At 60.6% G+C, this 49,207-nt stretch carries 72 protein-coding genes and 1 pseudogene (2 of these 73 cut by a window edge); 45 read left to right on the top strand and 28 right to left on the bottom strand.

Going from position 1 to position 49,207, the window contains the following annotated elements:
• From SynMINOS11_RS05410 to SynMINOS11_RS05380, 7 genes are all read right to left on the bottom strand, one after another.
• Positions 1 to 10 carry the start of a hypothetical protein gene (locus tag SynMINOS11_RS05410; RefSeq protein ID WP_011935481.1) on the bottom strand. Its footprint begins 215 nt before the window's first position, so only the first 10 of its 225 coding nucleotides appear in the window; its start codon is at positions 8 to 10; the stop codon falls past the left edge of the window.
• A gap of 34 nt (positions 11 to 44) precedes the next feature.
• Positions 45 to 377: a DMT family transporter gene (locus tag SynMINOS11_RS05405; protein ID WP_043736802.1), complete on the bottom strand. Its 333-nt coding sequence runs from the start codon at positions 375 to 377 to the stop codon at positions 45 to 47.
• 48 nt (positions 378 to 425) lie between these two features.
• Positions 426 to 596, bottom strand: a complete 171-nt coding sequence (locus SynMINOS11_RS05400) for a hypothetical protein (RefSeq protein ID WP_011935479.1) — start codon at positions 594 to 596, stop codon at positions 426 to 428.
• Between the two features lie 92 nt (positions 597 to 688).
• Positions 689 to 1,459, bottom strand: a complete 771-nt coding sequence (locus SynMINOS11_RS05395; RefSeq protein ID WP_043737990.1) for a Coq4 family protein — start codon at positions 1,457 to 1,459, stop codon at positions 689 to 691.
• A 125-nt stretch (positions 1,460 to 1,584) separates the two neighbouring features.
• The gene (locus tag SynMINOS11_RS05390; protein WP_186550347.1) at positions 1,585 to 2,115 is read right to left on the bottom strand and encodes a hemagglutinin; all 531 of its coding nucleotides are present in this window, start codon (positions 2,113 to 2,115) and stop codon (positions 1,585 to 1,587) included.
• Positions 2,116 to 2,148: 33 nt separating this feature from the next.
• Complete coding sequence (locus SynMINOS11_RS05385) at positions 2,149 to 2,574, bottom strand: OsmC family protein (protein WP_255445503.1); 426 nt, start codon at positions 2,572 to 2,574, stop codon at positions 2,149 to 2,151.
• A 37-nt stretch (positions 2,575 to 2,611) separates the two neighbouring features.
• A complete protein-coding gene (locus tag SynMINOS11_RS05380) occupies positions 2,612 to 2,827 on the bottom strand; it encodes a hypothetical protein (protein ID WP_186550345.1) in 216 nt (71 codons plus the stop codon).
• A 341-nt stretch (positions 2,828 to 3,168) separates the two neighbouring features.
• Here SynMINOS11_RS05380 and SynMINOS11_RS05375 point away from each other — a divergent pair, with 341 nt between their 5' ends.
• Positions 3,169 to 3,321 (top strand): hypothetical protein, encoded by a 153-nt coding sequence (locus SynMINOS11_RS05375; protein WP_186550343.1) that lies wholly within the window; start codon positions 3,169 to 3,171, stop codon positions 3,319 to 3,321.
• A gap of 476 nt (positions 3,322 to 3,797) precedes the next feature.
• Complete coding sequence (locus SynMINOS11_RS05370) at positions 3,798 to 4,310, top strand: DUF924 family protein (protein WP_186550341.1); 513 nt, start codon at positions 3,798 to 3,800, stop codon at positions 4,308 to 4,310.
• Here the strand turns inward: SynMINOS11_RS05370 and SynMINOS11_RS05365 are convergent.
• Both SynMINOS11_RS05365 and SynMINOS11_RS05360 read right to left on the bottom strand, forming a co-directional pair.
• Positions 4,301 to 5,173, bottom strand: a complete 873-nt coding sequence (locus SynMINOS11_RS05365) for an MBL fold metallo-hydrolase (protein WP_186550339.1) — start codon at positions 5,171 to 5,173, stop codon at positions 4,301 to 4,303. The two genes, SynMINOS11_RS05370 and SynMINOS11_RS05365, sit on opposite strands and share 10 nt — an antisense overlap.
• Before the next feature lie 24 nt (positions 5,174 to 5,197).
• Positions 5,198 to 5,365, bottom strand: coding sequence for a hypothetical protein (locus SynMINOS11_RS05360; protein ID WP_186550337.1), 168 nt, complete (start codon positions 5,363 to 5,365; stop codon positions 5,198 to 5,200).
• Between the two features lie 76 nt (positions 5,366 to 5,441).
• Between SynMINOS11_RS05360 and SynMINOS11_RS05355 the strand changes: the two genes are divergently transcribed.
• Positions 5,442 to 6,878 carry a glycosyl hydrolase family 57 gene (locus SynMINOS11_RS05355; protein ID WP_186550336.1) on the top strand — a complete coding sequence of 479 codons (1,437 nt, stop codon included), beginning with the start codon at positions 5,442 to 5,444 and terminating at the stop codon, positions 6,876 to 6,878.
• On the opposite strand, the gene SynMINOS11_RS05350 is transcribed toward SynMINOS11_RS05355, so the two are convergent.
• The 4 genes from SynMINOS11_RS05350 to SynMINOS11_RS05335 all read right to left on the bottom strand — a co-directional run bounded on the left by SynMINOS11_RS05350 (position 6,875) and on the right by SynMINOS11_RS05335 (position 9,720).
• Positions 6,875 to 7,357, bottom strand: a complete 483-nt coding sequence (locus SynMINOS11_RS05350; protein WP_011935468.1) for a flavin reductase family protein — start codon at positions 7,355 to 7,357, stop codon at positions 6,875 to 6,877. The genes SynMINOS11_RS05355 and SynMINOS11_RS05350 overlap by 4 nt on opposite strands.
• Before the next feature lie 33 nt (positions 7,358 to 7,390).
• Positions 7,391 to 9,082: a SulP family inorganic anion transporter gene (locus tag SynMINOS11_RS05345; protein WP_186550334.1), complete on the bottom strand. Its 1,692-nt coding sequence runs from the start codon at positions 9,080 to 9,082 to the stop codon at positions 7,391 to 7,393.
• 106 nt (positions 9,083 to 9,188) lie between these two features.
• Positions 9,189 to 9,332: a hypothetical protein gene (locus tag SynMINOS11_RS05340; protein ID WP_186550333.1), complete on the bottom strand. Its 144-nt coding sequence runs from the start codon at positions 9,330 to 9,332 to the stop codon at positions 9,189 to 9,191.
• A gap of 88 nt (positions 9,333 to 9,420) precedes the next feature.
• The gene (locus SynMINOS11_RS05335) at positions 9,421 to 9,720 is read right to left on the bottom strand and encodes a hypothetical protein (protein WP_255445502.1); all 300 of its coding nucleotides are present in this window, start codon (positions 9,718 to 9,720) and stop codon (positions 9,421 to 9,423) included.
• A gap of 85 nt (positions 9,721 to 9,805) precedes the next feature.
• Here SynMINOS11_RS05335 and SynMINOS11_RS05330 point away from each other — a divergent pair, with 85 nt between their 5' ends.
• The gene (locus SynMINOS11_RS05330) at positions 9,806 to 9,979 is read left to right on the top strand and encodes a hypothetical protein (protein ID WP_011935464.1); all 174 of its coding nucleotides are present in this window, start codon (positions 9,806 to 9,808) and stop codon (positions 9,977 to 9,979) included.
• A 6-nt stretch (positions 9,980 to 9,985) separates the two neighbouring features.
• Here the strand turns inward: SynMINOS11_RS05330 and SynMINOS11_RS05325 are convergent, their stop codons facing one another.
• Positions 9,986 to 11,560, bottom strand: coding sequence for a phytoene desaturase family protein (locus SynMINOS11_RS05325; RefSeq protein ID WP_370586188.1), 1,575 nt, complete (start codon positions 11,558 to 11,560; stop codon positions 9,986 to 9,988).
• A 2-nt stretch (positions 11,561 to 11,562) separates the two neighbouring features.
• Here SynMINOS11_RS05325 and nth point away from each other — a divergent pair, with 2 nt between their 5' ends.
• Together nth and SynMINOS11_RS05315 are read left to right on the top strand one after the other, a co-directional pair.
• On the top strand, positions 11,563 to 12,216 hold the full coding sequence (nth, locus tag SynMINOS11_RS05320; RefSeq protein ID WP_186550327.1) for an endonuclease III: 654 nt from the start codon (positions 11,563 to 11,565) through the stop codon (positions 12,214 to 12,216).
• Between the two features lie 52 nt (positions 12,217 to 12,268).
• Positions 12,269 to 12,514, top strand: coding sequence for a hypothetical protein (locus SynMINOS11_RS05315; protein WP_186550325.1), 246 nt, complete (start codon positions 12,269 to 12,271; stop codon positions 12,512 to 12,514).
• On the opposite strand, the gene SynMINOS11_RS05310 is transcribed toward SynMINOS11_RS05315, so the two are convergent.
• Complete coding sequence (locus SynMINOS11_RS05310; RefSeq protein WP_255445538.1) at positions 12,515 to 12,991, bottom strand: L,D-transpeptidase; 477 nt, start codon at positions 12,989 to 12,991, stop codon at positions 12,515 to 12,517.
• Between the two features lie 180 nt (positions 12,992 to 13,171).
• Between SynMINOS11_RS05310 and SynMINOS11_RS05305 the strand changes: the two genes are divergently transcribed.
• From SynMINOS11_RS05305 to SynMINOS11_RS05285, 5 genes are all read left to right on the top strand, one after another.
• A complete protein-coding gene (locus tag SynMINOS11_RS05305) occupies positions 13,172 to 13,402 on the top strand; it encodes a hypothetical protein (RefSeq protein ID WP_186550321.1) in 231 nt (76 codons plus the stop codon).
• Between the two features lie 45 nt (positions 13,403 to 13,447).
• Positions 13,448 to 13,669, top strand: coding sequence for a hypothetical protein (locus tag SynMINOS11_RS05300; RefSeq protein WP_011935458.1), 222 nt, complete (start codon positions 13,448 to 13,450; stop codon positions 13,667 to 13,669).
• A 40-nt stretch (positions 13,670 to 13,709) separates the two neighbouring features.
• Complete coding sequence (locus SynMINOS11_RS05295) at positions 13,710 to 13,859, top strand: hypothetical protein (RefSeq protein ID WP_186550319.1); 150 nt, start codon at positions 13,710 to 13,712, stop codon at positions 13,857 to 13,859.
• A 153-nt stretch (positions 13,860 to 14,012) separates the two neighbouring features.
• Positions 14,013 to 14,162 (top strand): hypothetical protein, encoded by a 150-nt coding sequence (locus SynMINOS11_RS05290; RefSeq protein ID WP_186550317.1) that lies wholly within the window; start codon positions 14,013 to 14,015, stop codon positions 14,160 to 14,162.
• A 65-nt stretch (positions 14,163 to 14,227) separates the two neighbouring features.
• Positions 14,228 to 14,461 (top strand): hypothetical protein, encoded by a 234-nt coding sequence (locus tag SynMINOS11_RS05285; RefSeq protein WP_186550315.1) that lies wholly within the window; start codon positions 14,228 to 14,230, stop codon positions 14,459 to 14,461.
• A 464-nt stretch (positions 14,462 to 14,925) separates the two neighbouring features.
• On the opposite strand, the gene SynMINOS11_RS05280 is transcribed toward SynMINOS11_RS05285, so the two are convergent.
• Together SynMINOS11_RS05280 and SynMINOS11_RS05275 are read right to left on the bottom strand one after the other, a co-directional pair.
• A complete protein-coding gene (locus SynMINOS11_RS05280) occupies positions 14,926 to 15,108 on the bottom strand; it encodes a hypothetical protein (RefSeq protein ID WP_186550314.1) in 183 nt (60 codons plus the stop codon).
• A 317-nt stretch (positions 15,109 to 15,425) separates the two neighbouring features.
• On the bottom strand, positions 15,426 to 15,668 hold the full coding sequence (locus SynMINOS11_RS05275; protein ID WP_043736789.1) for a hypothetical protein: 243 nt from the start codon (positions 15,666 to 15,668) through the stop codon (positions 15,426 to 15,428).
• Between the two features lie 193 nt (positions 15,669 to 15,861).
• On the opposite strand from SynMINOS11_RS05275, the gene SynMINOS11_RS05270 reads away from it, so the two are divergent.
• The 4 genes from SynMINOS11_RS05270 (at position 15,862) to SynMINOS11_RS05255 (ending at position 16,836) form a co-directional block, all read left to right on the top strand.
• Positions 15,862 to 16,089, top strand: coding sequence for a hypothetical protein (locus tag SynMINOS11_RS05270; RefSeq protein ID WP_186550312.1), 228 nt, complete (start codon positions 15,862 to 15,864; stop codon positions 16,087 to 16,089).
• Positions 16,090 to 16,126: 37 nt separating this feature from the next.
• On the top strand, positions 16,127 to 16,291 hold the full coding sequence (locus SynMINOS11_RS05265) for a hypothetical protein (protein ID WP_186550310.1): 165 nt from the start codon (positions 16,127 to 16,129) through the stop codon (positions 16,289 to 16,291).
• A gap of 132 nt (positions 16,292 to 16,423) precedes the next feature.
• Positions 16,424 to 16,636, top strand: coding sequence for a hypothetical protein (locus SynMINOS11_RS05260; protein ID WP_043736786.1), 213 nt, complete (start codon positions 16,424 to 16,426; stop codon positions 16,634 to 16,636).
• The gene (locus SynMINOS11_RS05255; protein WP_186550309.1) at positions 16,633 to 16,836 is read left to right on the top strand and encodes a hypothetical protein; all 204 of its coding nucleotides are present in this window, start codon (positions 16,633 to 16,635) and stop codon (positions 16,834 to 16,836) included. The genes SynMINOS11_RS05260 and SynMINOS11_RS05255 overlap by 4 nt, the downstream gene beginning before the upstream one ends.
• Positions 16,837 to 17,224: 388 nt before the next feature.
• Here the strand turns inward: SynMINOS11_RS05255 and SynMINOS11_RS12910 are convergent.
• A pseudogene (locus SynMINOS11_RS12910) lies at positions 17,225 to 17,335 on the bottom strand (prohibitin family protein); the annotation flags it as partial.
• Between the two features lie 329 nt (positions 17,336 to 17,664).
• Here SynMINOS11_RS12910 and SynMINOS11_RS05250 point away from each other — a divergent pair.
• The gene (locus SynMINOS11_RS05250; RefSeq protein WP_186550307.1) at positions 17,665 to 17,910 is read left to right on the top strand and encodes a hypothetical protein; all 246 of its coding nucleotides are present in this window, start codon (positions 17,665 to 17,667) and stop codon (positions 17,908 to 17,910) included.
• A gap of 458 nt (positions 17,911 to 18,368) precedes the next feature.
• Positions 18,369 to 18,641, top strand: coding sequence for a DUF3303 domain-containing protein (locus tag SynMINOS11_RS05245; protein WP_043736784.1), 273 nt, complete (start codon positions 18,369 to 18,371; stop codon positions 18,639 to 18,641).
• A 356-nt stretch (positions 18,642 to 18,997) separates the two neighbouring features.
• On the opposite strand, the gene SynMINOS11_RS05240 is transcribed toward SynMINOS11_RS05245, so the two are convergent.
• The 3 genes from SynMINOS11_RS05240 to SynMINOS11_RS05230 all read right to left on the bottom strand — a co-directional run bounded on the left by SynMINOS11_RS05240 (position 18,998) and on the right by SynMINOS11_RS05230 (position 20,539).
• The gene (locus tag SynMINOS11_RS05240; RefSeq protein ID WP_011935447.1) at positions 18,998 to 19,159 is read right to left on the bottom strand and encodes a hypothetical protein; all 162 of its coding nucleotides are present in this window, start codon (positions 19,157 to 19,159) and stop codon (positions 18,998 to 19,000) included.
• A gap of 159 nt (positions 19,160 to 19,318) precedes the next feature.
• On the bottom strand, positions 19,319 to 20,122 hold the full coding sequence (locus tag SynMINOS11_RS05235) for a prohibitin family protein (RefSeq protein WP_011935446.1): 804 nt from the start codon (positions 20,120 to 20,122) through the stop codon (positions 19,319 to 19,321).
• A 24-nt stretch (positions 20,123 to 20,146) separates the two neighbouring features.
• Positions 20,147 to 20,539 carry a DCC1-like thiol-disulfide oxidoreductase family protein gene (locus SynMINOS11_RS05230; protein ID WP_186550305.1) on the bottom strand — a complete coding sequence of 131 codons (393 nt, stop codon included), beginning with the start codon at positions 20,537 to 20,539 and terminating at the stop codon, positions 20,147 to 20,149.
• On the opposite strand from SynMINOS11_RS05230, the gene SynMINOS11_RS05225 reads away from it, so the two are divergent.
• Positions 20,522 to 20,878, top strand: coding sequence for a hypothetical protein (locus SynMINOS11_RS05225; protein WP_011935444.1), 357 nt, complete (start codon positions 20,522 to 20,524; stop codon positions 20,876 to 20,878). The two genes, SynMINOS11_RS05230 and SynMINOS11_RS05225, sit on opposite strands and share 18 nt — an antisense overlap.
• Before the next feature lie 21 nt (positions 20,879 to 20,899).
• Positions 20,900 to 21,049: a hypothetical protein gene (locus tag SynMINOS11_RS05220; protein ID WP_186550303.1), complete on the top strand. Its 150-nt coding sequence runs from the start codon at positions 20,900 to 20,902 to the stop codon at positions 21,047 to 21,049.
• On the opposite strand, the gene SynMINOS11_RS05215 is transcribed toward SynMINOS11_RS05220, so the two are convergent.
• Complete coding sequence (locus SynMINOS11_RS05215) at positions 21,027 to 21,503, bottom strand: nucleoside 2-deoxyribosyltransferase (RefSeq protein ID WP_186550301.1); 477 nt, start codon at positions 21,501 to 21,503, stop codon at positions 21,027 to 21,029. The genes SynMINOS11_RS05220 and SynMINOS11_RS05215 overlap by 23 nt on opposite strands.
• A gap of 740 nt (positions 21,504 to 22,243) precedes the next feature.
• On the opposite strand from SynMINOS11_RS05215, the gene SynMINOS11_RS05210 reads away from it, so the two are divergent.
• The 3 genes from SynMINOS11_RS05210 to SynMINOS11_RS05200 all read left to right on the top strand — a co-directional run bounded on the left by SynMINOS11_RS05210 (position 22,244) and on the right by SynMINOS11_RS05200 (position 24,813).
• On the top strand, positions 22,244 to 23,221 hold the full coding sequence (locus SynMINOS11_RS05210) for a hypothetical protein (RefSeq protein WP_186550299.1): 978 nt from the start codon (positions 22,244 to 22,246) through the stop codon (positions 23,219 to 23,221).
• A gap of 207 nt (positions 23,222 to 23,428) precedes the next feature.
• A complete protein-coding gene (gene corA, locus SynMINOS11_RS05205) occupies positions 23,429 to 24,592 on the top strand; it encodes a magnesium/cobalt transporter CorA (RefSeq protein WP_186550297.1) in 1,164 nt (387 codons plus the stop codon).
• A gap of 71 nt (positions 24,593 to 24,663) precedes the next feature.
• Positions 24,664 to 24,813: a hypothetical protein gene (locus SynMINOS11_RS05200; RefSeq protein ID WP_186550295.1), complete on the top strand. Its 150-nt coding sequence runs from the start codon at positions 24,664 to 24,666 to the stop codon at positions 24,811 to 24,813.
• Here SynMINOS11_RS05200 and SynMINOS11_RS05195 read toward each other — a convergent pair whose 3' ends face one another.
• Both SynMINOS11_RS05195 and SynMINOS11_RS05190 read right to left on the bottom strand, forming a co-directional pair.
• Positions 24,814 to 25,095, bottom strand: coding sequence for a hypothetical protein (locus SynMINOS11_RS05195; RefSeq protein ID WP_186550293.1), 282 nt, complete (start codon positions 25,093 to 25,095; stop codon positions 24,814 to 24,816).
• Positions 25,073 to 25,987, bottom strand: a complete 915-nt coding sequence (locus tag SynMINOS11_RS05190; protein WP_186550291.1) for a hypothetical protein — start codon at positions 25,985 to 25,987, stop codon at positions 25,073 to 25,075. Before SynMINOS11_RS05190 ends, SynMINOS11_RS05195 begins: the two co-directional genes overlap by 23 nt.
• 58 nt (positions 25,988 to 26,045) lie before the next feature.
• Here SynMINOS11_RS05190 and SynMINOS11_RS05185 point away from each other — a divergent pair, with 58 nt between their 5' ends.
• From SynMINOS11_RS05185 to SynMINOS11_RS05165, 5 genes are read left to right on the top strand one after another with little or no spacing between them, the layout of a single operon-like run.
• Positions 26,046 to 27,653, top strand: coding sequence for an ATP-dependent DNA ligase (locus SynMINOS11_RS05185; protein ID WP_186550289.1), 1,608 nt, complete (start codon positions 26,046 to 26,048; stop codon positions 27,651 to 27,653).
• Positions 27,650 to 30,094, top strand: coding sequence for a ligase-associated DNA damage response DEXH box helicase (locus SynMINOS11_RS05180; protein WP_186550287.1), 2,445 nt, complete (start codon positions 27,650 to 27,652; stop codon positions 30,092 to 30,094). Before SynMINOS11_RS05185 ends, SynMINOS11_RS05180 begins: the two co-directional genes overlap by 4 nt.
• Entirely contained in the window at positions 30,091 to 30,792 is a 702-nt protein-coding gene (locus SynMINOS11_RS05175; RefSeq protein ID WP_186550285.1) for a hypothetical protein, read from the top strand. Before SynMINOS11_RS05180 ends, SynMINOS11_RS05175 begins: the two co-directional genes overlap by 4 nt.
• Positions 30,789 to 31,463, top strand: a complete 675-nt coding sequence (pdeM, locus tag SynMINOS11_RS05170; protein ID WP_186550283.1) for a ligase-associated DNA damage response endonuclease PdeM — start codon at positions 30,789 to 30,791, stop codon at positions 31,461 to 31,463. Before SynMINOS11_RS05175 ends, pdeM begins: the two co-directional genes overlap by 4 nt.
• Complete coding sequence (locus tag SynMINOS11_RS05165) at positions 31,445 to 32,893, top strand: hypothetical protein (RefSeq protein ID WP_186550281.1); 1,449 nt, start codon at positions 31,445 to 31,447, stop codon at positions 32,891 to 32,893. Before pdeM ends, SynMINOS11_RS05165 begins: the two co-directional genes overlap by 19 nt.
• On the opposite strand, the gene SynMINOS11_RS05160 is transcribed toward SynMINOS11_RS05165, so the two are convergent.
• Positions 32,890 to 33,357 (bottom strand): CBS domain-containing protein, encoded by a 468-nt coding sequence (locus tag SynMINOS11_RS05160; protein ID WP_186550279.1) that lies wholly within the window; start codon positions 33,355 to 33,357, stop codon positions 32,890 to 32,892. The genes SynMINOS11_RS05165 and SynMINOS11_RS05160 overlap by 4 nt on opposite strands.
• Positions 33,358 to 33,392: 35 nt before the next feature.
• Between SynMINOS11_RS05160 and SynMINOS11_RS05155 the strand changes: the two genes are divergently transcribed.
• A complete protein-coding gene (locus SynMINOS11_RS05155; RefSeq protein WP_186550277.1) occupies positions 33,393 to 33,914 on the top strand; it encodes a CDP-alcohol phosphatidyltransferase family protein in 522 nt (173 codons plus the stop codon).
• Here SynMINOS11_RS05155 and SynMINOS11_RS05150 read toward each other — a convergent pair.
• A complete protein-coding gene (locus SynMINOS11_RS05150; RefSeq protein ID WP_186550275.1) occupies positions 33,905 to 34,825 on the bottom strand; it encodes an NAD-dependent epimerase/dehydratase family protein in 921 nt (306 codons plus the stop codon). The genes SynMINOS11_RS05155 and SynMINOS11_RS05150 overlap by 10 nt on opposite strands.
• A gap of 77 nt (positions 34,826 to 34,902) precedes the next feature.
• On the opposite strand from SynMINOS11_RS05150, the gene hisA reads away from it, so the two are divergent.
• From hisA to SynMINOS11_RS05130, 4 genes are read left to right on the top strand one after another with little or no spacing between them, the layout of a single operon-like run.
• A complete protein-coding gene (gene hisA / locus SynMINOS11_RS05145) occupies positions 34,903 to 35,661 on the top strand; it encodes a 1-(5-phosphoribosyl)-5-[(5-phosphoribosylamino)methylideneamino]imidazole-4-carboxamide isomerase (protein ID WP_011935427.1) in 759 nt (252 codons plus the stop codon).
• Between the two features lie 17 nt (positions 35,662 to 35,678).
• Positions 35,679 to 36,116 (top strand): Fur family transcriptional regulator, encoded by a 438-nt coding sequence (locus SynMINOS11_RS05140; RefSeq protein WP_011935426.1) that lies wholly within the window; start codon positions 35,679 to 35,681, stop codon positions 36,114 to 36,116.
• A complete protein-coding gene (locus SynMINOS11_RS05135; RefSeq protein WP_186550274.1) occupies positions 36,113 to 37,732 on the top strand; it encodes a DUF3685 domain-containing protein in 1,620 nt (539 codons plus the stop codon). Before SynMINOS11_RS05140 ends, SynMINOS11_RS05135 begins: the two co-directional genes overlap by 4 nt.
• The gene (locus tag SynMINOS11_RS05130; RefSeq protein WP_011935424.1) at positions 37,729 to 38,274 is read left to right on the top strand and encodes a thylakoid membrane photosystem I accumulation factor; all 546 of its coding nucleotides are present in this window, start codon (positions 37,729 to 37,731) and stop codon (positions 38,272 to 38,274) included. Before SynMINOS11_RS05135 ends, SynMINOS11_RS05130 begins: the two co-directional genes overlap by 4 nt.
• A gap of 8 nt (positions 38,275 to 38,282) precedes the next feature.
• Here the strand turns inward: SynMINOS11_RS05130 and SynMINOS11_RS05125 are convergent, their stop codons facing one another.
• Complete coding sequence (locus SynMINOS11_RS05125; protein WP_011935423.1) at positions 38,283 to 38,540, bottom strand: Nif11-like leader peptide family natural product precursor; 258 nt, start codon at positions 38,538 to 38,540, stop codon at positions 38,283 to 38,285.
• A gap of 64 nt (positions 38,541 to 38,604) precedes the next feature.
• Entirely contained in the window at positions 38,605 to 38,994 is a 390-nt protein-coding gene (locus SynMINOS11_RS05120) for a Nif11 family protein (protein WP_011935422.1), read from the bottom strand.
• Positions 38,995 to 39,076: 82 nt separating this feature from the next.
• Between SynMINOS11_RS05120 and SynMINOS11_RS05115 the strand changes: the two genes are divergently transcribed.
• The 13 genes in view from SynMINOS11_RS05115 to SynMINOS11_RS05055 are tightly spaced (at most 50 nt apart) and all read left to right on the top strand, a layout consistent with a single transcriptional unit that may run on beyond the window.
• Complete coding sequence (locus SynMINOS11_RS05115) at positions 39,077 to 40,273, top strand: F420-0:Gamma-glutamyl ligase (RefSeq protein WP_255445501.1); 1,197 nt, start codon at positions 39,077 to 39,079, stop codon at positions 40,271 to 40,273.
• A gap of 24 nt (positions 40,274 to 40,297) precedes the next feature.
• Complete coding sequence (locus SynMINOS11_RS05110; protein ID WP_186550270.1) at positions 40,298 to 41,323, top strand: hypothetical protein; 1,026 nt, start codon at positions 40,298 to 40,300, stop codon at positions 41,321 to 41,323.
• Complete coding sequence (gene ruvX, locus SynMINOS11_RS05105; protein WP_186550268.1) at positions 41,314 to 41,769, top strand: Holliday junction resolvase RuvX; 456 nt, start codon at positions 41,314 to 41,316, stop codon at positions 41,767 to 41,769. Before SynMINOS11_RS05110 ends, ruvX begins: the two co-directional genes overlap by 10 nt.
• 46 nt (positions 41,770 to 41,815) lie before the next feature.
• The gene (locus tag SynMINOS11_RS05100) at positions 41,816 to 42,370 is read left to right on the top strand and encodes a DUF3727 domain-containing protein (protein ID WP_186550266.1); all 555 of its coding nucleotides are present in this window, start codon (positions 41,816 to 41,818) and stop codon (positions 42,368 to 42,370) included.
• Positions 42,367 to 42,894 (top strand): YqeG family HAD IIIA-type phosphatase, encoded by a 528-nt coding sequence (locus tag SynMINOS11_RS05095; protein WP_011935417.1) that lies wholly within the window; start codon positions 42,367 to 42,369, stop codon positions 42,892 to 42,894. The genes SynMINOS11_RS05100 and SynMINOS11_RS05095 overlap by 4 nt, the downstream gene beginning before the upstream one ends.
• Positions 42,891 to 43,961, top strand: a complete 1,071-nt coding sequence (gene proB / locus SynMINOS11_RS05090) for a glutamate 5-kinase (protein WP_186550264.1) — start codon at positions 42,891 to 42,893, stop codon at positions 43,959 to 43,961. The genes SynMINOS11_RS05095 and proB overlap by 4 nt, the downstream gene beginning before the upstream one ends.
• Positions 43,962 to 43,972: 11 nt before the next feature.
• The gene (gene lpxD / locus SynMINOS11_RS05085; protein WP_186550262.1) at positions 43,973 to 45,016 is read left to right on the top strand and encodes a UDP-3-O-(3-hydroxymyristoyl)glucosamine N-acyltransferase; all 1,044 of its coding nucleotides are present in this window, start codon (positions 43,973 to 43,975) and stop codon (positions 45,014 to 45,016) included.
• Positions 45,017 to 45,043: 27 nt separating this feature from the next.
• Positions 45,044 to 46,123, top strand: coding sequence for a 3-isopropylmalate dehydrogenase (gene leuB, locus SynMINOS11_RS05080; RefSeq protein ID WP_186550260.1), 1,080 nt, complete (start codon positions 45,044 to 45,046; stop codon positions 46,121 to 46,123).
• Between the two features lie 50 nt (positions 46,124 to 46,173).
• Positions 46,174 to 47,076 carry a phosphoribulokinase gene (locus tag SynMINOS11_RS05075; RefSeq protein ID WP_011935413.1) on the top strand — a complete coding sequence of 301 codons (903 nt, stop codon included), beginning with the start codon at positions 46,174 to 46,176 and terminating at the stop codon, positions 47,074 to 47,076.
• A 37-nt stretch (positions 47,077 to 47,113) separates the two neighbouring features.
• Complete coding sequence (locus SynMINOS11_RS05070) at positions 47,114 to 47,398, top strand: hypothetical protein (RefSeq protein WP_043736769.1); 285 nt, start codon at positions 47,114 to 47,116, stop codon at positions 47,396 to 47,398.
• Positions 47,395 to 48,201 (top strand): prepilin peptidase, encoded by an 807-nt coding sequence (locus tag SynMINOS11_RS05065; RefSeq protein WP_186550258.1) that lies wholly within the window; start codon positions 47,395 to 47,397, stop codon positions 48,199 to 48,201. Before SynMINOS11_RS05070 ends, SynMINOS11_RS05065 begins: the two co-directional genes overlap by 4 nt.
• Positions 48,202 to 48,225: 24 nt before the next feature.
• On the top strand, positions 48,226 to 49,101 hold the full coding sequence (gene accD, locus SynMINOS11_RS05060) for an acetyl-CoA carboxylase, carboxyltransferase subunit beta (protein ID WP_011935410.1): 876 nt from the start codon (positions 48,226 to 48,228) through the stop codon (positions 49,099 to 49,101).
• Positions 49,098 to 49,207, top strand: partial view of a hypothetical protein gene (locus tag SynMINOS11_RS05055; RefSeq protein WP_186550256.1) — the 5' portion only. 280 nt of this gene lie beyond the right edge of the window; only the first 110 of its 390 coding nucleotides appear in the window; its start codon is at positions 49,098 to 49,100; its stop codon lies beyond the right edge, outside the window. The genes accD and SynMINOS11_RS05055 overlap by 4 nt, the downstream gene beginning before the upstream one ends.

The raw sequence follows: 49,207 nt of genomic DNA, 5'->3' as shown, positions 1-49,207 counted from the left end.
AAAGTTTCAAAAGCTACATGTTTCACGAGCAATTGTACAAAACCTCAGCCCTTGAGCTGGCCTGTGATATTCACCATCACCACCCCTGCTGTGATCAATGCCATGCCTGACAACTGGGTTGGGGTTGGAACTTGCCTATAGACGAACACGCCCACTAGCACGATGGCCACAATTCCGATGCCGCTCCACAGGGCATAGGTGATGCCTAATGGAATGGTCTGCACCACCCGCGACAGCAACAGCATCGACGTGCTGTAGGCCAGCAACACCACAACAGATGGCCACAATCGGCTGAAACCATCGGAGAGCTTCAGGCACGAGGTGCCGATCACCTCAGCGGCAATCGCCAGGAGCAGCAAAGACCAAGCAGGAAGCATCAAAACACCACACCAGCCCTAGGCCTAGCAGCTCTGCGAGCCTGGGCTTCAGACCTGATCCAGCCAGTCCTCCCCTTCGTACCAAGCCAAGCAAGCCAACAGACTGTCGTCAGACAAACACTCCAGGTGATCACCAAAGCATTCGTCGTAGTCGACGCGGCCATGGTTTTCAGCCTTGTAGTGCTCGAGCACAAATTCGATCACAGCCTCGCGATTCATCTCTCTCCCTCCTCTCTTGGTTTGATCCAAGGTTTTTGGGTTGATCGAAGTCAATCCAAATGAGCTGAGAACGGTCTAAGCAGTTACTGGGATCAGCCTAGAGCGGCTGCAATCTCTTGGTTGGAATACCAGCTAAACGCCCCTTCACGCACCGCCTGAATCCCGAGCTCGTTGCGCAGGTCCTCGAGATCCTGCTCAAAGCGCTCCTCCCAAAGGACCGGGAACAGCGGCTTGGCCTGGGCCGCCATCTCCAGTCCATGGCCAATCATGTGGAACACATAACCAGCTGTATGGGCCTGCTGCTTGGCACTGGTGGCCTCATCGAAAGGCGTTTCATTAAGCAGGAACTGAAGCAGCAGATCAATCAAATCAACAAACCCCAAGCCCGGGTGGTTGAACTGGCCAACGCTGATGCTGATCACTCCGGTTTCGCCAAAATTGTCGAGGCTGAAGCCGCTGAGGATGTGGTGGATGTCGTGGGTCGCGTACACCCGGTAGTTGATGTAGTCGGCGTCGGTTTCCAGGTTGGCGAAATAGGCCGGATCGGGGAAAAAGTTGATGTCGTAGCCGATGGTTTCCATCACCACCGCATAGGTGTGGCCCAAGCTGCCTTTGGGGCAGGCCTTGAGGGCATCGAGGTCATAGGGGCCCACCAAACGGCGCTCAGCAATCAAGGCAGCAGACGCTGGGTCACGCTGCAAGACGCGCTCACACAAGCGCATCGGCTTGGAGTCGCGCAGGCGGTGCGACAGCCGAAAAACGTTTTCAGCTGAATCGCCGCCACCGGCAGCCAAATCAGCGAGCTCAAGAAACTGCTGAATGTGCTGACGGCTGGCGATCTGATCGAGATAGCGAAATCCCATGGCTTTTCAAGCAGCTGGAGGCAATACAACGGAGCCCTCAGCGCGACAGTATCCAGAGTCGTCAGGGGGCGGAATAAAACCCCCCGAAGCATTTCAAGATCAGCGGGATGACCAGCTGGAATCACTCAAACCGTCACCGGCAAGCAGCTGGCACCCACACCCCCCTCAAGGCCGAGAGAACGGCAGATGTGGCCATCGCGAAACGTCCACACCCAGGGCGTCTGGGCGCGCGCCGCTTGAAGTGCGCAGTTCCCATGCAAGGAGACCGGAATGAACTCCGTGGCGAAATCAAACGCCTGATCACGAATGGATTGGTTCAGCACCACGCTGCCGCTTTCAGCGGACACCGAGCGATGGAACGTGCCAATCGGGATTTGCAGCGCCCCCATGGCTCGAATCAAATGAATGACATGGTGCGGCTGGTCCCATTGAGGATTGAGCAGGGTGTAGATACGACCCCCCTCTAAGACCAGGTTGTGATCAATCTGGTGTTGATGAACATAATATTGTTCGCCATTGAGATCATCGGGTGGCGAAATAGCAGCACCGTGGTGAGCGACCACATCGGTGCCATTACTGCCTTCAACACTGGCATCAAAGAAAGTGACAGCTGGTGTTTCACGAAACACATGAATTGGAATAAATATCAGACGCATACATCCTCCTTTTCACAAACGATGGGGCAACTTCTAGACCTCAACAATCCATTTGAGATGAACCACAAGGTCATCTGACAAACTCCTCATCACCGGACAATCCTGAGCAGCCTGTTTCAAAAACACGATTTGCTCAGCAGTCAACCCAGGTGGCAAGTGAACATCCACATCGAGCCTCTCAATTTTCCTGGGTTGCTCTGCGCTCATCGTTTTGCGAACCAATGCATGGGCCCGGCCCAGGTCCCAGCCCTTTCGGCGCGAATGGATTCCCATCACCGTGAGGATGCAAGTACCCAAAGAACTGGCAAAAAGGTCTGTCGGGGCAAAGCCTTCGCCGTTTCCATCATGATCAGGCGGCGCATCAGTATTGATGATGGAAGCTGATGGAAGATGCTTGGCTCGGCAGTGGAGATTGCCAGCGTAGAAGCACTGGATAAGTGTCATAAAACCCCGAATCAATGGATCGAGATCGGCAGCGCAAGCCCTCAACTGAGGTCTATTCGCAATTCAATTCATCACAAATCATGCGTGCCGTATTGAGGTCATTGGTTTCCCAATGACGCCCTGGAAAGCGCTGATGCCTGACGCGAAACGTGTTGGCGTGTTCCCGCACAATCACGCAACCATGCTCATAGGGAATCTGTAGCGGCTCAGATTGCGCTTGATGCTCCTCAGCTTGACCAAGCGGAACATCAGATTGATCAACAACCATCTCTTTTCCCTCGACGATGCAATTGGTCTACGCCCGACCATCGACCTGAGCGCCAAGGGAAGTGGAACGAAAACACTCTGTAATGATTCACGCGGATTTGATGTGATCAGCAGTCTCAACAGGCCATGGCTGTCAGCAACAACACCCGTTGATGCATGACAAAAAAGCCCCCAAACCGTTGGGGGCCAATGAATCCATACACGCCATCGAGCGTTGACTGCGTTCGTCTGAACGCCACACAACACTCAAACAACGATGGGGCACCCCACTACCCCCATTTAGGGGTATTGACCGCTGCCAGAGGATTTCTAGGTTTGGAGCATCCGGCAGGCACCATTGCCATGACGCTCGACTTTGCATTTTCCGAAAGCATCGGTTCTGTGATCACCGATGGCAAACACCCTCCAATCCATGCCTTGGCCTGCCCCCTGAAGGTGACATGCATTTACAAACGCAGCACCAGCCAACCGGCGATGAAGATCTTGAACAGTTGAGCAAAAGCTTCCAAGGAATAACGAGCTGAGCTTTTTGATCCTGGAAGAGCAGGTTGAAGACCGCGCTCGCTTCACGCACTGCGTGTTTCGCCTGATTGGCCTGCTGCTGATCCACACCCTTTGAATGCACGCAGGCATGCACGGGGAAAGAAGCTCACGATCCTCAAGGCGAAATTGAGGAATTTTCCTCACTGCCTGAAGTGGGAGAACAATGGCGAGCTCTCGACAACCGATCAACGCCGGATCATTGCGGTGATGTGCGCCATGGACCCCAGCAATTGCCCCGATCAATCCAGAAACGATCAGGACGCTTGATCGCTCACCTGTTGTTGAGAGGCGAATCGCATCGCCCAACTGCGGGCTATCAGGGTGGTTAAGGCTGCGCCAGTGGCCAAAAAGACGAGTAAGCCCTGCTCAACTGTCATGGTGCTACCGCTAATTACCTGTCTTCTAACGAAAAAGTTGCCCTGGCGCGGTTGCTACATCCACAAACCAACACCGACCCCATCGGGGCAAAGGCTGTTCTGCTCTTCTGGTTTGAAGACTGCCGTCCCTGGCAGTGGTTTCGCCAGCGTGATGCCTTTGATGCCTTGATCAGAGCGCGCTTTGGCGTCCTGGTGGCATCAGCCCTTGCAGGCCAGCTGGCGAGTTGGGAGCAAGAGAGCGATCAAGCCCTGGCCTTGGTGTTGCTGCTCGATCAATTCACGCGGCAGGTGTATCGCGGCAAGCCCCAGGCCTACAGCGGCGATGTCCACGCTCTGGCGCTCAGCCAGCGAGCACTCGCCAACGGTTGGATCAAAGCCGAACCGCAGCGAGTGCGGCGTCAGTTTTGGTTGATGCCGATGCTGCACAGCGAGAACGCAGCTGTGGTGGAGCAAGCAATCCCGTTACTGGAGCGCTTCGCCGATAGCGGCACCGCTGATGTGGCCAGGGCCAACTTGATGGAGTTGCAGCGCCATGGGCACTACCGGCGCCGGCGTCAGCGTTGAACCCAGGCCAGGGTTTGCTGCACCGCCTGCTGCCACTGGCCTGGCGCAAACCGATGGCGGTGGCCATGGCCCGGCAGCAGCCAAGCCACATCAAGATCCTGCAGCTTTTTGAGCGAGCGGATTTGCTCCTCGAAATTCCACCAGCAGTACTGCTTGGAGCACACCAACACCTGCTGCTCGGCGTTCCACCAGAGGTGATCACCACTAAACAACACGCAGCGGGCCTCACCCAAGACGGCGCAGAGCGAGCCTGCCGTGTGCCCCGGTGTTGGAATCAACTGCAGGCCAGGAGCAATGGTTTCGGCATCGCAGCCGTTGAGCTGATGCTCCGCCTCGGGTGCCGCATCACCATCAGCTTGATGAATCCAGCGCGGGCATCCCAAGGCCTGGGCCCAACGCTGGTGATCGGCCACGTCGTCGCGGTGGGTCAACACCATCGCGCTCACGCCCCCCATGGATTGAAGCCGGCGAGCCAAGGGGGCACTCCAGCGGGGCACATCGATCAACACATTCCCCGCAGGGCGCTTCACCAACCAACTGCGGGCACCAAAGCTTTTGCGCGAAGCCCAGCCGCAATAAAAGATCTCGGCATCTCCGGCGGTGGTGATCAACGCCGGAAAACCATCTGCGGGGGTTTGCCGCAGCAGCTCAGGGCTGGTTTCAATCGCCGCAACCGGACAGGCTTGCAGAGCTAGAAGCGCTTGGCACTGCGCCTCAGCTCCGCTCGGTTGACGATGCACAAAAGCCGTCTCAGCCGCGGCGCCGTAGTGCTCAGGGTCAAACGTCCAGCAGGTGCCGCAATCAATGCAGCGCTCATTGACAAAAAACGGTCCTGAAACGTTGTCAGCAACAGCACGGGCCATGGACCCATGCTGACAACGCTGGGCTCATGCCGCCTGTTGATTCATGCTGCGACTGGTCTGATCGGCCACTGGCCACACCAGGCAACCCTCAGCAATCAACTCCTCTCGGGTGCGCTCAAGGTCTTCCAGCGGGATCTCCACAGCGCGGGAGATGCCTTGGCGAAATGTGTTCAAACGGATCAATTCAGCCATGGCGAGGGTGGCGCATTGCAGAGGGTTTACCGGGCCCGCTACGACGGGGCAAGCCCAGCTGTTTTCGGCCCCTGACATGCAACGCTTCGATCCACCGATCTGCGGCTACGAAGCAGCGATCCACCAGGCCACGCACCAACAGGGCAATCTCTGGCTTGAGCACAGCAATATCAACTGGAGTCAGCTCCAGTCGGGATTTAGTTGCGCCTTGCACATGCACCAGCCCACGGTGCCGGCTGGCCCCGATGGCGCCTTCATCTCCCATCTCCAATACATGGCGGAGCACCCAGGCGAGGGCGACAACCACAACGCCGAGCCCTTTGCCCAGTGCTACCGGCGCTTAGCCGATCTGCTGCCGCAACAGATCGCCGAAGGCTGCAACCCCCGAATGATGCTGGATTACTCCGGCAACTTGCTCTGGGGCGTTGGTCAGATGGGCCGCAGCGACATCAGCGGTGCCCTCAATTTTTTGGCCACCGATGCGCTGATGCAACGGCATATCGAATGGCTGGGCACCTTTTGGAGCCATGCCGTCGCGCCATCGACGCCAATCCCGGATTTACATCTCCAGATCAGCGCTTGGCAGCACCAGTTCTTCGATCTATTCGGCGCAGACGCCTTAGCCCGGGTGAAGGGCTTTTCGCTGCCGGAGATGCATCTGCCCAATCACCCTGACACCCTCTACGCGCTCATCGAGGCTCTGCTTGAATCGGGCTACCGCTGGCTGCTGGTGCAGGAACACAGCGTTGAGCAGCCCGATGGCACGGCACTCACGGGCGGGCAGAAATATGGACCCAACCGCTTGGTGGCGCGCAATAGCCAGGGGGAAGAGCTCAGCATCACCGCCTTGATCAAAACCCAGGGCTCCGATACCAAATTGGTGGGCCAGATGCAGCCCTACTACGAAGCCCTCAGCCTCGGCCGCCAGTCATTTGGCCAGCAGCAGCTGCCCTCGCTGGTGGCCCAAATCGCCGATGGCGAAAACGGTGGCGTGATGATGAACGAATTCCCCGCCGCCTTTGAGCAGGCCAACCGCCGCCAGCGGGATGACAGCCCAAACACAGCCGCCATCAATGGCAGCGAATACCTCGAGTGGGTCGAGGCCTCAGGCCTTGAGCCTGCTGATTACCCCGCCATTCAGGCGGTGGGTCAAGCCCGCTTGTTTGAGCAGCTGGGCGATGCCCGTGGGGCTGATGCTGTCAGCGCTGCCATCACGGCAGTGAAAGCCGGCGATAGCCACTTTGCGATGGAGGGGGCCTCCTGGACCAACAGCATCAGCTGGGTGGAGGGCTACAGCAACGTGCTGGAGCCGATGAAGCAGCTCAGCGCGCAATTCCATCGCCGTTTTGGGGAGCTCAACAGCAGCAGCCCCAGCTATCACCAAGCGCTGCTGCATGTGTTGCTGCTGGAGACCAGCTGCTTTCGCTATTGGGGCCAGGGCATCTGGACCGACTACGCCCAAGCAATCTTTGCCCGTGGTGAAGCCTTGATGGGCCTTGATGCAGCGGCTTAGCCGCCGTAGTTCCAGCCAGTGCTGCTGAGCTCCAAGGCGGCGGCATCACGGTGCAGCTGAGCGCTCTTGACCTCACCGACAAACACGGTGTGATCGCCATGGGCGACCTGGCCGACCACGGCGCACTCCACCCCACCCAAGCCGTCATCCAGGATCGGCAACCCGTGTTCGCCAAGTTTGTAGGGGGCGGCGTCAAAGCGTCCGCCAACGCCTTGTTGCGGCTTGAAGAACACAGCGGCCAGATCTTTTTGATCAGCCGCCAGCACGTTGAGCGAAAACTTGCCAGTGCGCTGGATCATGCCGTTGCTGGTGCTGTCGGCCCGCACCGCCATCACCACCAATGGCGGCTCAAACGAGCCCTGGGTGACCCAGCTGGCCGTAAAGCCATTGACCACATCGCCTTCGGCCACGCCGCAGATGAACAGGCCGTGGGGGATCTTGCGCAGCAGCACCTTCTTGGCGTCAGCGTCGAGGCTCATGGCAGGGGAACGATCTGCTTTGATCCTGGCAGCTCAAGCTGAAGCGGCTTCAGCCGAAATCAGATCGAGGGCTTCGCGCCGGCCGCGCAAAAAACGCACCGGACAGGAGCGCTCCAATTGCAAGCGCTTGAGCCGCTCCCGCTGCAGGGGGTCGACCACAGCAATCACCACCTGCCGGCCCTGCTTGCCGGCATCACGGCAGAGCGAATCAATCGCCAAGGAAGCCGTCACCCCGAGGTAGCTCACGGCGCTGAGGTCCAACAGGATCGTGCGGTAGGCCGCCGACACATTCAGCAACTGGGTGAGGTAGCGGCTCGCGCCAAAACTCAACGGCCCCTGCAGGCTGAGCAGCACCACATCAGTGCCGAGCCGCTCCAACAGCCCCTGTTCCTCATCGTTGAGGTTGTCGTAACGGTGGCCGCCCTCAAAACGCTGGGTCTTGCGCTCAAGCGCCGTGGTGAGGCCCTTGATGGTGAGCACGTTGGCCACAAACACTCCCACCACCACCGCTGTCACCAGATCCCAGAAGATCGTGAGGAGCAACACCAGCCACATCAAGGCGGTGGCACGGGCCGATAGCCGGGGCGCGCGGCGCAGGAAATTCCAATCAACGATCTCGATGCCAACGTTCACCAGGATTCCGGCCAGCACCGCCATCGGGATGACTGAGGCCAAGCCGCCAGCACCGAGGGTGACCACCAGCAACACCAGCGAATGCACCACGCCCGAAAGCGGCGTACGACCTCCGGCTTGCACGTTGGTGACGGTGCGCATCGTGGCGCCAGCGCCGGGCAGACCGCCCAACAGCGCAGCACCCATATTCCCTAGGCCCTGACCAATCAACTCACGATCAGAGTTGTGCTGGGTGCGGGTGATGTTGTCGGCTACCAGCGAGGTGAGCAGCGAATCGATCGAGCCCAACACCGCCAGGGTGAGGGCATAACCGCCCAGCATGCGCAGATCACCCAAAGCCAACTGCGGCCAGCGCAGCTGGGGGAATCCCTGGGGAATCTCGCCCAAGCGCGGCAGGGCATCGATGGGCAATAGCAAGCTCAAAGCCGTGACCCCCACCAGCGCCACCAGCGGCGAGGGCAACACGGCGTTGAAGCGCTTGGGGTAGAGACGCACCACCGCGAAGGTGAGCGCACCAATCAACAAGGCAAAGGGGTTGAACTGCGGCAATTCCTGCCAGAGGCCGCTCAAGATCCCCGGCACCGAGCCGCCAAGGTCCAACCCCATCAACACCGGCAGCTGCAGCACCAGCACAATCCCGCCGATGCCCGACATGAAGCCGGAGATCACCGAATAGGGCATCTGCACGATGTATTGGCCGAGGCGCAGCAACCGGAAGATCACCTGGAACAGGCCGGCCACCAGGGCCACGGTGAACGCCAACGCCAGGCCTGCGCCGGGGCCATAGCGCTGCACCATCGTGGCGATGATGCCCGCCATGATCACGGTCATCGGACCGGTGGGTCCTGAAACCTGGGCCGGGGTACCCCCCAATGGAGCTGCAATCAAGCCCAGGGCAATGGCACCCCAAAGCCCCGCAATCGCACCGGCGCCGGAGGTAGCGCCAAAGGCCATGGCCAGCGGCAAGGCCACCACGGCCGTTGTTAATCCGCCGGTGACATCACCGCGCCAGTTACTCAACCAGGTGTTGTGCCACAGGCGGCTGAACCGGCGGCCGCGCACCTCAGGTGGCTCTTGAAAAGGAGAGCGCATCGCAGCGGCGCTAGTTGCTGAATCCTGACGACGCCAAGATTGAGATGGCAAGGATCAACCGGCTCTCCCCTGGATTAGGAGACGATTTGGTAACAACGGCAACGATTCAGCGCGAGTTGCTCGACAAATCAGATGGATCGACAGGATTGCCAGTAGCAGCGTTTGTGGTGGAACTCACAACCCCGATCGCGATCTGGGTGGCTGCCACGACGAACAGGGCAACAGACAGGGACTGCTGAACGCGGTTCATGGAACGACTGCCTTTGGCAACCGCAACCTAAGAAATCTTCCCTCTGACGCAAGAAAAATCTGTCCTGTGCCAGCTAAGACTCATGACCTCACAGGGAGTCTGGCCACACCGATTGGCAACCAGGATCGCGCTTGAGCGCTGCTGATTTGGCTTCCACAGCCGCTTGATGGCCCAAATCTTTGCCGATTAACAGCACCAAACGCCTCAGCGACTGGGTGGCTTTGTCGGGCTCCAACCAGCCCAGGCCGTAGTAGGTGCAGGTGGCTTGCAGCCACCCTTGGGCCTGCCCCTCAAGGCTGATTTGCAGTTTCTCGAACCCAGGCATGGCGGCCGCAGGGGCCGCCATCAGCAGGCTGGCTGCAGCAGCACGCATCACAAACAGGCGCATACGGCAGCAGCGAGTGGCCGCATCATGCCGGCACATGCACTGAGCCGAAAGCCCCTCATGGTGGGTCGCCGCCAACAAGCGCCCGATGAACGGTCAAGCGGCCAGTGAATCGGTATGGTCGAAAGGTGTATTGACCCAAGTCGTGTTCCGCTTTCTCTGCGCAACGTTTGCCCTGGCTGCCCTGCTGCTGCCTGTTTCGGTCAGTGCCCATCCGAACCACGACGCCAGCGATGAGGTCGGCGTCGAGCACCAGCACTAAACCCCGCTACAAACCAAGGCTCTCCAGCAGTTCCTGTTGGTTCTGACGGCCCAGGATTCCGTGGGCTGCCAAGGCGCCACTAGCGGCCACCGGAGGAATACCAATGCCAGGGAAGGTGCTGGAGCCACACATCCAAAACTGTTTGAGCGGTGTGGTCACACCAGGGAAGAGTCCCTCATTGGCTGGTAGCGCTGGCCCATAGCTGCCGTTGTGAACGTTGAGAAAACGTCGGTGGGTGAGAGGCGTTCCTTCCATCACCACATCGCAGCGCTGGCGAATGTCGGGAATGCGTTGCTCCAACACATCCCAGAACACCTGACAGCGCTCACGGCGCAACTGCTGATAGTCAGGGCTATCGCGCTCAAGGCCCTGCCAAAGCTCCCAGGGCTCATTGGCTGGCGTATAGGCATGCAGCACGTGGCGGCCAGCTGGTGCCATGGAGGGATCCAGGACAGAAGGAATCGACACCACAACAGCGTTGCGTTCGGCGGTGATGCCGCGCTCCCAGTCCCCCACCCACACCGTGTGAATCGGTAGGTCGTCCAGACCCGTGGCATCGAAGCCCAGATGCAAATGCAAAAACGAGCCGCAGGCTGGTGTGGCGACCCGTTGCCGCTGCCAGCGCCGCGCCACCCCCTCGGGCAGCAGCTTGAGCGTGCTCCACACATCGGCATTGCTCACCACATGCTCGGCGTGGATCTGCTCTCCGCTCTCCAGCTCAACGCCAATGGCGCGCTCCCCATCGAGCAGCACGCGCTTGACGCGGCTGCGCAGACGCAGCTCACCGCCATGGGCTTCCAAACCGCGCACCAAAGCCATCACCACAGCCTTGCTGCCGCCTTTAGGGAAATCCAAACAGGCATCGGGTTCAAACCACTGGCCAAACAACGTGGCCATCGCTGCGGCATTGGTGCCGCCCATCGGTAGACCGCTGATCAAAAAACAGAGCAAATCCACCCAATGGCGCAGGAAAGGATCACGCAGGTGCTGATCCACCAAAGGGCCAAAGGCACCACCGAGATGGCGCATTGACGCCAGGTGCGGCAACAGCTGTCCGCCGCGGCGCAGCAGCTGGGCCATCACATCGGCTCCTGGGCGAAGCGCCAACAGCGGCAAGGCATCGGCAGCAGCTGCAATCGGCTGCAAAACCTGCATGAAGCGTTGCCATTCCGCCACCGCCGCGGGCCCCCGCAACTGCTGCACCACCACTTCGAAGTCGGCGTTGCCCACACCAATGCGCAGATGCCCTTCCGGGAACAACACATCCCAATCGCGGTATTCGATCACCTCCAGTTCCTGGCCGAGGGCCCGCAGGATCTGGGCCAGGGGATTGCTACTGGGCCAGCGGCCCAAACCACTCCATAGCGAGGGGCCGGATTCGTAGTGATAAGTCTTGCCAAATCCGTGGGCCGCACCACCGGGCTTGCTGTGGGCCTCCAGCACCACCACCTCCTTGCCACCGCGAGCCAGCAGTCCGGCGCAGCAGAGCCCGCCAATGCCGCTACCGATGACGATCACGCCGGTTTTGCTGGCCACGGTGTTCCGCGAGGATGCCGCCAGATTGGCGCCTCTTGGCCGCATCCGTGAAGAAGCAGGAACGCGTTGCAACGATCATCCGCCGGCTGAATGAGCAGTACCCCGAAACACCCATCCCGTTGGATCACAGCGATGCCTTCACGCTGCTGATCGCTGTGCTGCTCAGCGCCCAATGCACCGACAAGAAGGTCAATGAGGTCACGCCGGCCCTGTTTGCCGCTGGCCCCAATCCAGCGGCGATGGCGGCATTAAGCGAAGCGGAGATCCTCGGCTTGATCCGCCAACTGGGCCTGGCCAAAACCAAGGCCAAGAACGTCAAACGCTTGGCTGAGTTGCTGCTGGAACGCCATGGGGGCGAGGTGCCAGACAGCTTTGAGGCCCTCGAAGCCCTGCCCGGAGTGGGACACAAAACAGCCAGCGTGGTGATGTCGCAGGCCTTTGGCGTGCCGGCCTTTCCCGTGGACACCCATATCCACCGGCTGGCCCAGCGCTGGGGCCTCAGCAATGGCGACAGCGTGGCTCAAACTGAAGCCGACCTCAAACGGCTGTTCCCCAAAGAGCACTGGAACCGCCTGCATCTGCAGATCATTTTTTGGGGCCGGGAGTTTTGCACGGCCCGAGGCTGTGATGGCCGCCAGTGCTCCATGTGCACCGAGCTCTACCCCAACCGCCGCAAAGCGGTGATCTGGCGCAAACCCTGATCACGATGCGAACAAACGCTCGCCAGAATCACCACGCCACGCCGCGATGCCGATGTTGTTGCCCTGCCCTCTAACCCCGCTGCTGGCCGCCAAGGTGGCTGGCCTGAAAGCCACCGTTGGCTTGTTGATGATCTTGCTGATCAAAAGCCAATTGCTGCGCGTGAAGATGTCGTTCCTCGGCAGTGTTGTGGGCCTGGTGCTCACCCTCAGCTTCTTGGTCACCAGTGGCGCGCTGGTGGTGATCAGCGCCGGTGCTGTGGCTTGGGGCCTGCAGCAACGCCGCAGCGCGGCCGCCTAACTAGGGCACCACACGCACGATGTCCCCCTCTTTGACGAGATCAAAGAGGGAAATAGCGTCTTGATTGCGCAAACGCACGCAACCAAAGGTGGCCGCCTGGCCAATGCTGCTGAGCTTGCCTGTGCCATGAAACCCAATCTCGCGGCAGTTGTCGGCTTCAAACCGCGGCGGCCGGCGATCGGTGGAGCTGCGCTTGCCGCAGCGATACCAAAAACCAATCCAGCGGGTTCCTAAGGGCCCAGTGGCTGATGCCGTCACCTGCCTTTTGCGCCAGGGGCTGCTCCAGATGGGATCTTTCTCGAGGCGATGCACCCGGTGGGTGCCCAGTGGTGTGGGATTGGTGGCGCGCCCCACCGCCACGGGATAACTGGCAATTTGGCGGCCGTTTTGAATCACCCGCAGTTGCCGTTTGCTGCGTTCGAGCACCAACTCAGTTGGTTGCCAAGGCAACGCCGCTGCAAGCAACGAAGTCAACACAGCCAGCACAACGCCTTCCATCCGGTGATGTGCCTGATTGTGCGAGTGCTGTGCCCCGACGCAGCTGAAAGACCGCTGAGAAATTACTTCTAGGAATGACTAACAGCACCTGTAGAAATCACTGCTCACCTCTCACCACAAGTTGCTATGGCTACCAAAAAGGCGAGGTAACGACCAACCATGAAAGTTTTCTCCGCTCTGGCTTGCGCATCGCTGCTGACCATGACCATGGCCGCACCAGCGCTGGCTGGGGTGAAGGTCAAAAATGGCAATGGCGGTTCGGTCAACGTCAATCGCGGTGGCGTCAAAGTCCAAGGCGGTGGCGGATCCAAGGTGAAGGTGAATCCTGGCCGCAATGGCTCGGTCAACATGAACGGCCCCAACGGCCGTGGCGGCAGCGTCAGCTGGTAAGCAGCTGGCTAGCTGGGTTAAGACCGAAGCATTTGCAGCGCTGTCATGGCTGATTTCAAACCAGCTGGAGCCGATGGCGATTTCCAGGCTTGGGCCAAACACCACGCCCACGACAAGAAATTGCACGATCTACAGATCGCTGAGGGCAAGCAAGGCGATGGCGAACCAGAGGTGAGCAGCGCTCATCTGCAAGAGGGCTGGGCCAAGGAGCACGAGCACGAAAAGCGTCTCCACGACAACGCCATAGAGATGGAGCGCCATCAATAACGAAGTGATCGCCCTAGCTTGTTCTGATTAGGGCGAGCCAATGAGCGAGCTTGAGCTCCACGATCGCGTGATCGCTCGCTGGCGAGCGCGCCTACTGCAGCACGGCCCTGAGAGTGATTTGGGCCGCGAAGCCCGTCGTCAACTGATCAAGCTGGAAGCCGAACGCATTCGCATGGTGGGGCGGCAATAACCACCACAGTCATTCGGCTTTCCCGACAGCCTGACGACAAATTTGGAATTAAACAGAAAGCATCAACCCTGGAAGGGCCACTTTTCTGACGGTCAAAACATTTCGGCCTATAAAACGAAAAGCATTAACCGACGTACAGCGAGAGACCAGCAGATGCAAAAGAAACTCTCCAACCTCAAAAACCAATACGTGCGCTTGATGCACAAAGCCGAGTGCGCCACTGGCCGTAAGGAAGCTGTGAAGCATTTCCACAACGCCTCCAAGGTGGCTGATGAGATCAAGCTGCTGTCCACTTGGAAATAAAACCAACCGCGCCACCGGTCACCGCGGCAGTTGCCGTTTTGCTTTTGTCGGCTTGCGCCAAATCAGTGAGCAAGCCGCCAGAGATCGTGTTGAGCCATCAGCAACTGCATGACCCCTTGCTCACGATTCGCGGAGCCAATCGCGTTTGCCATAGCGATTCAGAACAGTGCAAACGCTGGACTGTGCTGATGCTGGATTGCGAGCAGGGAACCGCTGATCGCTGCCAAGAAGCTGAAGACCTACGCAAACAAGCCAGCGGGGTGGCAACGGAGAGCGAGCCTGAGGCGTATGCCTTTTAAAGCATCAAAAGTGCTGTGAGCTGATCACCAGAAGCAGCAACAGCGAACAACAAGCGATCGCGGGAAGGGTGCTGACCATGGCTCTTCCTGGTGATGGTTTCGAAACCTAAGCGCACCTCGGCACTCCCGTCATGCGTATTTCTGCTGATGGCTTTGTATCCCCGCGAACATAGCTTGAAGGAACGCTCCCAGGAGTGGGAGTCGTGCGTTGAGTGGGATACCTGGGGTGCTCTGAGCATGGGCACCCTTTTTTTGGGCTTGGATTCGCCAGCTCATCGGCGTTTGCACCCGCTGACAATCGGGCCAAGCAGGCTGACCACAGCAGAAGGCCGCCGCTAATTGTTCTGTGGAACAAAAGCTGCCAAGACTCGTTTGAACGCTGAAAAGATCTGGGCCTACGTCGCTGGTGCTGCGCTGCTGCTGAGCGCTGCCAGTGCTTTTGTTTGAGCGAGCTCAGCTGCCGTTCAATAACGAACTGGATTCCAAGGCGATAGCGCTCGATCAGCGCGCTGGCGAGCGCAGTCACGCCAATAAAACCACTCCTTCTCCATCGGCGTTAGGTAGCCATGGGGCAAGGCGTCGTCGTACCAGAAAGCAGATGAATCAAGTGATGCTCGAGCAGTCGAGCAGCAGAACCTCGTGGCCACCTCGTCAGTCACCTTCTGCTTTCAGCATGCCGATGGAATGCCTCGATGCTGATGACTGCTTTTAATTTTTCAACAGTGGATTACCGCCCGCCCACAATCACCGGACCGGGGGGCATGCAAAGCCGGCTTTCCCTCCTTTGGGGGATCCGCTGATGGCAGTACCAGAGCGACGGTGAAGGCATCGGAGCAAGACCCATGACCCTCATCACTGCAATCGCTGGAGCCACCTTCGCCCTGGGGCTACGTCACTTCATCACCTTGATGGCTAACGACGGCGCTCGGGCGACAACCCTCAACCAGATTTGAAGCATGAAGCGCTAGCAAGAGCGCCCCTTGCACAGGAGCGTGCAAGACACGCTGGGCTGCCTGAGGTTGTCGTTCACCCAGCCATCAACAGAACCATGGCTCTGCTTGAGCAGCGTTTGGATGGATTGCAAGCTCACATTTTTGTAGAGGTATGACATTCCCTCCTTAAAGGCGACAGCTGCAACGCCAGTGTCTGGGTCCACAAGCACCGACTCGGCGCAGGACGAGGCGGTGGACACGGTGACGAAGCTCATCAGCAAACCGTTCAGGATGAACAGTTTGGATCAAATTTATTTGATGCGTGGTTTTTTTATCCCCACTTAATAAACGCTCCGGGCAGGGGCATCCGGTGTTCAGCAACACAGTGATTCCTGGACCAGGGAACCAGCCAATTTGGCCAGCTCAGGCAAGCTCTGAGTGTTCATTCATGCGGTGCTCTCAAAAGCCATGGCCTCCAGCTCGGCGGAATTGACAGTGGTGATCGACACCCCGGTGACAAGTGAACAGGCATCGCTACCACCAGCGATGGAGCTCTACCGAATTCGCAGACGAGAGCAAAAAGCGCAACGGCTCCATCATGCAGCGATCGCACAACTGAAACAGGAGTTGCACAGGCGCTGGTGCTTTAAACCACCATCACCTGGTTCGCTGCACGACCGGTCAGATCAAGATTGATGGCCTTAGCTGCGCGCGCAACGGACCATGACATCCGATGAAACGCATTTTCTTCGCTTTGATCGGCAGCATTCTGCTTGTTTCCTGTGGAACCAAGAGCGAAGCGCCCAAATCTGAAAGCCCAGCCCCGTCTCAAACCGAGCAGGCCAGTGAAATGTCGCTCGACGAGATGATCAAGGAGCCTTACAAGGCCGATCAATAGACGCAGCCACCACACGTTCAGCGTTGTGACCTTTTGGCCCCTGCCGCAGCAGGGGCCAATTTTGTTTTTAGCCACTTAATACCGGCTTGGGACCAGGGGTTTAAGCAAGAAGTGGTCCTAGGCATCTGGCTCATGAATCAATCACAAGATGGGCGCCGTCACAGCGGTGATCAAGCCCATCACCCAGAGCATCCCGAACCGCGCAATCTCTCCGTGGAGGTGACCCGAAATCGGGCGGTCAACCATCCATCCGTTGATCCCCAGGATCTACCTCTTGAGGCCATCAACGCAGAAACCAACGCCTTGCTCAATGAGCAGGGTCCAGCCCAATTTCGTCAGCCATGAGCAACGAACACCATCAAGCAGGACGCCGTCCTGACAAAGCGACAAAGGAACGACTGAACCCAGAGACACGCCCCAAGGAACCCCTTGGTCAGGCTTCAGGCAATGAGCAACACCCTCAGCCCAACAGCAAGCCAGCGCGACAACACGACCACCACAGCAACATCGAAACGTTGAAGCAGCTCAACAACAACCAGAGTTGAGCCCTATAGCCCCTGCTCCACTCCTCAGGATGGATGTCATCCAGAACACGCACGTCGTGGCGTCTAGGAGATCCACCCAATCCAAGGATTCAGGAAAAACTGCTGCGTGGTGAGCAGGGGCCTTGGGAAACAAACTCTTCTGGCTGGCATACCGGGTCGGAGATCGCTACAGGCTTTGTCCTTGTCGCGCCGAGTCACGGCAGGCCGCCCTGCACCACGGCATCGAACATGTGCTGGACAGAGAGCTTGTCGCCGTGTTCTCCGACGACGTCGGCATGACTCACGCTGAGATGCTAAGGCTGGCTCCATTGCTGCCACCACCCTGCTCACCGATGTGGTCACCTGAAGAGTGGTGGCCAGAGGATGAATAACAGGCTCGATCACGGCGTTATCGCCTGCCCACAATCACCGGAGGCGTTCCAGCACCCCCGCTTCCGGGCAGTCCAGGGACCAACTGGGTAATGCCATCCCACTTATCCAAGAACAGCTTGTAGAGGACCGGTTATTCGCTGATGAAGCCAGTCCAGCACTGAAGCTTGGTGCTGCTGTGCGTACGGCGTACGCCGAGCTGTACGCAGGGCTGACACACCATTGGTGTGACGTACGCAGAGACGCTGATGGCAGCTGGGCGGTGAACCGAACCACTGGAGCGTCATCGGCCGCGCCAGCGTTGAGTCCGATTTCCCCCTCTGTCATGGATCCTTCTATTGCGATCGTCGGTTGCATCGCTGGTGTTGCGCTGGTGTGGAAGTGCCTGACCTTCTGATCTGTCCAGGCCGTGGCGCAGCAGTACATGCGTACTAGCCTGAAGTGCTCTGCGTGGAGCTCATGGACAGGCCCGATTTTCTGAACGTCCAAGTCGGCGACCTGGTGGCGGTCAACCAGCCAGGCGAGAAGCCCTATCTGGCCAGCGTGATCTATGTGGAGGGCGGCGCCCGCTTCAGTGCCGCCAACTATTGCCAGGTGGTCAGAGAGCCCGACTGCGCGGTGATAAACATCTGCCCCAGCTGGATCACCAACCGCCTACCCCGTGGCCCAGAGCCTGAGCCTCAAGATCTCGGTAGGCGACGGTGAACACCCTGAACGGGGGATAGCAGGCTTTGCAGAACCACCCCTTTGGGTGAGGTGCTGAGGGTGGTGCCGGAGTGATGGTGAAGTCATCCGAGAGGAACACTTATGACTAACGCAATGAAATTCCTGGCCGGCACCATCGGCGCTGTCGCAGCCATCACTGGACTGGCTATTGCTAAACCAGAGCCTGCTCAAGCAGACCAACAAGCCAAGCAGTTCGACCAGTCCTATTGCTTCAGCGCATCAGCTGCTGACCGTTGGAAGCCCTGTCGTTAAGGCCAGCAGTAAGGAATTAAGTGAGTCAGTAAGTCCAGCTACAGCCCCTGCTTCGGCGGGGGCTTTTTTATGGCTGTGCGTTGGAACGTTTGGTTGATGCACATATTGCGTGCATTCAAGGTGTCCCGGGTCACCGCGTAATAGCTTCCTTGGAGTGCAAGGTGAAAGGCCCCTCAGGGCTTCTCATGACCTTCCTAATGCACTGGCAGTTCAAGACCGGCTATCACGAGAAAGCCGCCCGTCAGTTCATGGCTACCGGCGCTCCATTTCCTGTTTGCACTTCTTGGAAGCGCTTCCATGCGCCAGGTTCAGTCGAGGGCTGGATTCTTGTTGAGACCGATGATGCCGCCGTTTGTTATGAGCATGCCGCGGAGTGGGCTGAATACCTGGACTGGAAGGTGAGCCCTGTTTTCACCGACGAGCAGGCTGGTCCGCTGATTGGCAAGGTGTACAGCTGAGCACTAGCGGCATTTGGCGCGTGGCCCTGAGCCTGAACCGCAGGATCTAATCAGGCGCCGCTGACTCAGAAAAGTCTCATCATCAAATCACCAGTCATGGGGAGAAAGCATGCTGGCTGTCAGGCCAAGACATGGATAGCCAATGGAGATGACATGGCATTCATTCCGCTGGGACTGATCGTGTTTCCGCTGATAGCGACAGTTAGCGCTCAACCCAAATTGCAATGGTGGAAACGGCCACCTCAACAGCTAAGGGACCAAGAGGAAACAGGCTCCGACAGAGGATGCACAGGTTGCGTGTAGCGCAAAAGCGCGGCGGAACCGCAAGACCCCAGCAGGCGCCGCTAACCGTTCGGCTAGGTCAGCCACCAGCCGAGCAGGAATCCAAAGATGCAGGCTGAGAACCAGACCAATGCGGCCATCTGGTATTCACCCAGCTTGAGTCGGTCTTTGATCCAGAAGTAGGCATCACGGTCTGCCAGGACGACAGCTCTGATCGGTTTAATCAGCCAATCCATTGGGTTTGTCAGAGTTCACGGTTTCCCCTCTGTTGTAGGCGCGGTTCAATTCACCCAAACGGGAGTCGCCACACCAAATGGACAGGTGCTTAAAAGTGCACGCAGAGGGCTACGTAGGGGCAAGATTTCGCTGACAGATCCCTGACCGTCAGTGGAGCATTAACGACGCCCCACAATCACCGGAGGCGTTCCACCAGAACCACTTCCCGGCAACCCAGGGACGACCTGGGTGACGCCATCCCACTTATCCAAGAACAGCTTGTAGAGAACCTGATCATCCAGGCTCTTGTTCAAGGTGTCGTAACGCAGAGCCTCCTGCTCAGCGATCTTCACCTCGGTTTGCGCCCGCAGCAGTTGCTGCTCAGCAATTTGTTTTTGCTCAATCGCCGCGCGGTATTCCTCAGCGATCTCAAGACCGGTCAGGTCCAGGCCGCGCACTTCGACGTAGTCGAATTTGTCGAGCTCCTCAGCGACAGTGCGCTCCACCAAGGATGAAATGTCATTCCATTCCGAAGCGATTGTCACCAGCTCGTACTGGGAGAACACCGACTTCAGGGCCTTCAGTAACGACGGCTGAATGATGCGGGGATAGACATCGCGGTCATTGCTGGCAATCGTGCTGTAGACGCGGCCGGCTTCATCAGCGCGCAGGGCGTATTTGATCGTGGCCGTGGCCTGGATCACCTGCAGGTCCTTGGTGAGCGTTGCAAAGTCCTCGGGCCGCACCTGGGTGCGGATGCTGAAGGGCCAGGCCTGCTGCACCAGGGGCAATTTGATGTTTAAACCCGGCTGCCTGGGCAAGCCGCTCACCTTGCCCAGGGTTGTGATCACCGCCACTTCACCAGCGGGAACGATGAACAGCGCTTGAGCAAGCAGCAACAACGTTGCCAAGCCAATGGCCACGATCGCCACCAACCCGGTCTCTGGACCCTGAGGGCTGGCCGATCGCATCGGGCTTTGCATGAAATCTGTAGCAGTGCCCCTCTCTTAGCGGGAATCCGGGTCAACTGGGAGCCCGCGCAGTGCCAGTGCGGCGCGCCGTGCCACCAGCAAGAAGGGATAGAGGGCGCCAGCGCGCTGGTTTTGACCAAACAGCGGGATCAGCAATTGCAGCAGCGGTGAACTGGGCTGAAGCCGCTGGGCCATCCAATGGATGGCCTCAGAGCCATGCAGCAATTGATCACCGTCGATCACCACAGCACCATCACGAAGATGACAACCGCGCTGAGCTAACGATTGACGCAAGGCATGGTCAGCGCGGCCATCGCGAATGATCAGGCCAGCAATGCCGCCGCGCAGCTCACTGAGTTCGGCAAAGTGAGAACAAAAGGGGCATCCCCCGTCGTAAACGAGCACTGGCCCATGCGTGTTGTCCTCCACCTGGTGTTGCTGCTGTCACTTGTGATCGCCCCATCCTGGCGCGCCCAAGCCAGCTCCTACGTCTGCGACGGTGATGCCTTGACCGCCAGGATCGATCGCGGAGCTGTGGATGCCATCGGCATTCCCAATAGTGTCGATGGCACTGTTCCTGGGTCGTTTGTGGTGCTGGAGTGGCGTGATTTGCATCTACAGCTGCCACGCACGAATAACGCAGGAGCACCCAGCTTCAGCGATGGCAAGTGGTGGTGGGATCTCAATGACCCACAGCATCCGGGCTTCAAGCTGCGCCAAGGCGCTGGGCGCGCTCAACTCATCGCCTGCGACGCAGCTGTTGAATAAAAACAGCTGCCAAACAGGGCAATGGAAGAGGAGTTCACTGAAGTCTTGGAGGCCTTCCGGGAATTTCGCAGCGTCATCACGTGCGATGACTGGGATCGCTACTGCGAAGTGCGCGAACTCGACACCCTGCTGAACCTGCTGGCCGACCTCAGCGAGCGCCAGCAGAGCTGAGCCAGCGCACCAAGGCTTTGGCTGGATCAGCCAAGTCGGCGATGGAGCTGTAGAAGTGGTCGCGCCAGCTGTGTTCAGGCAGGCCGGCAAACAGCATCAGGTTGAGCGGGTAGTCCTCAGAATCGCTGCAGACCCGGAAATCATCTCGAAACAAAAAAATCGGCTTGTGGAGCGCAATGGCGATTCCCAGCTCCACCATCACCCCCTCATCGGGGGGCGTTCCATTGACGATCGCAAAAAATCCATCGGCCTGCTCCACGTCACGCACATCCGCGCACGCCACCTGATAAGCCCAACCAGGCTTGCTCAGATCAATTTGGTTGTTGCGCTCAAAGGGCTCCCACACCTCGGCACCTAATGACTTAAGGGCCTGGCAGAACTGCGGCAAAAGCTGCTCTTTCCATTGCGGCGCGAAGCCATAGGGAGAGGCCAGATAAAGGCTGGGACGGGCCATACCAAACAACGGGGGAGGCAAAGCTGGCGCTTCAACAATGAAGGACAGCTAAGAAGCAAGAAGCTGGGTTAAGAACGGCTTGTGACATGGCACATGCGAGACCAGACTGAGCATGTGGACACGGAGGAGCGGTTGGAACTGAGTTGAACCTCAGGCGCTCCAGCACCACTTCTCCGTTCCGCTTTCCGATTCAGGAGGGCCCAGCAATGGACGACACCCCGCCGCAGCAGATGCCAGGAGCGCGCTGACGATCCGGCCCCCTGCTCCAACAGTCTCATCCGATTTCAGGTCTTCAGGCTGATCAGCCACCCCGACGCACCGCCACAGGTGCCCCCGAGCTTTTGGAGACCCCTCTGGATCCCATGGCCCCAGGAGGCCAGCGCCGGCAGTTCCGAATTGCATTCACCAAAGCCCGGGGTCAACAGCTCCGGGCTTTGTGCTGGTGAGGGACAACCGAACATGCCGAGCGGTTAACCGTTCTTGAGTTGGGGCAACGGTCTTCGTAGGACCAAGACAGCTGAAGAGAGAACCATGAAGCTCGTCGAAGGTCTGGTTGTGTTTGCTCTGGGATTCGGACTGGGGGCGGCCTTGATACCAACCCTCCACGACCCACCGCAGCTGGAACCAGCCACCACAACGGCCACAGCCCTGGTAATGAGGGGGTAAAGAGCTGGTCAAGAAAGCTTGAATAACACCACCACCACGTCAACGGTTTAGAAGGGAGTGATTGAGATTGGAGCGTGGACGCCAACGCCTTTCAGATCATTGGTTTTCTGTTGGCGGCCTATTCGGTCGTAGCCAACGACTCACTGCAAACTCTCGGCACCTACCTGTCCAGTAACAAGGGCCGTACCCCCAAGGCTCTGCAGATGTTGTTCATCTGCGGAGTCGCTGCTGCTGTGTTGCTCATCGGCTGGTTCCTGCATCCCGCTGGCGGCGGCCTGGGGGATCCGGCCTGGGGACGCCTCGAGAAATTTCCCCAGCCAGACAACTTCACTTGGGTCTATCTCCTCCCCCCCATTGCCGTTCTGGCTTTGACCCAATGGGGGGCGCCTGTGAGCACCTCCTTTTTGGTGCTTTCAGCTTTTGAGCCCAAGAACGCCACCAAATTGGTGCTCAACTCCCTCTCTGGCTACGTCATGGCCTTCGTGCTGGCCTTGGTGGTTTATGGATTGCTGATGTGGATCCTGGAGAAAAAGGTTCTACGCACTAATCAAGAGGGAACAGAGGTCAAGAACTACTGGTTTGCACTGCAGTGGCTCTCAACCGGTTGGCTATGGAGCCAATGGCTGGTGCAAGACATGGCCAATATTTATGTCTACTTACCGCGCCAGCTGAGCTTTGGCGAAATGGCGTTGTCGGCTCTCATGCTGTGCATTGGCCTTTGCGTCTTGGTTTGGATTGGCGGTGGTCCCATCCAAGGCGTGTTGCGCAGCAAGATCAACACCAACGATCTGCGTTCAGCCACGGTGATCGACTTCCTCTTTGGATGCGTTCTGTTCTGGAAAGCCAACATCACCCAATTCCCGTTAAGCACCACCTGGGTCTTCCTTGGATTGCTTGCTGGACGCGAGATCGCGGTTCGGATCCGGTTGAAGCTGAGTGACCGTCAGCCTCTCTACAAAGTGTTGGGTAGTGATCTGTTCAAAGCAGGGGTTGGCATTGTCGTGAGCCTGATCGTGGCCCTCGCCATTCAGCCCCTCAAAGCATTGGGCTAAAGCGATTGTGGTGGCGCTGCCTCAGCCAAAAGGTCAGCATAAAGAGGCTTGTTGGGTGACCGATGGATTGCACATGGCCTGTGGTCGGCATCCTGCCGTCCACTCTGATGGCGTTGCAGCCTCCGACTCATCACAGTGCTGCCCGCGGCGACATGAGTAGGGGTCAACCGGGCAACTTGGTTAACAACCACACGGTGGAGTGAGGAAATGCAACACGGCATTACCTCCAAGTTGTCGAACACCATCAAAGGTTCGAGGTTGCGCCGCTCCAGTGGTGCGCTGAAACCTCATCGCTTATCAGAACGCCCTGGCGATTTGCCTGGCCCACTGTTTGTGCATGGCGGCATTGCGCCAACCCGACTTGAGGCACTCATCTTTCACCCAGATGGATTGCAGCGGCGCGCCAATCTCAACCTTGAGCAGCTAGAAGACCTCAAACAAGGAGGAGCTCCGCTTTGGTTGCGTGTCCAGGGTCTTGGTGATCCGCAGCTGATTGAGCAGGTCTTAGCACTGCTGGAGGTTCCTGCGGAACTCCACCCGGCCCTAGTGGAAACGCCTCAGCGCACCAGGGTGGATGTCTTGGGTGAGTCACTGCAGGTGGTGACTCACCGCTTTGAGATGGGTGCTTCCTGCCAACTGATCAGTGAGCAAGTTGGCATTGTGCTGCAGTCCAATTTGGTGCTCACCATTGAGGAGGTCCCGAGGCCATTGGCCTTTCCGGAGCTCACGCACTGGATGGAACAACTTCAGCCTCCTCCGGGTTATGGCCAACTCGATGACATCTTCTTTTTTCTAGTGGATGAGGTGCTCGATCAAATGCTGCCCTTGCTCGAGCAGCTGGCTGACCAACTTGACTATCTCGAGGAGGCCACCCTGCGACGGCCTACGCCACGGGTCTTGCGCCAGGCCTATGAGATTCGCTCAACTCTCAGGCATGCGCGAGCAATGATCTGGCCGCTTCGAAGTCAACTCATTGTGCTGATGCGTCAAAGCAAGCGGATTCTTGATCGCGAAGCGATCCGCAGTTTTCGCGAAGTGACGACCCATGTCGAGGTTGTCTTTGAAACAGCTGAATTGCTGCGTCATCAATGTGATGGGGTCACCACCAGTTACATGGCCAGCATCAGCAATCGCATGAACCAAGTGATGAAGGTGCTCACCATTATCTCCAGCATCTTCGTTCCACTCACATTTATCGCTGGGGTCTACGGAATGAACTTCAATCCGGAGACGTCACCTTGGAATATGCCTGAGTTGGATGCCTATTATGGCTATCCGATTTGTCTAGCTTTCATGCTGGCAATCTCGTTGCTTCAGCTTTATTGGCTTTGGAAACGGGGATGGTTCCAGGACTGGACGGGGATGCGTTAGGCATTCAAAAGGCCTGGTGGTGGCGTGGCCTAGGCCAAACGGCCAGCATGGAAAGGCTTGTTTGGTTGCCGATGAATCGCACCCTGCCAATCATCGGGGTCCTGCTGTTGATCCTGGGCGTGATGGTCGCTTGCACCGATATCGAGGTGCGTTTTGTGCGTTGGTTCAACTGCGGCCCGCTCAGCACACCCAACGAAGAAACCAGCGAAGTGTGCCGCTGATCAAGGCTGATCGGCCTGCCAAACGAATCGCGGCGGCTCGGCGCCGCACTGGCGCTCCAGATGGCCCGGCACCAAAACCTTGAGGCCCTGGCCATGCTCAGCTGTGCAGCGTTGCCATTGTTTGTGCTCGCTGCGGCTGACCAGGTTCAGCGCCGGTGCCCAAAACAGCACCAGTAGCGCCAACAGCACACCAGGCAGCGCCAGCACAACACCCACCCCACACCCCACGCCAAGGGTGCGCTCGAAATAAAGCCGAAATTCAGAGCCGATTGGAGGCCTCATACCAAGCGCGGCTGGGTTGCAGTTTCAGCATGAAGGGCAGCGGGATGATGTCGAGGCGGCCGCCGCTCACCCAGAGGGCCTGCTCGTCACTCCACAGCTTCTGACTAGGAATGATCAGCCGTGATTTTGAGGCGTGATCAGGCAAATAAGCGGCGCGGAAACCGCGGGCTTTCACCAGCAACTCCAGATCGCTAAACAGCAGTCCATCCGCTGTTTCCAGCAGCTCCAAGCGGCCATCGTCTCGCCAGGCATAGACGATGCGCACATCCGCCAAGGTCATGGCTTGATAAACGCCCTTGTAGCTCTCAGGCGGCACGGCTTCGCTGTGGTGGAACGCATGCAAGCCGCCCACAAAGATCCGGTAGCGGCTGGAGTCCTCCCGGGGCAGTCGCCCATAGCCAAACTCCAGCTCACCACCAGTGGTAATTGCCCAGTAGGCGCGCTGACGGGCAGCGGCGCGGTTGCCGGCATCCCACTGGCCATTGGCCAGCACCAGATCTCCGTGCAGGGCGATCCCTAAATCGTTGAATCCCTGCTGCCGCTCATAGGTAGGCCCTGTGACAAAGGCCAATGCACTGCTGTCTTCATTGGCTTCCAGTTCCCGCTCCCAACCGCCGTAAAAGGCCAAATCAACCCATCGAGGATCGGCCACCACAGCGGAGTAACGCACCGTGATCTCCCTGCCAGTCGGGCGCAACAGTCGGATGCTCTGATCCGGTAGAAACTCCACCAGCTGCTCACGCGCCGGTGGCAGAACAATGGGTTGGGGGGGGATTAGCTCTGGCGGAGGGTCCCAACTCAGCGGCTCAGGCTCCTGGGGCAGTGGCCACAGGACAGCCGCGCCAACCACCGCACCGGCGAGAGCAAGAAGCACGGCCAGGCTGCGGCCCATCACCCCAACACGGTTGCTGGTTTCATTGTGGTGAGATCTCAGTGATCTGCAGCGGCTAATGCGGCGCTTTCAACAGCTGTTGCAAGGGCTCGATCGCACCACGGGCACCAGCGCCAAGCAGCAACTGCTGGAGAACTATTTCAGGGAAGCGCCAGCAGCTGATGCCGCTTGGGGGCTGGAGTTGTTGCTGGGCAAACGCCGCCGGCGTCTGATCACTGGCCGGCGCCTACGGCAGGTGGCCCAGCAGCTCAGCGGCCTGCCGCCATGGCTGTTTGACGACTGCCATGCCCAAGTGGGTGATAGCGCTGAAACGGTTGCTCTCACGCTGCCGGCTGGCAACAAGCAGGCCGTCGACCAACCACTGCATCAATGGATGGAGCGCAGCCTGCCTGACCTGGCGGCACTCGATAGCGAGCGGCAAGACAAGGCATTGGCGGCGCTTTGGGATGGGCTCTGCCAAGACGACATTTACTTGCTGAGCAAGCTGCTAAGTGGTGGCTTTCGCGTTGGGGTCAGCAGCGGTGTGGTGCAGAAAGCCCTAGCGGGGGCAGCTGGCGTGGAGCCCAGCACCATCGCCCAGCGATTGATGGGCGGCATCGAGCCAAGCGCAGCCACCTTTGAGCAACTGCTCAGTTCAGAAGCCGAAGCTGGTGGTCCGCCGCCTGGTCGCCCCTATCCATTTTTTCTGGCCAGCCCCTGGGACAAAGGCAACGCCCCGCCATGGCAAGCCGATCACTGGCAAACGGAGTGGAAGTGGGATGGCATTCGCGCCCAACTGATCCGCCGGCAGGGTGAGGTTTTTCTTTGGAGCCGCGGCGAGGAGCTGATCAATCAAGCCTTCCCCGATGTGGTGCAGCTGGCTGAGCAGCTCAGCGACGGCACCGTGCTCGATGGCGAGCTGCTGGTGTGGCCAACCGGCAGTGATCAACCACAAGACTTCGGCTCACTGCAACGCCGGCTTGGCCGCAAAAGTCCTGGCCGCAGCTTGCTAGCCGACTGCCCCGCGGCCTTGATCAGCTACGACCTACTCGAAGCCGCTGGCGAGGACCTCAGAAGCCAACCGCTGCGGCAACGGCGCCAACAGCTCGAGGCCATGGCCCAGAACTGGACCGGCAACCTGCGGCTGTCGGCAACGTTGACGATCGCGAGCTGGGAGGCCCTAGAGCAGTGGCGATCACTGGCCCGGACCCATGCCGCCGAAGGATTGATGCTCAAGGCGTTGGACTCCCCCTACCTGGAGGGGCGCAAGCGAGGGCATTGGTGGAAGCACAAGCTCGATCCCCTCAGCCTGGATGCCGTGCTGATCTATGCACAAGCCGGCAGCGGGCGCCGCGCCAACCTATTCACCGACTACACCTTTGCGCTTTGGAATGCTGAGCTCCCCCCCCAGCTGGTGACCTTTGCCAAGGCCTACTCCGGCCTCAACGATCAAGAGATCAATGAACTCGACCGCTGGATCCGCCGCAACACCGTGCAGCGCTTTGGCCCGGTGCGAGCCGTGAAACCAGAACAGGTGTTTGAAATTGGCTTTGAGGGGATCCATGCCTCAAGCCGCCACAAATCCGGAATCGCGGTGCGCTTTCCGCGCATCCTGCGCTGGCGCCAGGACAAACCTGCCGGCGAAGCCGACACGCTGCAAACCGCGGAGGCATTGCTGCAGCAATGACAACTCTGCAGCCGATCGAAGCGTGGTTTGAAGCCCAGGGCTGGACGCCACTGCCCTTCCAACGGCGCTGCTGGCAGGCCTACCTAGCGGGCCAAAGCGGGCTGATCCAAGTGCCAACGGGATCCGGCAAAACCTTTGCCGCCGTGATGGGACCGATCGCGCGGATGCTGGAAGAGAGCCCTGCCCCTAAAGGGTTGCGGCTGCTCTACATCACGCCGCTTCGCGCCCTCAGCAGGGATCTAGCCCTGGCGATTTCTGAACCCATTGAAGCCATGGGCTGGCCGCTGCGGGTTGGCATTCGCAATGGCGACAGCAGCAGCACCGAGCGCAGCAAGCAACTCAAAGCGCCGCCGCACATCCTGATCACAACGCCCGAATCGCTGACGCTGCTGCTTTGCAACCGCAAAGCCGAGGAGCTCTTCGGCCAGCTCGATGCCGTGGTGCTCGATGAATGGCACGAGCTGATGGGCAGCAAACGCGGCAGCCAATGTGAGCTGTGCCTGAGCTGGCTGCGGCAGCAGCGGCCCGCGCTTCAAACCTGGGCCATCAGCGCCACCATCGGCAATCTCCAGCAGGCCGCAACCCATGCGCTCGGGATCGGGAGCGACCCCTTGATCATTGGCGGTGCCCCCAGTCGCAGCACCGAGATCCGCAGTCTGCTGCCCGACAGCATCGACGGCTTCCCTTGGGCCGGCCACCTGGGCTTGCGCATGTACGAAGAGCTCGTGGGAGCCATGCACCCGGGAATCAGCACGCTGCTGTTCACCAACACCCGAAACCAATCGGAGCGTTGGTATCAGTGCCTGCGCTTTGCCTGCCCCGAGATGGATGGGGCCTTGGCGTTGCACCACAGCGCCATCGACCGCAGCGAACGCGAAGCGATCGAAGCAGCCGTGAAGGCTGGAGACATCCGCTGGGTGGTGTGCACCAGCTCGCTGGATCTCGGCGTTGACTTTCAACCGGTGGAGCGGGTGGTGCAAATCGGCAGCCCCAAAAACCTGGCGCGTTTGTTGCAGCGGGCGGGCCGCTCAGCCCACCTGCCTGGCGGCACCTCCCAGGTGCTGTTCATGCCCACCAATGCGCTCGAGCTGTTGGAAGTAAGCGCCGTGCGGCGTGGGCTTTCCGAGGGTTTGGTGGAGCAGCGCAAACCACCACAAGCGCCTTTGGATGTGTTGCTGCAACACCTCACGAGCCTGGCGTGCGGCCCTGGCTTTGAACCCGAGGCCACCTTGGCGGCGGTGCAATCAGCAGCGGCCTTTGCTGGCCTGAGCTCAAGCCAATGGCAGTGGTGCCTGCGCTTTCTCGAGCAGGGCGGCGATTGCCTTGGGGCCTATCCCAACTACCGCAAGCTGCTCTGGGATGGGGACAGCGACTGCTACCGGATCAGCAGCACCACCTTGGCGCGGCTGCATCGCTTCAACATCGGCACGATCACGGCGGCGCCCGCGATCACGGTGCGCTTTGTGCGCGGGGCTGTGTTGGGCCATGTGGAGGAGACCTTCATCAGCCAGCTCAAGCCCAAGGACGTGTTCTTCTTCTCCGGGCGTCAACTGGAATTCGTGCGCCTGCGCGACATGACGGCCTATGTGAAGCTCAGCACGCGCAAAAGCAGCACGGTTCCCGCCTGGGCTGGCGGCCAGATGGCCCTCTCGGATTTGCTCACCCACCACCTGCGCCATGAGGTCGCCAAGGCCAGCCGCGGCGAACTCGACACCCCAGAACTCCAGGCGCTGCAGCCCCTCTTCACACGTCAGCAGGATCTCTCGGTGTTGCCACAAGCCGATCAGCTGCTGGTGGAAACCTGTCGCACCCGAGAGGGGAGCCACCTCTTTGCCTATCCCTTTGAAGGCCGCTTTGTCCATGAAGGTGTTGGCTTTCTCTGGGCAGCACGGCTCACCCGTATTGAGCGCGGCACGATCACCGTGTCGGTGAACGACTACGGCTTTGAGCTGTTGGCGCCGCGCAGCTACCCCATGGCGGAACTGCTCGAAGATCACCAAGCCGAGCTGCTCGACTGCAGCAACCTGGAAGACGACCTTGAAGCAGCGCTGAATCTCTCGGAGCTACGGCGTCGCCGCTTCCGCGCCATCGCGCAAATCGCCGGGCTGATGAACCGGGGCTACCCCGGCTCCAGCAAAAGCACAGGCCAGCTACAGATCAGTGCTTCACTGCTCTTTGACGTGTTTGAAAAGCACGAGCCGGCCAATCTGTTGTTGCAACAAGCGCGCCGTGAAGTGCTCGATGATCAGCTCGAGCTCTCCCGCCTGCAGCAGGCCCTCGAGCGGGCTGGAGGCCAGGAGTTCATTCACATCAACACCCCAAGGCCGGGCCCCTTGGCCTTTCCACTCTTGGTGGAGCGCCTCAACAACCGGATGAGCAACGAAAGCGTGCTCGAGCGGGTGCAACGCATGATGAAGGAAGCGGAACGTCTCGAAGCTTGAGATCTCCCTTACTCAACGACTTCCTCCCCCGCGTTGAGGGACTGCGGTTTCAACATCTCGCCGTCTTAATGACGGTGGAGTTGTTCCTACTCGGAATCGCTTTCCCCGATGCCACTGAGCTCACCGGTGATGTGCTGCTGTTCATGCTGCTCGCACCACTGCAGTTCTTCAATCGCTATGTGGGCCTGAAGCTCAGCGGTGAGCGTCCGCGATTGATTGCCCTCTATCGCCACATCTTCACGCTCGTGCTTCTGCTCTGGCTATTGCTGCAGCTGGCACCGATGGGCTATCGCGCCAACCTTGGCATTCATGTGGTGGTGTATGCCGTCCTTACAGCCATCTCAACACTGGTTCTTGTTCGCATCCTCTACAGGATCTGGAGGATTGAAACGATCAACGCCGATGTGCTCTTCGGCATCATCATCTGCTACGCCACGGTGATCGTGATTGGCTTTGAGCTGCACGCCATCAACCATCAGCTGCACCCCGGCGCCTACAACTTCTTGCCGGAGATGAAGCATCACTCTCAACTGCTGTTTCTGAGCATGGGCAGCACCACCACCCTTGGCGGACCGATCACGGTCAACACCACCACAGCCCAGCTGATCAATTACTTCCAGTCCTATGTCAGTCAGGTGTTCCTGGTGGTGTTCGTCTCGCGCATGATCGGCTTGCACACGGGCAGCAACGAGGGGTGAGCGTCAGCAGCCTCCAATGGAATGGGCAAACCCTGGTGTTTTTGCCGGAGAAAGCCCTGTGGGTGGAGCAGCAGCGGCTGTTGCTCATTGCCGATGTGCACCTGGGCAAAGCCGATCACTTGCAGGCCCATGGCATCGCCATCCCCAGTGACGGTGAACGGGCGAACTTGGAGCGCATCGCCCAACTGAGCCAGCGCTGGCAACCGGCTGAGTTGATCGTCCTGGGCGATCTGGTTCACCACCCCAAAGCGGTGTCAGGGGAGCTCGAGGAGCGGGTGGTGGCCCTGCTGGACTCGCTGAATTGCCCCATCACCTGGGTGGAGGGCAACCATGACCGCCGCCGCCGCCTCGGCCAGCTGCAGGGCCAACCATCCCAGTCCAGGCAAGGGGTATGGCTGAGTCATGAGCCCGAGATGCCGCCGGAGGGGCAGCTCAATATCTGCGGCCACTTGCATCCTGTGTCCATCTTGAGACAGACGAGCGATCAAATGCGCTTACCCTGCTTTTCGCTAGTCAGATCAATTCCGCGGCTGGTTTTACCAGCCTTCGGTTGTTTGACTGGCGGGTTCCCTGCTGACAGGTCATCTGAGCAATGGGTCGTCGCGGACGAAACAGTGCTGCCACTGCCGAACGGCAGCCCGCGACGTCGCGCGTGGCGTCCGCGCGGCTAAAGCAGGCCGAACAAGGCTCGATCGCAGCTCCCACGGCGCCCCGCACCTGGCGCTGGCTGCTCTGGAGTGCCCTGGGGGTGCCCCTGGCCGGCCTCACCTTTTTGATTGCGATTGCCCCCACAAACCCCAAGCGGGAGCCAGTGACTCCAGAGAGCGACAGCAGGCTGCTGGCGCCGATGGTGAGCGACAGCTTCCGGTATCTGCCTGACAAAGACGTTTACGCCCTCGATTTCGATCCGCGCAAGGTGCAGTTCGATCTGTTTGAAGGCTGGGACCGCGAACAAGACGCCTATGCCGATGGAGGCAGCTTGGCTTTCGTGAGCGGCCCGATGTATGAGCGCCACTACAGCGATGACGGCCGCGAAGAAACCGTCCCATTGGGCGACATCAAGCTGGGCAACCGGGTCTGGCGAGCCCGCAACCGCTCAGCCTCCCTGCAGCGTGCCTTCATCGGCATCAACTACAGGGGCAAGGTTGATTTCGGCTACGGCGAATTAACGCCAGAGCGGGCACGCCGCTATGAAACCTTCATCGGTGGTTTGCACGAGCTCTACAACGATCTCGCCACAGCTCCCAGCGGTTACAAAGGCGCTTACAGCGTCAGCATGGGCCAGCGCATCCGCTACTACCTGCCGCGCATCCGCATGGTCATGGGCCTCCGCGATGACGGCCGGCTGGAGGTGTTCATGAGCCGCGACGGTCTCACCCTCGAGCAAACCAAGGCCATGGCTCGCAGCCGCGGTTTGGTGGCGGCCTACATGCCCGACCACGCCTCCAAGAGCCGCTTCATCATTCCCGGCGTCAAGGGCTTCACCGAGGAAGACGCCAACTGGATTAGCGGCGGGGCCACCAGCTTTGTGCATGTGCCCTACATGCTCAAACTCGAGCGCCGCTCCTACAACCTTCAGGGCAATTTGCTGGCCAACCTCAGCCCACTGGGCACACAAGCCGGTTGCAGCAATCCGATCGCCTGCGGCATGGACTTCAGTGGACAACTCGCTGATCGCGCCTTGGCCGGATTCAATCGCCTCATGGAGCAAGGCGTGGTGCCCCTGGCTCGCTTGATTTGGAGCCCCAGCAAAACGCCAAGCCCAACGCGCCCATCCAGTGGTGCGCCATTCCGCGAACCACCGATCACCGCCGACCCCACCGAGCTGAAACAGGCCCCAATTGCCCCGGCGATCCCCAGGGATCTCAATGATCTGCAAACGCCGGTGATGCCAGCGCCGCTGCCGCCGGATCTGCCCTCCCCAGAAACCTTCAGCGAAGCGCCTGCGCTGCCTGAACTGGAGGCCTACGACCCCTACGGCTTCCCGATCATCGAACCCGATCTCGACCTAAGCGCACCAGAGCTGCCCGTATTGCCGCCTGCCCTGCCGCCGCAAGCGAACAATTGGGCAGAGCCTTCATCACTTCCGATCTTGCGCTAGGCGCCAGCTTCGGCCAAAGCACGCACCACATCGCCTCGGGTGAGCACACCCACCAAGGCCTGCTGGGCGTCCACCACAAACAGCCTCTGGGTGCGGCGGTCCTGCAGCAGCTTGGCTGCCGCTGGCAAGGCCAGATCTGGCTTGCAGGTGTGGGGGTGGCCAGCCATCAGCTCACCAACGCTGTTGCCCAGCACCTGGTGCACTTCCTTGTCCCACTGCAGGGGGTTTTTCAGGTAGATCACACTGTCGAGCAGCATCACGTAAGGGCCAGCCTCGAAGCCCGTTTCACGGGCCATCAGCTGCTGCTCACTGAGTTCACCAACGAGCTTGCCCCCATCCACCACGGGTAAACCGCTGATGTGGTGCTCGCTCAGCAATTTGACGGCCTCCTGCAATGGTGTCTGCGGCGTCACGCTGATCACCGGCCGGGTCATCACCTCCGACACCAAGCGCTGCACCACCATGGGCTGATCCCGTCTGTTCCCATTGTGCTGCGGTGATGAGATCTGTCCGTCTGCGTCAATGGGCCGATGGGCTCACGCTGATGCGGGCCGTGCTCGGCCTGCCCTTGCTGATCGCGTTGATGGCAGGACACGCCGCCTTGGCCTGGTGGCTGTTGGTGCTGGGCGGTCTCAGCGATGCAGCCGATGGTTGGCTGGCACGGCGGGCCGGTGGTGGCAGCAGCTGGGGGGCACGGCTCGATCCGCTCACCGACAAAATTCTGATCAGCGCGGCCCTGCTCTGGCTCGCAGCTGATCATGTGCTGCCTCTCTGGGCCATCTGGTTGCTGTTGGCACGCGAATTACTGATCACCGGCTGGCGCAGCGGTCTGAGCAGCGGAGGACCGGCCTCAAGCAGCGCTAAAGCCAAAACGGTGCTGCAATTTGCCGCTCTACTGTTGATGCTGTGGCCAGCGACCTGGCCATGGGCTGCTGGGCTGCAAAGCCTGGGTTGGTGGCTGTTCTGGCCCTCGCTGGTCCTTGCCCTGTGGTCAGCGGTTGGCTACGCGCGTCAGGCCTGAAACAAGCTGTCGTCGCGGCTGAAATCCACATCAGCGGCGGGCCGCTGGCTGTGGTCTTTGCTGTAGCTATCGCGCAAACCGGCCTCGAGATCAAACTGCGGCGTCCAGGCCAATTCCTTGCGCAAACGCTCCACTGAGGTCAGGAAGTGGGTCAACCGCAGCGGGAACGCTTTGCGGGCTTTGGGATCGAGGCCGCTGGGATCAAAGCTGCGCAGCTCCACCTGCTCTGGATCCTTTCCACAGGCGCGCGCAGCAGCAGCCACCAGACCGCGGAACGTCACCCCATGGGTATCGGTGCAGTTGTAGATGCGATTAGCGGCAGCATCGACCTCGAGGCAACGGGCCATGGCGGTAGCCAGATCCTCCACATGGCCGAGCTGGGTGATGGTGGTTCCATCACCAGGGATCGGCACAGGGCGTCCGTGCACGATGCGATCAAAAAACCAGTTCTCGACGGGGTTGTAGTTCCCAGGCCCGTAGATGTAGGTCGGGCGAAAGCTGGTGAAGGGAATGCCTTCGGCTTGCAACCAGGTTTCGGTTTCCGCCTTGCCAGCGTGGCGGCTGGCCGGGTCGGTGGGAGCCGACTCATCGAGCGGCAAGCGGGCGTTGTCGGCATACACGCCAGCTGAGCTCACATAGACGAGGCGATGGCGCGGGGCGCCTGTGATGGCCACAACGCTTTGCGTATCCGTCAGGGTGCGGCCAGAGCTGTCGACGATCACATCGAACTGGCGGCCCTTGAGAGCTGCCAAGCCCTGGGCATCACTGCGATCGCCACGGATGTGTTCCACCCCCTCGGGCAGGGGCTGCTTACCGCGGGTGAACAGGCAGACCTGGTGACCAGAGCGCAACAAATGACCCACCAGCGGCCGGCCAACAAAGCGGGTGCCACCCATCATCAGGATTTCCATCGTTCTCCCGCTGCGATGCCGCAGCATTCTGCGCTGACGGCTGTTGGTGAGGATGGCGGCAGTGATCGCCCTGCCCCATGCAGATCATTCCCGCCATCGACCTGCTGCAAGGCTCCTGCGTCAGGCTTCATCAAGGCGATTACGACCAGGTCACCCGCTTCAGTGAAGACCCGGTGGCGCAAGCACTCGAATGGCAGCGCCAAGGTGCCAGCCGATTGCATTTGGTGGACCTCGATGGGGCCCGCAGCGGGGAGCCCACCAATGATTCCGCCGTCCGCGCCATCACGGCTGCCCTCTCCATTCCTGTGCAGCTCGGGGGCGGGGTTCGCAGTCTCGAGCGGGCGGAAGCCCTGCTCAGCTTCGGCTTGGACCGGGTGATTCTCGGCACGGTGGCCCTGGAGCAACCGGAACTGGTGGAGCAACTCGCGGCCCGTTATCCCGGCCGGATTGTGGTGGGGATTGATGCGCGCAACGGCAAGGTGGCCACCCGCGGCTGGATCACCGACACCGACACCGAGGCCACCAGTCTGGCCAAGCGTTTTGAAGGCCTTGGCCTGGCAGCGATTGTCAGCACCGACATCGCCACCGATGGCACCTTGGCTGGCCCCAACCTGACGGCGCTACGGGCCATGGTGGAAGCCAGCTCAACACCGGTGATCGCCTCGGGCGGCATCGGCACGGTGAGCGATCTGCTCAGCCTGCTGCCTGTGGGCGTCAGCGGCGTGATCGTTGGCCGAGCCCTCTATGACGGCACCGTGATCTTGAGTGAAGCGCTCCAAGCGGTTGGAGATGGCCGGCTCCAAGACGCCTCAAGCTCCCAAAGCAGCCCTTGCTGACTCCATAAGATGGAGTCATGCAAGGTCGATCACCTGCTATAGGCGCCACCACTGGGCTTGATGAGGCCTACCGGCTGTGCCGCCAACAGGGCCTACGCCTGAGCCGCCAACGCCGTTTGGTGCTCGAGATTCTTTGGCGCTCCGGCGAGCACCTCAGTGCCCGTGACATCTTTGATCGCCTCAATGCCGATGGTCGCCGAATTGGCCATACCTCCGTCTACCAGAACCTCGAATCGCTCCACAGCAATGGGGTGATCGAGTGCCTTGAAAAGGCACAAGGGCGCCTCTATGGCCACCGCGCTGATCCCCACAGTCACCTCACCTGTCTGGAGAGCGGCCGGATCAGCGACCTTGACATCGAACTTCCAGCTGATTTGGTTGAGGCGATTGAACAACGCACAGGCTTCAGCATCGAGAGCTACAGCCTCAACCTCCAAGGACGACCACTCCCATGACGGTCCAGCCCGGACGCCGCTTACTGCTGATCGGATCGGGTTGGGGCGCTGAATCGCTAAGCCGCCAGCTCAGGGAGCAGACCAACCCGTGGCAGGTGACGGCCTGCAGCGGCCGCCAAGCCAACCCAACTGCAGGTGCAGATCTGCTGCTGTGGCTGCTGCAAGAGGCCATTGAACCCAACGCCCTGGACCATGAATTAGGGCTATGGCGGCAGCAATGGCCCCAGACGCCTCTGCTGTTGGTTCTGCCAGCGCAACACCGCTACAAGCGCCAATGGCTCTTGGAGCGCTCAGTGGAGGGGCTGCTGGATCAACCCGCAGCTGATGCCATTGCCGAAGCCCTTGAGGTGCTCGCAGCTGGTGGACGCGTCATCGAGCTCCAACCTGAAACCACAAGCCAGCATCAGCGCCGCGGCCAAGGCCTCGGCCATCGTCTCCTCTGCAGTGGCGTTGATCAAATCGAACGCGAGCTGGAGCAAATCAATGCCGTGCTTCAACTGGCTCCGATCCATCCGCTGCAGCGATTTGTGCTGGAGGGTCGCCGCCGTGAACTGCGCATGGCCCGTGAGGTGCTGCACCTGCTTTGGGGTCAAGAGCCCATCCCCCAGGCCCAAGCCTCAGCCCCAGCCGAACCACTCCAAATCGTGCTGGCCAACCGCAAGGGACTCACGGTGCTTCACACCGTCGAAGAACGCCTAGCCCACGCTGTTGCCAGCCTCGATGAGGCCCAGCCCAGCCCCTTGCTGGCCTTAGAAGCGCTGCTGCCGGACCGTCGCCGCCAGCTGTTTGAAGCCCTACTGCTGGAATTCCGCTTGCTGGTGGAGCGTCTGCAGGCTGATCCCACAGTGGCCAGCAGCCTGTGGAGCGGTCAGCAACCTCTGTTGCGTGAACGCGCCCTGCAGCAACTGGTGGGTGCCTACACCCAATTACCCAGAGAAGGTGCCTTGGTGCATCTCGGTGATGCCCTGGTCTCGAGCAGTGACCTGCAGCAAGAGGATCCAGAACTCGCCGACTTGCTGCCTAGCCTGCTGGCCTTGATTGAAGGTCGTCCGCTGTTGATTGATGGCGGCTTGCAAGCGCCCGATGAACCCGCAGCTCTCTTGCATTTGCAGCGCTTGGTGAGCAACTGGCTGATCCGCAACGGCGAATTGATCAGCCGCGAGTTACTCAACAACTGCAGTGGCTGGCCTGAACTACGCCGGGCCGTGCTGCTCCCGGATCTATTGGCTACCCGTCAACTGGATCAACTGCGCAATCGCATCAACAGCGCCGAGCGCTGGCACACCTTGGTGGAACGCCCCTTAGCGATCTACGAAAGCCGCCGGCTGCTCTTCGACATCCAAGCCGGACGCGTGGAGCCCACCATGGTCTGCGACCTGCGGGATGCCGAGCTGCGCCAACTGAGCTGGTGGCAGCAAGCCTTCACCCTGCTGCTGGAAGCCCGTGATGCCCTCGCCCCACAAGTGGAGCTGCTCATCAACCGCGTTGGTGGCTTGATGGTGTTGCTGCTCACCCGCGTGGTGGGTCGCGCCATCGGCCTGGTGGGACGCGGAGTCATGCAGGGTTTGGGGCAAGGCCTGCAGAATGCCCCTTCCTCTGGCGACCAACGCTCTTGATCACCCTGCGCAATTGGCTGGCGGCCCTGTTAGCGGCCGTGGTGTTCTTGCTGCCGTTGAGCCCCGTTGAGGCGGCGCGCGGAACCGACAGCTACGACGGCAACATCTTTGCCCTCTATGCCGGTGATGGCGCCCTGGTACCTCCCCGGCTGAGCTTGGCGGACGCCCTCGATGGAGACAAGCCGATCCTGCTGGCCTTCTATCTCGATGACAGTGCCGCCAGCAAAGACTTCGCCCCCCTGCTCTCCGATCTCGACGGACGCTGGGGACGGGTCACCGAAGTGATTGCCTTGACCACTGATCCCTACAGCGTGGATCCCAAGGCTCCGCCAAGCGATCCCTCCCACTATTGGCGCGGCACAGTTCCGCAGCTCCTGGTGCTGAGCTCAGGCGGCAAGGTGCTCTACGACGTGGATGGCCGCATGGATGTGGGCAGCATTGAAAAAGCCCTGTCGGACGCCACAGGGATTGCTTTGCCAAGCGATCAGGCCGAGCGCTCCAGCAGCAGCTTCAACGAGATCAACAGCGGATACAGCAGCTGATTGCGTTTTTAGATAAAAGAGCCGATGAAGACATCAGAGAAGTTCCGGTCGAAGACGTCGTGACCGAGATCCGCAAGCTCGTTGTCACTCATTCCGGCGAGTCGGTGGAAGTGATGCCGCATCACCGTTGGCTTGCTGAGTTCATGACCATGCTCAGCGGCAAGCTTGATCAGCTCGTCATGGCTACGCACCTCTTTCATGCGGTCACTCAGAGAGGTGTTGGTCCGTGCCTCTTGCAAGAAACGATCCAGGTTGGCCTGGCTCATGGTGAGCGAAGGGAGCTGTAAGCGGTCTAACGCTGTTGGACTAAATCCACGTGAACAGCTCGGCTCACCAGATTTCCAACTGCTCGCGAGCTTTGTCGTAGAGGTCTTGGGCGTGGCCGAGATCTACGTTGTGGGCCTTGGCCATGCTCAGCAACTGCTCTAAATCTGCGCTCTCAAGTTTCTGCTTGAGCTCAGGGCTGGTCTTGATCTGATCGAGCAGCGCGCCCACTGGAGCACTGGGGGATTGCTTGGGAGCCTCAATCTCGTGCCCAACACCCCAGAGCTCCATGCCGTGCTTGGCATGGGCGTAGAGGGCATCCGCCTCACCCATGTGCAAATCGTGCTCGCGAGCAATCGCAAGCAATTCGCTGAGATCGGCCGACTGCAAACGCTGCTTCAGCGAGTCGCTACCTGACGCTTGTTCAACGAAGGCGGTGACGCTGGGATGGGCCATGGCGAAGCTGCACGCGTTCACAAGCTAGGAACGTTGGCCCGGAGCGGGTACCCTCCGGCCAGCAATGCAATGCCACCACCGGATGAACTCACCGCTCTGCTCGCTGTTCTCCGTGCTGTTGGTGGCGCTACTGATTTTTGGTCTGACGCTGCTGTGGCTGGAGTTGCGTCACCGCTTACGGCCCCGTTCTCCTCTGCAGGTCAAACCGCAGAACTGGAGTGTGCAGCAGCGCGATGGGCGGCTGTTTGTGGAGGGGAGTGTTGAGATCAGCAACTCCCATCAGCGCATGGAGGTGTTCGTTCCCGAGCTCACCGTGGTGCCCACCCTGCTCGGCCGGTGTGATCTCGCTGATGTCGCCATCACCAGCCGCATCACGCCCCAACACCCCGATGAGGAGGCCCGCGACGACGGCTATTGGTTCGCTTACATCGTCAAGGGCCACAAGCGCACGCAAGCAACGATCAGCTTTGAACTGCAGGGTCTTGATCTCGAGCAGCGGCTCGACACCCTCTGGGTCGACGTCCACTGGTGGAACTACGGACCTTTTGGTCGTCTGCTGCGCCGCGACGGCTTCCTGGTTCCACTGCGCCACCCCGAACGGCTCACGGCCAGCGATGCGGTTTGGAATGCCGGCGATGGCTGCCAGGTGCTGCCGGTCCGCACCCACCTCCTAGGACGCCTTGACGATGTCGAAACCGTGCTGCGCCGCTACAGCGCTGCGGTGATGCAAAGCGGCGACATCCTCACCGTGGCCGAGAGCCCCTTAGCGGTGATGCAGGGCCGCTATCAGCACCCCTCCCAACTTCAGGTCTCTGGCCTGGCGCGCCAGCTCTGCCGCATCTTCCACCCCACCAGCAGCCTGGCCACAGCTTGCGGACTACAAACCCTGATCGATCAAGTGGGCCCGGCCCGGGTTCTGATGGCTTGGCTGATTGGCACCGCCTTGAAGTTGGTGGGCAGCAGGGGCTGGTTCTACCGACTGGCCGGCGAGCAAGCGCGGTTGATCGACGACGTCACCGGCTCAACACCCCCCTACGACCAAACCATCGTGCTGGGTCCCGAACGCAGCCAAGAACTGGTTGAGCAGCTGGCCGCCTCACTTGGCCATGGCGTCGCCGTGGTGGATGTGAATGATCTCGGCCGGGTCAAGGTGCTGGCCTCCAGCCAAGGTTGTGATGAGGCCCTGCTGGAGCGGGCACTGCGGCCCAATCCGGCCGGCAATGCCAACCAACGCACTCCGTTGGTGGTGGTGCGTCCGCAGTCGGCAGAACGTCGATAGCATCCAGGTAGGAAGGGTTGCGCGATGGCCATTGGCCCTCAGTGCGAACTGCTGAAGCTGCAACCGCTGGGTCTCCAACACCTGGCGCTGCTTCAAGGTGCCCGCTGGCAGCCCCTACGCCCTCGGCTGCAGCACCTGCTGCTTCAGCGGTGGCCGCAACGACTGAACAATCTGATCAACCGAGCCGCCAGCTCACCGCCCGTGGCCCTGGTGGCCTTGCATCCCTCAGGTGGCCTCGCTGGCCTGCTGGTGGCGGAGCCCTGCAACCGCCGCGGCACCTGCTGGCGAATCGATGAGCTGCTGCTGGAAGACGAGGTGCAAAGCCGCACCGACACCACGATCCTGCTGATTCGTGAGGTGATTCAACGGGTGCCTGGCGCCCTCAGCTGGATTGCCCGCGCCGGCAGCCATGACACCCCCGTGCTGGCGGCCCTGCGCGAACAGGGCTTCCAAACCCTGCAACAGCAGCAGGTTTGGCGCCTGAGCAGTGCTGAACACCTGCAGAGCTGCCAGCAACTACCAGGACAGCTCAAGCTCGAGACGCTCAACAGCACCAACAGCGCTCTGTTGCTGCAACTTGAGCTCTCCGCCACCCCCAGCCTGCTGCGTCAAATGCAGGATCTACGCCGAGAAGACCTACTCGATGATGCGCGCAGCGGGAGCTTGTTGTTGGTCGACAGCCAACGTCACCAAGCCGTTGCAGCAGCCCGGCTGCTCAAGCGCAGCAACAGCGATGGTGTGGAGGTGGAGCTGAGCTTGCACCCCGCTTGGAGCCAACTGATGGGGCCGCCGCTGGCTGAATTGTTGCGTCAAAGTTGCCAACCCCACTGGCCCATCAGCCTGCGCTGCGAAGTGCGCAACCAGGCCGGCATGGCCTGGCTGGAGAGCCAAGGCGCCGAGGCTCTGCAAGAGGAGTTGGTGCTTGCCCGCAGCCTTTGGCGCCGCCAAGAAAGCCCCGCGGTTGGGGAGTTGGCCAGCCGCACCCTGGAGCGTTTGGTGGGGCAATTGCAGCCTGGTCGCCCAGTGCCCGGGGCGATGCCTTGGCGCTGAAGCAGCCGCCGCAAGCCCGCTCCGCTTTGGCGCTCGATGTGGGCCGGCGCCGCATTGGCCTGGCCGGTTGCGATCCGCTCGGACTGAGCGTGACGCCGCTACCGGCCCTGCAGCGAGGCCGCTTCCACCAGGACCTGGAGCAGCTCAAACCCCTGGTGGAGCAGCGCCGCTGCTTGGCGCTGGTGGTCGGCCTGCCCTTGGATCCCGACGGGGCCTTCACGCCCCAAGCCGAGCATTGCCGGCGCTATGGCGAACGACTCGCCCAAAGCTTGAGCTTGCCTGTGGCCTGGGTGAATGAGCACTCCAGCAGCTGGGCGGCCGCCGAACAGCACGGCCTGCATGGGGATCGCACCGGGCGACTCGACAGTGCCGCTGCTGCCCTGTTGCTTCAGCAGTGGCTGCAGGACGGACCGGAACCTGTCCCCGCCTCGGGCCCTAACCACTGACAGCCCGTATGCGGTAAGGGAAGCTGGAGGCGGATCCCAAGCGGCGATGAGCGAGCAACCCCCGATCAGTGGCAGTGGTGATGTGCCCACGGTCCATGTCAAAGACGGGCAAGGCCAAGAACTGCTCTGCTTTCTCGAGCAACTCATCCCCCTCGATGGCAACGACTACGCCTTGCTCACCCCGGTGGACACCCCCGTCTGCCTGTTTCGTCTCTCCGATGACGACGAGCCAGAGCTGATCGAGCCCGCCATTGCCAGTGAACCGGTGCTCTCCACCGCCGAGGTGGTGCTGCAAGAGCATGAACTCAGCTTGGTGCGCTCGGCCGTGACCTTGACCGTGGCCGGTGAGCTGGATGAGCCCGACCCCGAAGAACTCGACGTGGACGCCGACGATGACGACGATGACGACGCCGAAACCTATGAGTTGCTGGTGAGCTTTCTGGTTGCTGAACAGGAATACGGCCTTTACATCCCCTTAGACCCCTTCTTTGTGGTGGCGCGGATGGAGAACGGCCATGCCCAGCTGGTGCAGGGCGATGAATTTGAGCGGATCCAACCCCGAATCGAGGCCGAACTGGAGGAGCGGGAGAGCCAGGATTGAACCTCAAGCGGCTGCTGGAACCAAGCTGGGCGCCCCAAGGCACACTCTGCGATCTGCCGCTGGAGGTGTTCAGCGATCGCGGCATTGAATCCTTGGTGCTCGATGTGGATTGCACCCTGCTTCCCCGCCACAGCCAGGTGCTGCCCGAACGGGTGGTGCGTTGGGTCCACGACGCGCGCCAACAGTTCCGTTTGCATCTCTTCAGCAACAACCCCAGCCGCCGGCGCATCGAAGCCGTTGCCAACAGCTTTGAGTTGCCTTACACAGCTGGTGCCGGCAAGCCGCGGCGCGGCCCCCTGAGGCAGGTGTTGGAGCAGTTGCAATTGCCGGCGCAGCAAGTGGCCCTGATCGGCGATCGGGTGTTCACCGATGTTCTGGCCGGCAACCGATTGGGACTGTTCACCGTGCTGGTGCAACCCATTGGTGTCAGCGGCCGTGCTTCACACAACGACCGGCTGCAGCGCGGAGAGCGCACCCTCGCCCGCTGGTGCGGAGCGCGCGTGGATAGCGGTCTGCCCCAGTGACGCAGCGCACCCTGGTGGTCAAGGTGGGCACCAGCCTGCTGAGGGCTGGTGATGAGTTTCTGCAGGCGCTGGCCGCCAACCTCAGCGCCGAGAGGCAGCGCGGCACTCGCCTGGTGCTGGTCACCAGTGGCGCTGTTGGTTTGGGCTGCAATGAACTGGGCTTGGCGCAGCGGCCGCAACTGGTGGAGGAGCTGCAGGCGGCAGCAGCCATTGGCCAAGGCCAACTGATGGCGCGCTACGACGCTGTGTTTCGGCCCCATGGTCAAACCGTGGCCCAAGTGCTGCTCACCCGTGGTGATCTGGCCTCACGGCGGCGGTTCATCAAGGCGAGCCGCACCCTTCTGCAGCTTCTGGACTGGGATGTGCTGCCGATCATCAACGAGAACGACACCCTCGCCACCGAAGAGCTCCGTTTTGGCGACAACGACACCCTCTCTGCTCTGGTTGCCGTCGCCATTGGCGCCAATGAGTTGCTGTTGCTCACCGATGTCGATCGGCTGTATTCGGCTGATCCCAAAGCCAACGCCAACGCCCGGCCGATTCGGGAAGTGCGCGACCTCGATGAACTCAATGCCCTCGACTCCGCCGCCGGTGATGGTGGCCGCTGGGGAACCGGTGGGATGACCACCAAGTTGGCGGCAGCCCGCATCGCCACCGCCAGCGGCATCCAGGTTCGCCTCGGCAATGGACGCAGCCCAGCTGTGGTGCGTGAGTTGCTCGGTGGTGGTGACCATGGCACCCGCTTTTTACCCAGTTCCGAACCGATTCCAGATCGCAAAGGCTGGCTGGCCCATGCCCTGGTGCCTGAAGCGGACGTGGTGATTGATGCCGGCGCTGAAAAGGCCCTCATCGAGCAGGGTGGATCGCTGTTGGCCGTTGGGGTGAGCAGCATCGAGGGTTCCTTTGAGGCCCAACAACCCGTTCGCATCTGCAACAGCAGCGGCCAGGAATTGGCCCGTGGCTTAAGCCGCTGCAGCAGTGATCAGGTGCAGGGCGTGGTGGTCCACCGCGATCAGATGGTGATCACAGCTCACCTGAGTCGGCCTACGATCCCGCCGCCCCCTTAAACCACACCGGCATGCCCCGCTTCAGCGCCCTACTGGAGAGCCTCAGCGGTGCAGACGGAGCGGAGATCCATCTCGCCTCAGACCCGGACCTCGAGGGTGCAGCGGCTCTCGATCAAGCCGGCAAGGGCCAGCTCAGTTTTCTGGAAAAAGACAATGCCCTCAGCAAAGCGCTGAGCAGCACAGGGGCTTCAGCGCTGCTGCTGCCCTGTAACGCCGAACTTCAGCAGCAAGCCACCCAGCTTGGGATTGCCTGGGTAGCCCTCAAAGACCCACGGCTGGGCTTTGCCGAGGCCCTCGAGCAGCTCTATCCGGAAGCCAAGCCGGCGGCGGGTATCCATCCCACCGCCGTGGTGGACCCCAGCGCTCAAATCGGCGCTGGTGTGCACATTGGCCCGCGGGTCGTGGTTGGAGCTGATGTGGTGATCGGAGCTGACAGCACCCTGCATCCGGGCGCTGTGCTCTACGCCGATGTGCAACTGGGAGCTGGTTGCACCATTCACGCCAATGCCGTGCTGCATCCGGGCAGCCGTTTGGGCCAAGGCTGTGTGGTGAATTCCAATGCCGTGGTGGGATCGGAGGGCTTTGGCTTTGTGCCCACCGCCAGCGGCTGGCGCAAGATGCCCCAAACCGGCCAAGTGGTGCTGGAAGATCTGGTGGAGGTGGGCTGCGGCAGCACCATCGACCGACCATCGGTGGGTGAAACCCGCATCGGCGCCGGCACCAAAATTGACAACCTGGTGCAGGTGGGTCACGGCGTGGTGACCGGCAAGGGCTGTGCGTTGGCCTCGCAGGTGGGAATTGCCGGTGGAGCCCGCCTCGGCAATGGCGTCATCCTGGCCGGCCAAGTCGGTGTGGCCAATCGGGCTGTCGTGGGCGATCGCGCCATCGCCTCCAGCAAGTCAGGGATCCATGGGGAAATCGCTGCCGGTGAAGTCGTGAGCGGCTACCCCGCCATCCCCAACCGCCTCTGGCTGCGCTGCTCAGCCGCCTTCAACAAGCTGCCGGAAATGGCCCGCACCGTGCGGCGCCTGAACGAGGAGAAAGCCGGACAGTAGGTTCAGCGCCTGGACGTTCAGGCGTTGATGAGCAGCTATCGCATCACTCTGCTGGCCGGTGATGGCATCGGCCCGGAGATCACGGCCGTGGCCCGTCGGTTGCTCGAGGTGGTCGCCCAACAGCACAACTTCAGCCTCAGCTTTGACCCACAACCGGTGGGAGGTGCGGCTATTGATGCCACCGGTGAACCGCTACCGGCCAGCACCCTGTCGGCCTGCCGCGGGGCCGATGCCGTGCTGCTGGCCGCCATCGGTGGTCCCCAATACGACAACCTTCCGCGCGCCAAACGGCCGGAATCGGGCCTCTTGGCCCTGCGCGCGGGCATGGAGCTCTTCGCGAATTTGCGTCCCGTCAAGATCGTGCCGGCGTTGATCGGCGCCAGCACCCTGCGCGAAGAGGTGATCAGCGGCGTCGATCTGATGGTGGTGCGGGAGCTCACCGGAGGCATCTATTTCGGCCAGCCCAAGGGCCGCGTCACCACCGACAGCGGCGAGGAACGCGGCTTCAACACCATGACCTACAGCAGCAGCGAAATCGATCGCATCGCGCGGGTTGGGTTTGACCTGGCTGTCCAGCGCAGCGGACGGCTGTGCTCGGTTGATAAAGCCAATGTGCTCGATGTCAGCCAGCTCTGGCGTGAGCGGGTGGATGCCATGGCCAGCGATTACAGCGGCGTGGAGGTGAGCCACATGTATGTGGACAACGCCGCGATGCAATTGGTGCGGGCCCCGCGGCAGTTCGATGTGCTGCTCACTGGCAACTTGTTTGGTGACATCCTCAGCGATGAAGCCGCCATGCTCACCGGCTCGATCGGCATGTTGCCCTCGGCCTCGCTGGGCAGTGATGGGCCTGGGCTGTTTGAGCCGGTGCATGGCTCCGCCCCTGACATCGCTGGCCAAGACAAGGCCAACCCGCTGGCCATGGTGTTGTCAGCGGCGATGATGCTGCGCATTGGCTTGAAGCAAGAAGCCGCTGCCGCCAGCCTTGAAAAAGCCGTTGACACAGTGCTGGCCCAGGGGCTGCGCACCGGCGATTTGATGGCCGAGGGCTGCACCGCCGTGGGCTGTCAAGCCATGGGTGAGGCCTTGCTCAAAGCCCTGGGCTGAACCAACGGGGGGGCTTCATGGCAAACTCCCCCGAGCACGTGCCGTAGTTGATGTCCAGCCTCCACCCGATCGTTGCCGTCACCGGTTCCTCCGGAGCTGGCACCAGCACTGTGAAGCGGGCGTTTGAGCACATCTTTGCTCGCGAGGGCATCACCCCTGCTGTGGTGGAGGGCGACAGCTATCACCGCTACGAGCGGATGCCGATGAAGGAGGCCATGGCCAATGCCCTGGCTGCTGGCGAGAACTTCTCCCACTTCGGCCCCGAAGCCAACCTGTTCGACAAGCTCGAAGAGCTGTTCCGCACCTACGGCAAATCTGGCGGCGGCGAAAAGCGCTACTACCTGCACAGCCCAGAAGAGGCTTCCGAGCACAACGCTCGCCTCGGCACCAACCTCGACCCCGGTCAATTCACCCCCTGGGAGCCCATCCCCAGCGGCACCGATCTGCTCTTCTACGAAGGCCTGCACGGCGGCGTGGTGGGCGACACCTACGACGTGGCCTCCCTGGCGGATTTGTTAGTGGGCGTCGTGCCCATCACCAACCTCGAGTGGATTCAAAAGATCCACCGCGACAACGCCGAGCGCGGTTATTCCGCTGAAGCGATTGTGGACACAATCCTGCGCCGCATGCCGGATTACATCAACCACATCTGCCCGCAGTTCAGCCGCACCGACATCAACTTCCAACGGGTGCCCACGGTGGACACCTCCAACCCCTTCATCTGCCGGAACATCCCGACTCCCGATGAGAGCTTCGTGATCATCCACTTCCGCAAGGGAGCTCGCGAGAAGTGGGGGATTGACTTCAGCTACCTGCTCAACATGATCCACGACTCCTTCATGTCGAGCCCCACCAGCATCGTGGTGAACGGCGGCAAGATGGGCTTCGCCATGGAGCTGATCTTGACCCCGATCATTCACCGCATGATCGAGGAAAAGCGCGCCCAGGCCTGAACATTTGCTGCGTTGCAGCTAATTTGAGGGCGTGAGCATGCCCTCATTCGCAATACGCGGCGCCCAGGCGTCGATCGATCCGGGTCCAGCGCGATGGTCACCGGATCAACTGTCGCGATTGCTGAGTGTTGGCCGTCAGCTTTATCTGGCTCATTTGGAGCGTTATGGCGCTCGCGTAGAGCCGCTCGGGGTTGTGATTGAAACCCGAAACTTCAGTGGCCGGGTGATATTTGAGCCACCCGTTTTGCTCCCTGAGGAGCAGTTTCTAGAGCTCGACTTGTTGCGCCGCCGCACCCATGGCCGGCTGCGCCAACGGCGATGATGCTGCTCGCCCTGCTGCTGGGGCTCTGCATCGGCAGCTTTCTGAACGTTGTGGTGTGGCGCCTGCCGCGCGGTGAATCCGTGGTGTGGCCCGGCAGCCACTGCCCGCGCTGCGGCCATGACCTGCCCTGGACCAACAACATCCCAGTGCTCAGCTGGGTTCTGCTGCGCGGCCAGTGCCAGTTCTGCCATGGCCCGATCAGCGTTCAATACCCCTTAATTGAGCTGCTCAGCGGTGGGCTCTGGGTGCTGCTCGCCCAGCCGGGGGTTGGACGCTTCGGCCCCTTAGACCCATTCCCCAACCTGTTGGCAGGGGGCCTGCTGCTGAGTTTGTTGCTGCCGCTGGCCCTGATCGATCTGCGCACCATGCGCCTGCCTGAACCGCTGTGCCGTTGGGGTGTGATCAGCGGCCTAGCTCTCTCAGCGCTAGCGGGCTGGTGGCTTGGCCTCGGAACTGAACTGTTGCTGTGGCATTCGGTGGCCGCCGCCACCGGACTGCTGATTTTTGAAGGCATCAGCGGCCTGGGCGAAAAACTGCTGGGGGCCCCGGCGCTGGGTTTGGGTGACGCCAAGCTGGCGGCCCTGCTGGGGGCTTGGCTCGGCTTGCAAGGACTGGCCGTGGCCTGCGCTGTTGCAGTGGTTTTGGGCGCCGCCTTTGGCTTGACTGGCCGGCTCAGCGGCTTGTTAGGTCCCAAGCAACCCTTTCCATTTGGGCCCTTTTTGGCCGTTGGCGGGCTGCTGAGCTGGTTGGCCTGTGATGCCCTTTGGGCCCTCTTGATCAACCCGGGGCCCATGGGCTTTTAATGGTCCCCATCAGAGGATTGTCGTTTGTCGCTGCTCGACTGGTTTGCTGATCGCCGCAAGACGGCTCCCGCGTTGCGCCCAACGCCTGAGCCCGATGAGGGTGATGGCCTGTGGAGCAAATGCCCGGAATGTGGCGAGGTTGTGTACCGCAAAGACCTCATTGCCAATGCCAGTGTCTGCGCGTCTTGCGGTTATCACCACCGGATTCACAGCGAAGAGCGGCTGCGGATTTTGCTGGATCCCGGCAGCTTCATTCCCGTCGATGGTGAACTCAGCCCCACCGACCCGCTCGCCTTTAAAGACCGCCGCGCCTACGCCGATCGTCTGCGCGATAGCCAACGCCAAACGGGTCTGCGTGATGCCGTGGTCTGCGGCACCGGAACCATTGAAGGCCAAGGCATTGCATTGGCGGTGATGGATTTCCGCTTCATGGGCGGAAGCATGGGCTCGGTGGTGGGCGAGAAGATCACCCGCTTAATCGAAACGGCCACCGAGCAACAGCTGCCTGTGCTTGTGGTGTGCGCCAGCGGTGGTGCCCGCATGCAGGAGGGCATGTTGAGCTTGATGCAGATGGCCAAGATCTCCGGCGCGCTGGAGCGGCACCGGTCTAGAAAACTGCTCTACATCCCGCTGCTTACCCACCCCACCACCGGTGGTGTGACCGCCAGCTTCGCCATGTTGGGCGATCTGATCTTGGCCGAGCCCAAAGCCTTGATTGGCTTCGCCGGGCGCCGCGTGATTGAGCAAACTCTGCGCGAAAAACTGCCCGACAACTTCCAAACCGCCGAATACCTCCAAGACCACGGGTTTGTTGACGCCATCATTCCGCGCACCCAGCTGCGCAGCCGACTGGCGAGCTTGCTGCAAATGCACCAACAACCAGCAGCTGTCTCGGCATGAGCTCCCGGCTGCTGTCGTGGCTGCTGCTGTTGATCCTGCTCCTGGCACCCGGGCCAGCCGCCTGGGCCGGACCAGTGGAGTGGATCGAAGTGCCGGCCACTGAGGA

The organism is Synechococcus sp. Minos11 (assembly GCF_014279855.1).
In the GTDB taxonomy this organism is placed as follows: Bacteria; Cyanobacteriota; Cyanobacteriia; order PCC-6307; family Cyanobiaceae; genus RCC307.
The sequence above is the reverse complement of the archived record's forward strand: the minus strand, read 5'-3'. Positions and strand labels throughout refer to the sequence as shown.

Coding starts and splice junctions, on each gene's coding strand:
- SynMINOS11_RS05240 (WP_011935447.1), bottom strand. CDS start 19,159: ATGGATTGGCTGATTAAACCGATCAGAGCTGTCGTCCTGGCAGACCGT.
- leuB (WP_186550260.1), top strand. CDS start 45,044: ATGAGCAGCTATCGCATCACTCTGCTGGCCGGTGATGGCATCGGCCCG.
- SynMINOS11_RS05395 (WP_043737990.1), bottom strand. CDS start 1,459: ATGGGATTTCGCTATCTCGATCAGATCGCCAGCCGTCAGCACATTCAG.
- SynMINOS11_RS05275 (WP_043736789.1), bottom strand. CDS start 15,668: ATGAGCTTCGTCACCGTGTCCACCGCCTCGTCCTGCGCCGAGTCGGTG.
- SynMINOS11_RS05305 (WP_186550321.1), top strand. CDS start 13,172: ATGAAAGTTTTCTCCGCTCTGGCTTGCGCATCGCTGCTGACCATGACC.
- SynMINOS11_RS05340 (WP_186550333.1), bottom strand. CDS start 9,332: ATGAACCGCGTTCAGCAGTCCCTGTCTGTTGCCCTGTTCGTCGTGGCA.
- SynMINOS11_RS05355 (WP_186550336.1), top strand. CDS start 5,442: ATGCAACGCTTCGATCCACCGATCTGCGGCTACGAAGCAGCGATCCAC.
- SynMINOS11_RS05135 (WP_186550274.1), top strand. CDS start 36,113: ATGACGGTCCAGCCCGGACGCCGCTTACTGCTGATCGGATCGGGTTGG.
- SynMINOS11_RS05330 (WP_011935464.1), top strand. CDS start 9,806: ATGAACGGTCAAGCGGCCAGTGAATCGGTATGGTCGAAAGGTGTATTG.
- SynMINOS11_RS05255 (WP_186550309.1), top strand. CDS start 16,633: ATGAGCAACGAACACCATCAAGCAGGACGCCGTCCTGACAAAGCGACA.
- SynMINOS11_RS05215 (WP_186550301.1), bottom strand. CDS start 21,503: ATGGCCCGTCCCAGCCTTTATCTGGCCTCTCCCTATGGCTTCGCGCCG.
- SynMINOS11_RS05260 (WP_043736786.1), top strand. CDS start 16,424: ATGAATCAATCACAAGATGGGCGCCGTCACAGCGGTGATCAAGCCCAT.
- SynMINOS11_RS05325 (WP_370586188.1), bottom strand. CDS start 11,560: ATGCGGCCAAGAGGCGCCAATCTGGCGGCATCCTCGCGGAACACCGTG.
- SynMINOS11_RS05335 (WP_255445502.1), bottom strand. CDS start 9,720: ATGCGCCTGTTTGTGATGCGTGCTGCTGCAGCCAGCCTGCTGATGGCG.
- corA (WP_186550297.1), top strand. CDS start 23,429: ATGCAACACGGCATTACCTCCAAGTTGTCGAACACCATCAAAGGTTCG.
- SynMINOS11_RS05150 (WP_186550275.1), bottom strand. CDS start 34,825: ATGGAAATCCTGATGATGGGTGGCACCCGCTTTGTTGGCCGGCCGCTG.
- SynMINOS11_RS05195 (WP_186550293.1), bottom strand. CDS start 25,095: ATGAGGCCTCCAATCGGCTCTGAATTTCGGCTTTATTTCGAGCGCACC.
- SynMINOS11_RS05155 (WP_186550277.1), top strand. CDS start 33,393: ATGAGATCTGTCCGTCTGCGTCAATGGGCCGATGGGCTCACGCTGATG.
- SynMINOS11_RS05265 (WP_186550310.1), top strand. CDS start 16,127: ATGAAACGCATTTTCTTCGCTTTGATCGGCAGCATTCTGCTTGTTTCC.
- SynMINOS11_RS05180 (WP_186550287.1), top strand. CDS start 27,650: ATGACAACTCTGCAGCCGATCGAAGCGTGGTTTGAAGCCCAGGGCTGG.
- SynMINOS11_RS05405 (WP_043736802.1), bottom strand. CDS start 377: ATGCTTCCTGCTTGGTCTTTGCTGCTCCTGGCGATTGCCGCTGAGGTG.
- SynMINOS11_RS05190 (WP_186550291.1), bottom strand. CDS start 25,987: ATGGGCCGCAGCCTGGCCGTGCTTCTTGCTCTCGCCGGTGCGGTGGTT.
- SynMINOS11_RS05270 (WP_186550312.1), top strand. CDS start 15,862: ATGGCCTCCAGCTCGGCGGAATTGACAGTGGTGATCGACACCCCGGTG.
- SynMINOS11_RS05220 (WP_186550303.1), top strand. CDS start 20,900: ATGGAAGAGGAGTTCACTGAAGTCTTGGAGGCCTTCCGGGAATTTCGC.
- SynMINOS11_RS05315 (WP_186550325.1), top strand. CDS start 12,269: ATGTTGTTGCCCTGCCCTCTAACCCCGCTGCTGGCCGCCAAGGTGGCT.
- SynMINOS11_RS05075 (WP_011935413.1), top strand. CDS start 46,174: ATGTCCAGCCTCCACCCGATCGTTGCCGTCACCGGTTCCTCCGGAGCT.
- SynMINOS11_RS05290 (WP_186550317.1), top strand. CDS start 14,013: ATGCAAAAGAAACTCTCCAACCTCAAAAACCAATACGTGCGCTTGATG.
- SynMINOS11_RS05400 (WP_011935479.1), bottom strand. CDS start 596: ATGAATCGCGAGGCTGTGATCGAATTTGTGCTCGAGCACTACAAGGCT.
- SynMINOS11_RS05115 (WP_255445501.1), top strand. CDS start 39,077: ATGAACTCACCGCTCTGCTCGCTGTTCTCCGTGCTGTTGGTGGCGCTA.
- hisA (WP_011935427.1), top strand. CDS start 34,903: ATGCAGATCATTCCCGCCATCGACCTGCTGCAAGGCTCCTGCGTCAGG.
- SynMINOS11_RS05390 (WP_186550347.1), bottom strand. CDS start 2,115: ATGCGTCTGATATTTATTCCAATTCATGTGTTTCGTGAAACACCAGCT.
- SynMINOS11_RS05295 (WP_186550319.1), top strand. CDS start 13,710: ATGAGCGAGCTTGAGCTCCACGATCGCGTGATCGCTCGCTGGCGAGCG.
- lpxD (WP_186550262.1), top strand. CDS start 43,973: ATGCCCCGCTTCAGCGCCCTACTGGAGAGCCTCAGCGGTGCAGACGGA.
- SynMINOS11_RS05225 (WP_011935444.1), top strand. CDS start 20,522: ATGCGTGTTGTCCTCCACCTGGTGTTGCTGCTGTCACTTGTGATCGCC.
- SynMINOS11_RS05250 (WP_186550307.1), top strand. CDS start 17,665: ATGGACAGGCCCGATTTTCTGAACGTCCAAGTCGGCGACCTGGTGGCG.
- SynMINOS11_RS05380 (WP_186550345.1), bottom strand. CDS start 2,827: ATGGTTGTTGATCAATCTGATGTTCCGCTTGGTCAAGCTGAGGAGCAT.
- SynMINOS11_RS05065 (WP_186550258.1), top strand. CDS start 47,395: ATGATGCTGCTCGCCCTGCTGCTGGGGCTCTGCATCGGCAGCTTTCTG.
- SynMINOS11_RS05200 (WP_186550295.1), top strand. CDS start 24,664: ATGAATCGCACCCTGCCAATCATCGGGGTCCTGCTGTTGATCCTGGGC.
- SynMINOS11_RS05365 (WP_186550339.1), bottom strand. CDS start 5,173: ATGGCCCGTGCTGTTGCTGACAACGTTTCAGGACCGTTTTTTGTCAAT.
- SynMINOS11_RS05345 (WP_186550334.1), bottom strand. CDS start 9,082: ATGCGCTCTCCTTTTCAAGAGCCACCTGAGGTGCGCGGCCGCCGGTTC.
- SynMINOS11_RS05125 (WP_011935423.1), bottom strand. CDS start 38,540: ATGAGCCAGGCCAACCTGGATCGTTTCTTGCAAGAGGCACGGACCAAC.
- SynMINOS11_RS05185 (WP_186550289.1), top strand. CDS start 26,046: ATGCGGCGCTTTCAACAGCTGTTGCAAGGGCTCGATCGCACCACGGGC.
- SynMINOS11_RS05300 (WP_011935458.1), top strand. CDS start 13,448: ATGGCTGATTTCAAACCAGCTGGAGCCGATGGCGATTTCCAGGCTTGG.
- SynMINOS11_RS05160 (WP_186550279.1), bottom strand. CDS start 33,357: ATGGTGGTGCAGCGCTTGGTGTCGGAGGTGATGACCCGGCCGGTGATC.
- SynMINOS11_RS05350 (WP_011935468.1), bottom strand. CDS start 7,357: ATGAGCCTCGACGCTGACGCCAAGAAGGTGCTGCTGCGCAAGATCCCC.
- SynMINOS11_RS05245 (WP_043736784.1), top strand. CDS start 18,369: ATGACCTTCCTAATGCACTGGCAGTTCAAGACCGGCTATCACGAGAAA.
- SynMINOS11_RS05235 (WP_011935446.1), bottom strand. CDS start 20,122: ATGCAAAGCCCGATGCGATCGGCCAGCCCTCAGGGTCCAGAGACCGGG.
- SynMINOS11_RS05120 (WP_011935422.1), bottom strand. CDS start 38,994: ATGGCCCATCCCAGCGTCACCGCCTTCGTTGAACAAGCGTCAGGTAGC.
- SynMINOS11_RS05375 (WP_186550343.1), top strand. CDS start 3,169: ATGACGCTCGACTTTGCATTTTCCGAAAGCATCGGTTCTGTGATCACC.
- SynMINOS11_RS05110 (WP_186550270.1), top strand. CDS start 40,298: ATGGCCATTGGCCCTCAGTGCGAACTGCTGAAGCTGCAACCGCTGGGT.
- SynMINOS11_RS05100 (WP_186550266.1), top strand. CDS start 41,816: ATGAGCGAGCAACCCCCGATCAGTGGCAGTGGTGATGTGCCCACGGTC.
- SynMINOS11_RS05140 (WP_011935426.1), top strand. CDS start 35,679: ATGCAAGGTCGATCACCTGCTATAGGCGCCACCACTGGGCTTGATGAG.
- SynMINOS11_RS05360 (WP_186550337.1), bottom strand. CDS start 5,365: ATGGCTGAATTGATCCGTTTGAACACATTTCGCCAAGGCATCTCCCGC.
- SynMINOS11_RS05070 (WP_043736769.1), top strand. CDS start 47,114: ATGCCCTCATTCGCAATACGCGGCGCCCAGGCGTCGATCGATCCGGGT.